The 56,057-nt window shown below is 67.8% G+C and carries 55 protein-coding genes and 1 riboswitch (1 of these 56 running past the window's edge); of the genes, 32 read left to right on the top strand and 23 right to left on the bottom strand.

The window, feature by feature from the left end:
* Positions 1-533: the 5' portion of a type 1 glutamine amidotransferase gene (locus D1832_RS10120; RefSeq protein ID WP_118913777.1), read on the bottom strand. It extends 193 nt beyond the left edge of the window; 533 of the gene's 726 nt are visible here — the first part of the coding sequence; it begins with the start codon at positions 531-533; the stop codon falls past the left edge of the window.
* A 156-nt stretch (positions 534-689) separates the two neighbouring features.
* On the opposite strand from D1832_RS10120, the gene D1832_RS10115 reads away from it, so the two are divergent.
* Entirely contained in the window at positions 690-1,721 is a 1,032-nt protein-coding gene (locus tag D1832_RS10115; RefSeq protein ID WP_118913775.1) for a PDR/VanB family oxidoreductase, read from the top strand.
* 122 nt (positions 1,722-1,843) lie between these two features.
* Positions 1,844-3,232, top strand: a complete 1,389-nt coding sequence (locus D1832_RS10110) for an NAD(P)/FAD-dependent oxidoreductase (RefSeq protein ID WP_118913773.1) — start codon at positions 1,844-1,846, stop codon at positions 3,230-3,232.
* 71 nt (positions 3,233-3,303) lie between these two features.
* Here the strand turns inward: D1832_RS10110 and D1832_RS10105 are convergent, their stop codons facing one another.
* Entirely contained in the window at positions 3,304-3,822 is a 519-nt protein-coding gene (locus D1832_RS10105; RefSeq protein WP_118913771.1) for a hypothetical protein, read from the bottom strand.
* Positions 3,823-4,101: 279 nt separating this feature from the next.
* Between D1832_RS10105 and D1832_RS10100 the strand changes: the two genes are divergently transcribed.
* The gene (locus D1832_RS10100) at positions 4,102-5,100 is read left to right on the top strand and encodes an FUSC family protein (protein WP_241510967.1); all 999 of its coding nucleotides are present in this window, start codon (positions 4,102-4,104) and stop codon (positions 5,098-5,100) included.
* A 59-nt stretch (positions 5,101-5,159) separates the two neighbouring features.
* On the opposite strand, the gene D1832_RS10095 is transcribed toward D1832_RS10100, so the two are convergent.
* Positions 5,160-5,363, bottom strand: coding sequence for a hypothetical protein (locus D1832_RS10095; RefSeq protein WP_047310729.1), 204 nt, complete (start codon positions 5,361-5,363; stop codon positions 5,160-5,162).
* Between the two features lie 146 nt (positions 5,364-5,509).
* Between D1832_RS10095 and D1832_RS10090 the strand changes: the two genes are divergently transcribed.
* Positions 5,510-5,971 (top strand): pyridoxamine 5'-phosphate oxidase family protein, encoded by a 462-nt coding sequence (locus D1832_RS10090; protein WP_118913767.1) that lies wholly within the window; start codon positions 5,510-5,512, stop codon positions 5,969-5,971.
* Here D1832_RS10090 and D1832_RS10085 read toward each other — a convergent pair.
* The 6 genes from D1832_RS10085 to D1832_RS10055 form a co-directional block, all read right to left on the bottom strand.
* A complete protein-coding gene (locus D1832_RS10085; RefSeq protein ID WP_118913765.1) occupies positions 5,968-6,438 on the bottom strand; it encodes an SCO6045 C-terminal-like domain-containing protein in 471 nt (156 codons plus the stop codon). The two genes, D1832_RS10090 and D1832_RS10085, sit on opposite strands and share 4 nt — an antisense overlap.
* A complete protein-coding gene (locus D1832_RS10080) occupies positions 6,431-7,345 on the bottom strand; it encodes an MbnB/TglH/ChrH family RiPP precursor modification enzyme (protein ID WP_241510966.1) in 915 nt (304 codons plus the stop codon). Before D1832_RS10080 ends, D1832_RS10085 begins: the two co-directional genes overlap by 8 nt.
* 136 nt (positions 7,346-7,481) lie before the next feature.
* The gene (locus D1832_RS10070) at positions 7,482-8,087 is read right to left on the bottom strand and encodes a TIGR04222 domain-containing membrane protein (protein WP_118913763.1); all 606 of its coding nucleotides are present in this window, start codon (positions 8,085-8,087) and stop codon (positions 7,482-7,484) included.
* A gap of 29 nt (positions 8,088-8,116) precedes the next feature.
* Positions 8,117-8,530, bottom strand: a complete 414-nt coding sequence (locus D1832_RS10065) for a DUF2207 domain-containing protein (protein WP_118913761.1) — start codon at positions 8,528-8,530, stop codon at positions 8,117-8,119.
* 71 nt (positions 8,531-8,601) lie between these two features.
* Positions 8,602-9,510, bottom strand: a complete 909-nt coding sequence (locus D1832_RS10060; RefSeq protein ID WP_165357957.1) for a TIGR04222 domain-containing membrane protein — start codon at positions 9,508-9,510, stop codon at positions 8,602-8,604.
* Between the two features lie 100 nt (positions 9,511-9,610).
* Positions 9,611-10,447, bottom strand: a complete 837-nt coding sequence (locus D1832_RS10055; protein WP_047310725.1) for a uracil-DNA glycosylase — start codon at positions 10,445-10,447, stop codon at positions 9,611-9,613.
* Positions 10,448-10,548: 101 nt separating this feature from the next.
* On the opposite strand from D1832_RS10055, the gene D1832_RS10050 reads away from it, so the two are divergent.
* Positions 10,549-11,313: an ABC transporter permease gene (locus D1832_RS10050; RefSeq protein ID WP_052946911.1), complete on the top strand. Its 765-nt coding sequence runs from the start codon at positions 10,549-10,551 to the stop codon at positions 11,311-11,313.
* 78 nt (positions 11,314-11,391) lie between these two features.
* On the opposite strand, the gene D1832_RS10045 is transcribed toward D1832_RS10050, so the two are convergent.
* Together D1832_RS10045 and D1832_RS10040 are read right to left on the bottom strand one after the other, a co-directional pair.
* The gene (locus D1832_RS10045) at positions 11,392-11,571 is read right to left on the bottom strand and encodes a hypothetical protein (protein ID WP_118913757.1); all 180 of its coding nucleotides are present in this window, start codon (positions 11,569-11,571) and stop codon (positions 11,392-11,394) included.
* A 248-nt stretch (positions 11,572-11,819) separates the two neighbouring features.
* Positions 11,820-13,295, bottom strand: coding sequence for a UDP-N-acetylmuramoyl-L-alanyl-D-glutamate--2,6-diaminopimelate ligase (locus tag D1832_RS10040; RefSeq protein WP_118913755.1), 1,476 nt, complete (start codon positions 13,293-13,295; stop codon positions 11,820-11,822).
* A gap of 143 nt (positions 13,296-13,438) precedes the next feature.
* Between D1832_RS10040 and D1832_RS15155 the strand changes: the two genes are divergently transcribed.
* From D1832_RS15155 to D1832_RS10020, 4 genes are all read left to right on the top strand, one after another.
* A complete protein-coding gene (locus D1832_RS15155) occupies positions 13,439-13,912 on the top strand; it encodes a hypothetical protein (protein ID WP_147362673.1) in 474 nt (157 codons plus the stop codon).
* A 231-nt stretch (positions 13,913-14,143) separates the two neighbouring features.
* Positions 14,144-14,806 carry an ABC transporter ATP-binding protein gene (locus D1832_RS10030; protein ID WP_118913751.1) on the top strand — a complete coding sequence of 221 codons (663 nt, stop codon included), beginning with the start codon at positions 14,144-14,146 and terminating at the stop codon, positions 14,804-14,806.
* A complete protein-coding gene (locus D1832_RS10025) occupies positions 14,799-16,241 on the top strand; it encodes a DUF6297 family protein (protein ID WP_118913749.1) in 1,443 nt (480 codons plus the stop codon). The genes D1832_RS10030 and D1832_RS10025 overlap by 8 nt, the downstream gene beginning before the upstream one ends.
* A gap of 132 nt (positions 16,242-16,373) precedes the next feature.
* Positions 16,374-16,439: riboswitch (guanidine-III (ykkC-III) riboswitch) on the top strand.
* 14 nt (positions 16,440-16,453) lie between these two features.
* On the top strand, positions 16,454-16,768 hold the full coding sequence (locus D1832_RS10020) for a DMT family transporter (protein ID WP_118913748.1): 315 nt from the start codon (positions 16,454-16,456) through the stop codon (positions 16,766-16,768).
* Between the two features lie 96 nt (positions 16,769-16,864).
* On the opposite strand, the gene D1832_RS10015 is transcribed toward D1832_RS10020, so the two are convergent.
* Positions 16,865-17,938: a 3-hydroxyisobutyryl-CoA hydrolase gene (locus D1832_RS10015; protein ID WP_118913746.1), complete on the bottom strand. Its 1,074-nt coding sequence runs from the start codon at positions 17,936-17,938 to the stop codon at positions 16,865-16,867.
* A 94-nt stretch (positions 17,939-18,032) separates the two neighbouring features.
* On the opposite strand from D1832_RS10015, the gene D1832_RS10010 reads away from it, so the two are divergent.
* Positions 18,033-18,941 (top strand): glycerophosphodiester phosphodiesterase family protein, encoded by a 909-nt coding sequence (locus D1832_RS10010; RefSeq protein ID WP_241510965.1) that lies wholly within the window; start codon positions 18,033-18,035, stop codon positions 18,939-18,941.
* A 110-nt stretch (positions 18,942-19,051) separates the two neighbouring features.
* Here the strand turns inward: D1832_RS10010 and D1832_RS15830 are convergent, their stop codons facing one another.
* The 4 genes from D1832_RS15830 to D1832_RS09995 all read right to left on the bottom strand — a co-directional run bounded on the left by D1832_RS15830 (position 19,052) and on the right by D1832_RS09995 (position 20,557).
* Positions 19,052-19,210, bottom strand: a complete 159-nt coding sequence (locus D1832_RS15830) for a hypothetical protein (protein WP_241510964.1) — start codon at positions 19,208-19,210, stop codon at positions 19,052-19,054.
* Positions 19,211-19,215: 5 nt separating this feature from the next.
* Positions 19,216-19,602 carry a VOC family protein gene (locus tag D1832_RS10005; RefSeq protein ID WP_241510963.1) on the bottom strand — a complete coding sequence of 129 codons (387 nt, stop codon included), beginning with the start codon at positions 19,600-19,602 and terminating at the stop codon, positions 19,216-19,218.
* Positions 19,603-19,793: 191 nt separating this feature from the next.
* Positions 19,794-20,111: a hypothetical protein gene (locus D1832_RS10000; protein WP_118913742.1), complete on the bottom strand. Its 318-nt coding sequence runs from the start codon at positions 20,109-20,111 to the stop codon at positions 19,794-19,796.
* 176 nt (positions 20,112-20,287) lie between these two features.
* Entirely contained in the window at positions 20,288-20,557 is a 270-nt protein-coding gene (locus D1832_RS09995) for a hypothetical protein (RefSeq protein ID WP_118913741.1), read from the bottom strand.
* Positions 20,558-20,786: 229 nt separating this feature from the next.
* Between D1832_RS09995 and D1832_RS09990 the strand changes: the two genes are divergently transcribed.
* The 11 genes from D1832_RS09990 to D1832_RS09940 all read left to right on the top strand — a co-directional run bounded on the left by D1832_RS09990 (position 20,787) and on the right by D1832_RS09940 (position 33,554).
* Complete coding sequence (locus D1832_RS09990) at positions 20,787-22,907, top strand: hypothetical protein (RefSeq protein WP_118913739.1); 2,121 nt, start codon at positions 20,787-20,789, stop codon at positions 22,905-22,907.
* Positions 22,895-23,257 carry a hypothetical protein gene (locus D1832_RS09985; RefSeq protein WP_147362672.1) on the top strand — a complete coding sequence of 121 codons (363 nt, stop codon included), beginning with the start codon at positions 22,895-22,897 and terminating at the stop codon, positions 23,255-23,257. The genes D1832_RS09990 and D1832_RS09985 overlap by 13 nt, the downstream gene beginning before the upstream one ends.
* Positions 23,258-23,740: 483 nt before the next feature.
* Complete coding sequence (locus tag D1832_RS09980) at positions 23,741-25,321, top strand: class I SAM-dependent DNA methyltransferase (RefSeq protein ID WP_118913870.1); 1,581 nt, start codon at positions 23,741-23,743, stop codon at positions 25,319-25,321.
* On the top strand, positions 25,318-26,427 hold the full coding sequence (locus D1832_RS09975) for a restriction endonuclease subunit S (RefSeq protein WP_182434748.1): 1,110 nt from the start codon (positions 25,318-25,320) through the stop codon (positions 26,425-26,427). Before D1832_RS09980 ends, D1832_RS09975 begins: the two co-directional genes overlap by 4 nt.
* A 9-nt stretch (positions 26,428-26,436) precedes the next feature.
* Complete coding sequence (locus tag D1832_RS09970; RefSeq protein WP_118913868.1) at positions 26,437-29,631, top strand: type I restriction endonuclease subunit R; 3,195 nt, start codon at positions 26,437-26,439, stop codon at positions 29,629-29,631.
* Positions 29,628-30,494, top strand: a complete 867-nt coding sequence (locus tag D1832_RS09965) for a TIGR02391 family protein (protein ID WP_118913734.1) — start codon at positions 29,628-29,630, stop codon at positions 30,492-30,494. The genes D1832_RS09970 and D1832_RS09965 overlap by 4 nt, the downstream gene beginning before the upstream one ends.
* 55 nt (positions 30,495-30,549) lie before the next feature.
* Entirely contained in the window at positions 30,550-31,014 is a 465-nt protein-coding gene (locus D1832_RS09960) for a hypothetical protein (RefSeq protein WP_074039598.1), read from the top strand.
* 46 nt (positions 31,015-31,060) lie between these two features.
* Positions 31,061-31,438 carry a helix-turn-helix domain-containing protein gene (locus D1832_RS09955; RefSeq protein WP_118913732.1) on the top strand — a complete coding sequence of 126 codons (378 nt, stop codon included), beginning with the start codon at positions 31,061-31,063 and terminating at the stop codon, positions 31,436-31,438.
* Positions 31,439-31,440: 2 nt separating this feature from the next.
* Entirely contained in the window at positions 31,441-31,836 is a 396-nt protein-coding gene (locus tag D1832_RS09950) for a hypothetical protein (RefSeq protein WP_118913730.1), read from the top strand.
* 206 nt (positions 31,837-32,042) lie between these two features.
* A complete protein-coding gene (locus D1832_RS09945; protein WP_241510962.1) occupies positions 32,043-32,474 on the top strand; it encodes an ATP-binding protein in 432 nt (143 codons plus the stop codon).
* Positions 32,475-32,660: 186 nt separating this feature from the next.
* The gene (locus tag D1832_RS09940) at positions 32,661-33,554 is read left to right on the top strand and encodes a DUF5926 family protein (protein WP_118913728.1); all 894 of its coding nucleotides are present in this window, start codon (positions 32,661-32,663) and stop codon (positions 33,552-33,554) included.
* A gap of 156 nt (positions 33,555-33,710) precedes the next feature.
* On the opposite strand, the gene D1832_RS09935 is transcribed toward D1832_RS09940, so the two are convergent.
* A complete protein-coding gene (locus D1832_RS09935; RefSeq protein ID WP_118913726.1) occupies positions 33,711-35,879 on the bottom strand; it encodes a DUF2339 domain-containing protein in 2,169 nt (722 codons plus the stop codon).
* An 80-nt stretch (positions 35,880-35,959) separates the two neighbouring features.
* On the opposite strand from D1832_RS09935, the gene D1832_RS09930 reads away from it, so the two are divergent.
* The 3 genes from D1832_RS09930 to pheA are packed head-to-tail and all read left to right on the top strand — an operon-like array spanning position 35,960 to position 38,025.
* Entirely contained in the window at positions 35,960-36,586 is a 627-nt protein-coding gene (locus D1832_RS09930; protein WP_118913724.1) for a TMEM165/GDT1 family protein, read from the top strand.
* Positions 36,587-36,619: 33 nt separating this feature from the next.
* A complete protein-coding gene (locus D1832_RS09925; protein ID WP_047310715.1) occupies positions 36,620-37,048 on the top strand; it encodes a DUF4446 family protein in 429 nt (142 codons plus the stop codon).
* The gene (pheA, locus tag D1832_RS09920) at positions 37,045-38,025 is read left to right on the top strand and encodes a prephenate dehydratase (RefSeq protein ID WP_118913722.1); all 981 of its coding nucleotides are present in this window, start codon (positions 37,045-37,047) and stop codon (positions 38,023-38,025) included. Before D1832_RS09925 ends, pheA begins: the two co-directional genes overlap by 4 nt.
* A gap of 71 nt (positions 38,026-38,096) precedes the next feature.
* Here pheA and D1832_RS15360 read toward each other — a convergent pair whose 3' ends face one another.
* From D1832_RS15360 to D1832_RS09905, 3 genes are all read right to left on the bottom strand, one after another.
* Positions 38,097-38,243 (bottom strand): hypothetical protein, encoded by a 147-nt coding sequence (locus D1832_RS15360; protein WP_156170139.1) that lies wholly within the window; start codon positions 38,241-38,243, stop codon positions 38,097-38,099.
* Positions 38,244-38,327: 84 nt separating this feature from the next.
* The gene (locus D1832_RS09910; RefSeq protein ID WP_118913720.1) at positions 38,328-39,746 is read right to left on the bottom strand and encodes a hypothetical protein; all 1,419 of its coding nucleotides are present in this window, start codon (positions 39,744-39,746) and stop codon (positions 38,328-38,330) included.
* Between the two features lie 147 nt (positions 39,747-39,893).
* Entirely contained in the window at positions 39,894-41,297 is a 1,404-nt protein-coding gene (locus tag D1832_RS09905; RefSeq protein ID WP_118913718.1) for a hypothetical protein, read from the bottom strand.
* 334 nt (positions 41,298-41,631) lie between these two features.
* Here D1832_RS09905 and D1832_RS09900 point away from each other — a divergent pair, with 334 nt between their 5' ends.
* Entirely contained in the window at positions 41,632-42,801 is a 1,170-nt protein-coding gene (locus D1832_RS09900; RefSeq protein ID WP_118913716.1) for an acyl-CoA dehydrogenase family protein, read from the top strand.
* 13 nt (positions 42,802-42,814) lie between these two features.
* Here D1832_RS09900 and D1832_RS09895 read toward each other — a convergent pair whose 3' ends face one another.
* Positions 42,815-43,279: a GNAT family N-acetyltransferase gene (locus D1832_RS09895; RefSeq protein ID WP_047310709.1), complete on the bottom strand. Its 465-nt coding sequence runs from the start codon at positions 43,277-43,279 to the stop codon at positions 42,815-42,817.
* A gap of 59 nt (positions 43,280-43,338) precedes the next feature.
* On the opposite strand from D1832_RS09895, the gene D1832_RS09890 reads away from it, so the two are divergent.
* From D1832_RS09890 to D1832_RS09860, 7 genes are all read left to right on the top strand, one after another.
* Positions 43,339-44,355 carry an NADP-dependent oxidoreductase gene (locus tag D1832_RS09890; RefSeq protein WP_118913715.1) on the top strand — a complete coding sequence of 339 codons (1,017 nt, stop codon included), beginning with the start codon at positions 43,339-43,341 and terminating at the stop codon, positions 44,353-44,355.
* Positions 44,356-44,363: 8 nt separating this feature from the next.
* Positions 44,364-44,570, top strand: coding sequence for a hypothetical protein (locus D1832_RS09885; protein WP_118913714.1), 207 nt, complete (start codon positions 44,364-44,366; stop codon positions 44,568-44,570).
* A 46-nt stretch (positions 44,571-44,616) separates the two neighbouring features.
* On the top strand, positions 44,617-45,873 hold the full coding sequence (locus D1832_RS09880; protein WP_118913713.1) for an FAD-binding protein: 1,257 nt from the start codon (positions 44,617-44,619) through the stop codon (positions 45,871-45,873).
* 87 nt (positions 45,874-45,960) lie between these two features.
* Positions 45,961-47,355 carry an FAD-binding oxidoreductase gene (locus D1832_RS09875; protein ID WP_118913712.1) on the top strand — a complete coding sequence of 465 codons (1,395 nt, stop codon included), beginning with the start codon at positions 45,961-45,963 and terminating at the stop codon, positions 47,353-47,355.
* Entirely contained in the window at positions 47,352-48,653 is a 1,302-nt protein-coding gene (locus tag D1832_RS09870) for an SAM-dependent methyltransferase (protein ID WP_118913711.1), read from the top strand. Before D1832_RS09875 ends, D1832_RS09870 begins: the two co-directional genes overlap by 4 nt.
* A gap of 160 nt (positions 48,654-48,813) precedes the next feature.
* Positions 48,814-53,628 carry a DEAD/DEAH box helicase gene (locus D1832_RS09865; protein ID WP_182434747.1) on the top strand — a complete coding sequence of 1,605 codons (4,815 nt, stop codon included), beginning with the start codon at positions 48,814-48,816 and terminating at the stop codon, positions 53,626-53,628.
* Position 53,629: 1 nt separating this feature from the next.
* On the top strand, positions 53,630-54,541 hold the full coding sequence (locus D1832_RS09860) for a restriction system modified-DNA reader domain-containing protein (protein WP_118913710.1): 912 nt from the start codon (positions 53,630-53,632) through the stop codon (positions 54,539-54,541).
* A gap of 96 nt (positions 54,542-54,637) precedes the next feature.
* On the opposite strand, the gene D1832_RS09855 is transcribed toward D1832_RS09860, so the two are convergent.
* Entirely contained in the window at positions 54,638-55,063 is a 426-nt protein-coding gene (locus tag D1832_RS09855) for a hypothetical protein (protein ID WP_118913709.1), read from the bottom strand.
* On the bottom strand, positions 55,063-55,926 hold the full coding sequence (locus D1832_RS09850; protein WP_118913708.1) for a hypothetical protein: 864 nt from the start codon (positions 55,924-55,926) through the stop codon (positions 55,063-55,065). Before D1832_RS09850 ends, D1832_RS09855 begins: the two co-directional genes overlap by 1 nt.
* Positions 55,927-56,057: the final 131 nt, after the last annotated feature.

Genomic DNA, 56,057 nt, shown 5'->3' with positions numbered 1-56,057 from the left:
GGGTGGAACTGGACGGCGAGGTTCTTGCGCAGGATGAATCCCTGTGACGCCATCGCGTTGCGCGCGAACTCTACGCCCTGCGGCGGTAGCTGCCAGCGGTCGTAGTGCCACGCGAACCAGCGTCCGCCCGGAGCCAGCTCCTCACGTTCGCTCGTCACCTCGACGAAGCCGATCTCCGGCTCCGGGGCGCGCGCCACCGAACCGCCGTGCGTGCGCGCCAGCAGCTGCCCGCCGAAGCAGATGCCGAGCACCGGCACGCCGGCTTCGTCAGCCTCGCGCAGCATCTCCATCTCGGGGCGCAGCCACGAGCCGATGAGGTCGTCGTCCCACGCCGACCAGTACGAGCCCATGACGACGATCGCGTCGAACCCGCGAACGTCGGGGAACTCCACCTCGACGCCCGGGTTCTCGAAATCGGCTTCCGGCACGATCTGGAAGAGCGTCTCCTCGTAGCCGCGCTCGCGGAAACGCTCCGCGACGGCGCCGGGAGGGGAGCAGTGGTCGTGTTGGACGATGAGGACGCGCTGAGTCATGTCCCTACGCTAGGACGTTTCGTTCGGCCCCGAAAGACTTTGGGGCAACGGATTGAGACGCAGGTCACAAATGCATGATGTGGTGCGTACACTGGTGACTCGTTCGCACCCGAACGAAAGGGCCGCGGAGCGTCAGCACCGCCGAAGGAGAAGCGCATGATCTCGGAATCGACCCAGCCGGAATCGTCGACCCTGCTCGTCGTCGACACCATCGACGAAGCTGCCGACGGCGTCCGTCTCCTCACCCTGCGGTCCAAGGACGGCAGCGACCTGCCGCCGTGGACGCCCGGTTCGCACCTCGACCTCGTCCTGGGCGGCGTCGACGCGGCCCAGATGCAGGCCGCCGAAGCCGGCGCGATGCCCGAGCACGACCCGTTCGCCGAGACGATCCGCCAGTACTCCCTCTGCGGTGACGTGGCCGACCGCTCCTGCTACCGGGTCGCGGTGCTGCGCGAGGTCGAGTCGCGCGGCGGCTCCTCCTACGTCCACGACACGCTCAAGGCCGGCGACGAACTCGTCAGCTACGGCCCGCGCAACCACTTCGAACTGCGCAAGGCACCCAAGTACGTCTTCGTCGCCGGGGGCATCGGCATCACGCCGATCATGCCGATGATCCGCGAGGTCGAGGCCGCCGGGAAGAACTGGCACCTGTACTACCTCGGCCGCAGCGAGGCGACGATGGCCTTCCGTGACGAGCTCGCCCAGTACGGCGACAAGGTGACGCTCTGGGCCAAGGACCCGAAGGGTGCCTTCGACCTGCAGGGCATGTTCGACCAGATCGAGGCCGAGGGTGCTGCACTCGTCTACTCGTGTGGCCCCGAGCGTCTGCTCGAAGCGGTCGAAAACCAGTGCCGCACGCGCGCGACGCTCGTCGCCCACGTCGAGCGCTTCACGCCCAAGGAGATCGACGACTCGGACAACTCCGAGTTCGAGATCGTCCTCGAGGAGTCCGACATGCGCCTCACGGTGCCGGCCGACAAGTCGATCTTCGAGGTCGTGCGTGAGAACGGCATCTCGGTGCTCGGCTCGTGCCTCGAGGGCATCTGCGGCACCTGCGAGACGGGCGTCGTCTCCGGCGAGATCGACCACCGCGACTCCGTCCTCGAGGACGACGAGCGCGAGGAGGGCGACGTCATGATGATCTGCGTCAGCCGCTGCAAGGGCAAGGAGCTCGTGCTCGAGCTCTGAGACCCGTTCGGACGGCTGAACTGACGAGGCCGGAACCACACGCGGGCGAGCGTCATCACCTACAGTTGGTCGTTTGCCCTCTGCATTTCGACCGGTGCCTCGAACGGTTCTAGAGTGAAGACATGCCTTTCTCGCAGAACACGAACGTGCGCCCCCGCATCCTCATCGTCGGCGGCGGATACCTCGGCTTCATCACGGCGAAGAAGCTCCTCGCGGGGCTGAACCAGGGTGAAGGTTCGGTGACGGTCGTCGACCCGAACCCCTACATGACCTACCAGCCCTTCCTCCCCGAGGTCGCGGCCGGTTCAATCGAGGCGCGCCACGCGCTCGTGCCGCTGCGCCGTCACCTCAAGGGTGCCGACATCATCACCGGCAAGGTGACGTCGATCGACCACGCGAACCGCACGGTCAACGTCGACCCCGAGCTCGGTGACGACTTCACGCTCGAGTACGACCACATCGTCATGGCCGCCGGCTCCGTGCCGCGCGCGCTGCCAATCCCCGGCCTCGCCGAGGAGGGCATCGGTTTCAAGACGATCGAGGAAGCAGTCACGCTGCGTGACCACGTCCTCGCGCGCCTCGACGAGGCCGCCGTCCTCACCGACCCCGAGGAGCGCAAGCGTGCGCTGACGTTCGTCTTCGTCGGCGGCGGGTTCGCCGGCATCGAGGCGATCGCCGAGATCCAGGACATGGTGAAGGACGCCATCAAGCACTACACGCGCCTGTCGCCCGAAGACCCGCGCTTCGTGCTCGTCGAGGCCATGAGCCGCGTCATGCCCGAGGTCAGCGAGGAGCAGGCGAAGTGGGTCGTCGCCTCCCTGCGCGAGCGCGGCGTCGACGTCTACCTCGACACGCAGCTCAAGAGCTGCGAGAACAAGCACATCGTGCTGTCGACCGGCGAGGAGTTCGACGCCGACACCATCGTGTGGAACGCGGGCGTCAAGGCCAACCCGGTGCTCGTCGACTCCGACCTGCCGATCGACGACCGTGGCCGCCTCATGGTCGGCACCGACCTGCGCGTGCGTGACGACGACGGCAACGTCGTCGAGGGCGCCTGGGGTGCCGGCGACAACGCGGCCGTTCCCGACGTCACCGGCATGGGCCCCGGCGGCTTCTGTGTGCCGAACGCTCAGCACGCGCTGCGTCACGCGCCGGTGCTCGCGAGCAACATCCTCACCGTCATCCGCGGGGGCGGCGAGCTCAAGCAGTACAAGCACAAGACGATCGGCTCGGTCGCCGGTCTCGGTGTCGGCAAGGGCGTGGCCCAGGTCGGCAAGTTCGGCCTGCGCGGCCTGCCGGCGTGGATGATGCACCGCGGTTACCACGCGTACGCGATGCCGACGTTCGAGCGCAAGGCGCGCATCCTCGGTAACTGGGCCGTCGGTCTCATGTTCGGCCGCGACGCCAGCGCCCTCATGGATCTCGAGTCGCCGCGTCACGCGTTCGTCGACGCCGCCAACTCGAAGCCGGCGCCGAAGAAGGAGCCGAAGGCAGAGCCCGCGAAGAGCTGACCCTCGCCCATGACGAAGGGGTGCCCCACCGAATCGGTGGGGCACCCCTTCGTCATGAGTGACGCTGTGGATCAGTCGCGGTAGTGGCGACCGTCCGTGGCGGCGTCACGCACGTCAGCGTCTCGCACGTCACTGTGCGCGCCGCGCTGCGGCTCGGTGCCGCGCACGTCGTTGGCATCCGTGCGGTGGTCGTCCTCGGAGCGGGCGACGTCACGCTCGGCGACGCGCTGGCGGGCCTCGGCGGTCTCACGCTGGTGGGCTTCGGCGTCACGCTCGTCACGCAGGGCGTCGCGGTCGCGCTCGGCGGCGAGACGGTCCTTCTCGTGAAGCTTGTGCTCCTTCTCCAGCGTCTTGCGCTCGCGACGCTTGCGCATGCCGCGCTTCGTGCCGGCGGCGATGAGGCGCGTGGCGGCCCACACGAGCAGCAGCGCGAGGGCGCCGAGCAGGAACAGGGTGAGGGGGCTGAGGTCGGCGGTGATGCCGAAGCCGTCGAAGTGGATCTTGTTGTTGCCTGCGTCGTTGAGTCCGAAGATGACCCACAGGACGAGGGCAGCAGCTGCGATGAGCAGCACGATGGCGAGTGCGAACATGTTCAAACTCCTCGGGTGGCGTGTTGCGGTCAGGGAGGTTTCTCGGATGCGGCCACCACTACTTGCTCACGAGATTAGCCCGCCGGATTGCCCGAATCCACCTTCGCGGTGTGGTACCGATCGCCTGTCGCGTGGATAGCCCCCGCCGGGGCGCCCAGGTCGAACGCCCAACTGCGCGAGGAACATTCGCGCGTCGACGCCGTCAGGATGAGCAACATCACGGGCCGCGAGGGTGCTCGCGATGAGGTGTGCGGCTCATGTGCGGCGTACCGTCGAGCGGTGGCCTCCCAGCGTTCGAACTCCGGTTTTCTCACCGATTTCTTCACCGTCGGGCCCCACGCCGGAGCGCACCGTGTCGCGGTTCGCGCGGCCGTCTCCGTCTTCGTCCCGCTGCTCGTGCTCGTCGTCCTCGACCGTCCGCAGTGGACGATGTTCGCCGCCTTCGGAGCCTTCACCTCGTTGTACGCGCGAGGGCAGCAGCACGCCCGGCGCGCGGGGGAACAGATCGTCGTCGGCAGCGTCCTGACCGTGCTCGTCACCGCAGGCACCGCCCTTTCGCTCATGCCCCAACGCGAACTCGCCGTCATCCTCGGCGGCACGCTCGTGGCCGGCGCGACCTCCCTGCTCTCCGACGGGATGCGTTGGCACCCGCCCGGCCCGCTGTTCCCGGTCTTCGCCTTCACGGCCGTGACGTCGTTGCCGCACGACCCGCGCAACGTGCCGGTCGCCTTCGCCGTGGCGGCGCTCGCGGCGGCGTTCTCCGTCGTCGTCAGTCAGGTGGGCCGGGTGCGTGTCGAATCGTCGCGCGGCGGCGCTGACGGTGCGAAGAAGGTCGTCCTCCCGCGCTTCGATCCCGCGCGGGTTCTGAGCGTTGAGGCGAACCGTCGGCGGGCCATGTTGTTCGCCGGGGGAGCCCTCGTCGCGGGCCTCGTCGGCGCAGTCGTCGGTTCGCTCTACGGCAGCACGCACGCGTACTGGGCCATGGTGGCCGTCGTCGCGGGGCTGACGGGAGCCACGCGTCGCGCCCGCCTCACGCGTGGGCTGCACCGCCTCATCGGCACCTTCGCCGGTGTGGGCCTCGCCGCGCTCATCCTGCCGCTGTACCCCCGGGGCGTCGTGGCGGTGCTCGTACTCACCGTGCTCCAAGCCGCGGCGGAATTGTTCGTGGGTCGTAACTACGGCATCGCGTTGATCTTCGTCACGCCACTCGCCCTGCTCATGGGGCAGTTGGGGCACGAGGTGGCCGTCGGACCGCTGCTGTTCGATCGTGCCGCCTAGACCGCCGTCGGCTGCGTCGTCGCGATTCTCCTGCTCTACGCCACGCGGGTTCGCGCGCGTCAGAGCGGGCGGTAGGGCGGCTTCGGACGCTGACGACGGTCGGTGAGTTCACTCGTGTCGTCGGGGATGCGCACGTGGCTGATGTCGCCGAAGTAGCGCTCGCGCTGCTGGCGCTGCACCTGATTGTTGACGCGCACGATGAAGACGACGATGAGCGCCATGACGACGACCGAGGCGATCATCAGGCCGATGGCTGCGTTCACGTGGGCACCTCCTCGCGGCTGACCTTTCGAGAGTAGCCCAGGGAAGGGACGAAGGGCCTGGGGCCGAAGGTCCCCACCGCGCCCGCAGGCAGGGCAGGCTGGAGGTGCGGGGCGCACCAGCCCCCGCCGGAGCACCAGGAGGAGCCATGCCCGAGTTCGCGGAACCGCGTGACGTCGTCCACCCGCTCGACGAGAAGGAGTGCTGGGAGTTTCTCGGCCGCCACGAGTTCGGCCGCCTTGCCTACACGCTCGTGGGCGACGTGCAGATCGTGCCGATCAACTACGTCTCCGACCACGAGGCCGTCTACTTCCGCACCGCAGAGGGCAGCAAGCTGCTCGGCGTGACGATGAACGACGCCGTCGCGTTCGAGGTCGACGACCTCGTGGCTGCGCCGGACGGCAGGCGCGACGCCGAGGCGTGCAGCGTCGTCGTCCACGGCAAGGCCGAGGTGCTCGAGGGCCAGGACAAGGCACGCGCCGAACAGCTTCCGCTGCGCCCGTGGGTGCCCACGCAGAAGCACACGATCGTGCGTATTGCCGTCTCGGAGATCAGCGGGCGCCGCTTCGACCTGTCGAAGCCGTGGGAGCACATGAGCACGCGCGGCTAGGACGTGCGCGGTCGGCCGATCGTGTGAACGCGGTTGCCCGTGCGCACGAGACGGCCGCCGGGGAAGCGGGCGCTCGCGATCCGTGACGTCCGCCGCTGAGGTGGGGTGTCGTCATCGGACCAGACCCACCAGAGGCGTGCCTCGGCGAGTTCCAAAGAGCCGGCCAGGGGGAGGTCGCCGCGCGCTTCGAGCCACGTGGCGAACGCGTACCCGTCGTTGCGCATGCCGCGGGTCGGGCGGTGCTCGGCGAACTCGGCGAAGAGTGGCCGCAGGCGCTCGCCGAGTGACGCGGCGAGGATCGGCCACGCGTAGTGCAGTTCGCGCGCCCGCTTGTCGAGCAGTGCGCGGCGTGCGACGTCGACGTTGAACGCCGCGAAGCCGTCGGGGATGGCGGCCGTTCCGGTGACGGCGTGGAGCACCTGCCGCTGACGGGCGGCGAGCGAGGCGTTGACGTCCGGCTCAGACACCGACCGACACCTGGGTGCTGACGCGCGGCATGCGGGCGGCGTCGGCGATGGCGTCGAGCTCGCCGAGCAGTTCGCTCGCAGGCGGGTAGTTGCCGTCGCGTTCGAGCATCGCGGCGGGCAACTGCGTGTGCGTCGACAGCTCTGCGATGAGGGCGAGCACCTCCGGCTCGACGCGGTGGGCGTGGGTGTCGTGGTAGATGCCCTCGTTCTCCAGGCCTCCGGCGACGTGCATGTACGCGAGGCGCTCCAGCGGCATGGCCCGGGCCTGCTCGAGGGCGTCCCAGCCGTGGTTGCGCGCATTCGCGTAGACGTTGGCGATGTCGAGCAGCAGCATCGCATCGGTGCGTTCGACGATCTCGGTGACGAACTGCGCCTCGGTCAGCTCGTCCTCGGGCCACGTGAAGACGGCCGCGATGGGTTCGAGGGCGATCGGGACGTCGAGCTCGGCCTGCACGCGCTTGACGTTGGCGACCATGACGTCGGCCGCCTCCCGCGTGCGCGGCAGCGGCAGGAGGTGTCCGGCCTCGACGCCTCCGGAGCGCACGAACGCGATGTGCTCGCTGACGAGCGGCGCCCCTGTGATGCGGGCGGCATCGGCGAAGTGGGCGATGCGGTGCTCGTCGAGTCCTTCGGCGTCGCCGAGGCCGAGGCGCACGCCGTGCGGGATGACGGTGACACCGTCGTCACGCAGCCGACGCAGGGCCGGTGGCATGCCGTGCATGACGCCCTCGGCGACGACCTCGACCCAGCGCAGGTCCGGCAGCCCCGCGAGCAGGGACGCGATCTCCTGACGCCAGCCGATGCCGACGCCGGAGGGCATGGGCAGGCGCGTGGTGGCCGGCGTCGTCGTCATGACGAGCACCCGCCGCCGCAGGAGGAACCGCCGCCACAGCTGCTCGAACTGCACGACCCGGAGTTGCACGAGCCGCCGGAGCCACAGGTGTTGCCGCCGCTGCACCACGCGTCGTGGTTGCCGTCGCTCCCGGACGACGACGAGCAGGAGTAGCCGCCACCGCTTCCACCGGCCCAGCGCTGGGCCTGCATCATCGGGTCGTCGAAGTCGACGAGCGGCCAGCCGAGGACGGCCGCTGCGGGAAGGCAAGCAGGAGCGGGCGGGTGCCGAACGCGGCCACCCGCGAACCGAGTGGCGCCGTCTCGCTGGTTTCCGCACGCGCCTGCTGAAGGGCGGCGATGCCCTGCTTCGTGCGGCGCTCACGTTTGGCCGGTTGGCGGCGGATGACGAAGAAGAGGGCGACGACGATGGCGACCATGGTCACCACGACGAGGGGAATCGGCGCCTTCAGGACGGCGAGGACGACGAGCAGGATGACGCCGCCGAGGAGGAGGCCGCCCACCGACCTGCCGTTCTTGGCCCGCTTCGGCGGGTGCAGGAGGCCGCGGCGCACGCAGTCACGCTGGAGGAGGTCGAGCTGGGCGACGACGTCGCGGTCCTGTTCGACACGCGGCGCGCCGTTGTGGACGGCGCGGTGGATGGCTCGCTGCAGGTCCGTCATGCCGGGAACGGTGGCCCCCGCGGAGACGGTGTGGCCGTCGCTGCGCAGGGCGCCGCGTTCGAGCAGGTCGGCGGTGGCAGCCTGAACTGCGGCGGTGCGGCCGTTCAGCATCGCGATGTGCTCAGGTGTGGTCATCTCGTCCCTCCCCAGGTGTGATGGCGCCATCATCCACCACAACCACCTCCGCAGCCGCCACCGCACGACGATCCCGAGCCTCCCGAGTCGCCGCCGCCGGAGCCGTCGCTCGCCACGGAGCCGTACACCTGTTTCGGGAGGGCGGTCGTTTCCGCGAAGGCCGGAGCCGCGACGAAGAGGGCAGCCGTGCCGAAGAGTCCGACGGCAAGCCCGAGGTCGCGCGGTGCCGGCGCCTCGGTGCCGGCCTTCGTCATGCGGTCGCGCCGGAAGGTGAAATTCAGGGCGAGGGCAACGGCGAAGGCGATCAGTTCCGCAACGAGATAGCCGACGGGCCTGCCGCGCCCGAGCCAGACGACGAGGCGCACGGTGCCGAGGGCGAACCACGCGACGAGCCCGGCGTAGGAGAGGATCCAACCGTGCTGCTGACGCCGGGTGGCGATCAACTCCGTCGGATTCTGTAGACATCGCGCGGCGTATGTGACGCCGAACGTCTACAGAATCGGCCTGCAGGGTGTCAGCCGCCGCATCCACTGCCACAGCCTCCGCTGCTGCAGGACGAACTCGTGTACGACGACCCGCTGCTGCCGGCGGTGGGGATGGCGCCGTAGGTGGTGTGCTCGATACCGAACGCGGACGCCGCTGCGGGGTGGGCGAGGACGAGCGCGGAGGTGCCGAAGAGGGCCACCGAGAGGCCGATGTCGCGCCCGGCGCCCCCGACGTACCCGCCCTTGCGCGTGGCCTTCGAGATGACGAGGTCGGGGTTGGCCTTCGCCTTCTCGGTGATCAACCGCTGACCCGCCCGCGTGAGGTGGCGCGGTTCGCCGTAGGCAGCCATGGTGAACAGAGCGGCGAAGAACAGCGCAGCGAGGAGGTAGAGGATCGGCTTGCCGTTGTTCAGGCCCGCGACGAGCCGCGCGACGCCGAGCGCGATCACCGCCGTCATGACGAGGGGCAGTCCCCAGGCGCGACGTTCGCGGGCAGGGGTCGTGAGAACACCCAGGCGTTCGAGGTGGCCGCGCATCGTCGCCATCTCGCGCACGACCGTCGGGTCGGCGAGGAGCTGCTTCGTCGTCGGCTGGTGGGTACCGGCATTCGCAACCGCAGTGAGGACCGCCCCGTGGAACGGGGTGCGAAGGGGGCGTTCACCGCGCCCGGCCGGCGCGCACCGTCCGGGCGTGCCGACCAACCAGCCGTCGCTGAGCAGGTCGGCGATCGCAGCGTTCACTGCGGCCTCCGGCCGTCGCATGAGGCCCCATTCGGGTGAACTCAACGAGTCGAGAGGGATGCCGAGGTCCTTGGGCCCGCGTTGCTGCGGCGCGAAGATCCAGCGGGCGATGAGGTAGCCCGCGAACGTGAGAATGACGTAGCCGATGAGGAAGTTCGGGCCGGAAATCCCCCACGTCTCGCCAGCTGTGCTTGTCACGACGTCACGATATGCAGTCACAGCCCTTCGACGTGGCGATCCGCTGGGAGGTTTCCTGCGGATTCTGTCGACGTTGCGCGTCGTATATGACGCCGAACGTCTACAGAATCGGGTCGTGAAGCCGCGCGAGCACCGCGTCGAGCATGTCCTCGGTGAGCACTCCGGTCTGGGTGTTGCGCTGGCTCACGTGGTAGCACCCGAGCAGCTTGATCGGGCGTCCCTTCGCCGTGCGTAGCTCCACCTCGGCGCCGTGGCCGAAGCGGGGGGCGGGGCGCGGCACCTCCCAGCCGAGGCGCCGCGCGACGCCGAGCGTCTGCGTCCACGCGATACCGCCGAGCGTGACGACCGTGCGCAACCCCGGCTCGAGCAACTGCAGCTCACGCACGAGCCAGGTGGAACAGGTGGCCTTCTCCACGCTCGTCGGTACGTTGTCCGGCGGCGCGCAGTGCACCGGGGAGGTGATGCGGACGCCGTCGAGTTCCAGTGCGTCACCGGCGTGTTTGCTCACCGGCTGCGATGCGATGCCCACCCGGTGCAGGCTCGCGAAGAGCCACTCGCCGCTGCGGTCGCCGGTGAACATCCGGCCCGTGCGGTTGGCGCCGTTGGCTGCCGGGGCCAGGCCGACGATCAGGCCGTGGGGGTTGGTGCTGCCGAAGGCCGCCACCGGCCGTCCCCAGTAGGGCTCGCCCGCGAACGCTGCCCGCTTGTCGCGCGCCACCGATTCGCGCCATGCGACGAGCCGCGGGCAGGCGCGGCACACCGTCACCCGGGCGTCCAGCTGCTCCAGGGAACGCGACGACGCTGCGAGCCGCTCGACGTCGTCCGAACTGCGCGCGACGCGGGTGCGCGGTCGAGCGGGGTCGGCCGGCCATCCCGTGCCCGGCGGCACGGGGGAGGCGAACGGCTCGCCGGTGCCCGGGTGGGGCAGCGTCGTCATGGGCGTCTCCTCTGCGTTCGTCGTGCGCCATCTGGCGTCGCAGTGTCTGCACAGTCTCGCCTCACTGGCCGACGGGGGGCGAACGCGGCCAGACTGCACGGGTGACAACAGGTTTTGGCTGGCACGTCGTCGTCGCGATCGTGTGCCTGCTCCTCATGATCCAGGTCGGCTACCGGATGTCCGGTGTCCGCCTGTCGCGCACATCGCTTATCGCAGTGGCCCGCGCCGCCGTGCAGTTGACGCTGGCCGCGCTGCTCATCACGGGCGTCGTGAAGTACCTCTGGGCGTCCATCGCTGCGGTTGTCGCGATGTTCCTCGTCGCCGTCCTCACGACGACGAAACGCTCCGGAGCCACCGATCATCGCGCCCGCGTGGCCGCGGCCATCGCCATGGCGTCAGGGCTGCTTCCCGTGCTCGTCATCGTCGCGGCGGCCGGCGTCGTGCCGCTCAAGGGCGAGTCGATCATCCCCACCGCGGGCATCGTCATCGGCAACGTCATGAGCGTGCACACGCTCGTTTCGCGTCGCGCCTTCGACGGCCTGCGCGAGGAGAAGAACCAGTACGAGGCGGGCCTCTCGATTGGTCTGCTGCCCAAGGACGCGATCGCGCTCGTCATCGAACGGCGCCTGCCCGAGTCGCTCATCCCCGTGCTCGACCAGACCCGGACGGCCGGCATGGTGACGTTGCCCGGCGCCTTCATCGGCGTCATGCTCGGTGGCGGTTCGGCCGTTCAGGCCGCGACGGCGCAGGTTGTCGTGTCGACGTCGATCCTCGCGGCTCAGGCCGTGACGTCGGCCGTCGAGCAGAAGATGATCTGCGCGCGCCGCCTCTTGCCGCCTGAGCTGCGCGAGTCGCTCCTCGACTGAACCCCAGCGTCGCAGCGAAGGCACGAGACCCCGTCACACCAGCTGGTGTGACGGGGTCTCGCGGTTGGTTGCGGGCGATCAGTGCGCCGTGGCGAGGCGGCCGTAGTAGGCCGGGATGCTCTCGCGACGCTCCTTGCGCACCGGGCGGTTGGCGGCGAAGAACTGCGTGCCCCAGGTGGCGAGGGTGGCGACGAAGGCGATGACGCCGATGGCGCTGATCGTCATGAGGGCCCAGAAGACGGTGGTGATGTTGTCCATGATGTTTCTCCTTCGAAAAGTTGTGTGCGCGAGGTGTTGAGACAGGCGCTGGAGGCTTTCCCACATCTGCTTTCTACATCTGTAGCGCCTCGATGTCTTCGACACTACGCCTGTAGTGAATCGGGTGCAAGTCGAGGCGGTGTCTCGTGCATCACGTTCATGGAAACCCGATATTTCGGGGCACAGGACGACGAAGGGCCGGTCCCGCGCAGGAGCGCGGGCCGGCCCTTCGTGGTCGTTCTCGGATGTCAGCTCTCGGCGAGCAGCTCGGTGACGACGGTCGTGTCGTGGAAATCGACGTCGCCGTCGGGCAGGTGCTGGACGCGCTCGTGGCCCTTACCCGCGACGACGACGATGTCGCCCGGGCGAGCCTGCGCCAGCGCCTGGCGGATCGCCTCGCGGCGGTCGAGCACGACCGTCGTGTCAGCCGCGTCGGCGCCGGCCATGACCTCGTCCGCGATGGCCTGCGGATCCTCGTCGTAGGTGTCGTCGTTCGTGATGATGTTGACGTCGGCCAGGCGGCTCGCGACCTCACCCATCTTGGGGCGCTTGGCCGGGTCGCGGCGTCCCGCTGCGCCGTAGACGCAGATGACGCGGCCCTCGGGGGAGATGACGTCGCGCGCCACGTCGAGCACGAGCTCGAGGCCAACCTCGGTGTGGGCATAGTCGACGACGACCTCGAAGCCCTTGTCGGTGGCCGCCGCCACGCGCTCGAAGCGGCCGGGCACCTGGCCCATGTTCTTCACGGCGTCGACGAGCGTGTCGAGCGGCATGCCCATCTCAAGGGCAATCGCGGAAGCGCCGGCGACGTTGTGCACGTTGTAGTCGCCGAGCAGCGGCATCTGCAGCTCGATGCGTCCCGGCGCTTCGCGGCCGTCGAGGAACGTGGCGGGCGTCGTCAGGGTGAAGGCGGTGCCGCCCTCGCTCGGGCGGGCGTCGCTGATGCGGTAGTCGGCCTTCTCGCTCACGCCGAAGCCGAGGGTGCCCGGCACCTCGGTGACGATGCGGGCGCCGTAGGCGTCGTCCACGTTCGTGAGCTTGGGGCCCTCGGTCCACTCGAAGAGGCGGCGTTTGGTGAGGAAGTAGTCCTCCATCGTGCCGTGCAGGTCGATGTGGTCGCGCGTGAGGTTCGTGAACAGCGCTGTGGCGTAGCGGGTTCCGGCCACGCGCTGGAGGTGGATGCCGTGTGAACTCGTCTCGAGGACGACGTGCTGCACGCCTGCGTCCCGCATGCGCGCGAGGTTGCCCTGCACCTGCGGCGCCTCGCCCGTGGTGCGCACGGCAGGCTCGCGGTGGGTGCCGACGACGATCTCCGCCGTCGTCAGGAGGCCCGTGTGCTCCTCGCCGTACGCGGCGGAAAGGATGCCGTGCAGCACGTAGCTGCTCGTTGTCTTGCCGTTCGTTCCCGTGATGCCGTAGACGACGACGTCGTGGCTCGGGTGGCCGGCCGTCGCCGTCGCGAGGGCGGCCAGGGCAGCGCGCGCGTCGGGCACGACGGCGGTGGGTGCGCCGTCGACGTCACGCTCGGCGACGACGAGTGAGACACCGTTGGCCATGGCCTGCGGCACGAACGTCACGCCGTCGACGGTGAACCCGGGGACGGCGACGAACGCTCCACCGGGGCCCGCGGCGCGCGAGTCGTGGGTGACGGCGTCGATGCCGTCGACACCGTCGGGGATCGACGTGCCGAGGATCGTCTCGAGTTCTGCGCGGGTCACAAACACCGTCCGAGATTAACAACGCGGAATCTCGCCTGGACGGACGCCGCGCGGGCGTACGCGGAGCGGCGCGGGCATTGATCGTCGCTGACGGAGGAACGGTTCGTCGACGCCGAACGTCTCAGAGGCAATGCCCCGAGGAGCCCACCATGAATCCGTATGAGCCCAACCATCAGTACCCGCCGCAGTATCCGCGCTACCCCCACCAGCAGGCGTACGGACAGCACCCTTACCCGTACCCGGGAGCGCAGCCGTACCCGGGCGCTGGACCGTTGGCTCATCCCGGCTTTGTCAACCCACCTCAGGGGCCTGACGGTGGTACACGATTCGCCCGCGGAGTCGGCTACTTCCTCGTCTGGGTGCTCGCTCAGGTTGTCGGCATCTTCGGTCTCTACACCGTGCTGGACTGGTTGCCGGACGACGTGGTCAGCGACCACGGTGGCGGCCTCGGCTGGCTGGCCTTCGTCGCCTTCATGGCTGCGCTGCCCCTCGCCGGTATCGGCCTGGTCGCCGCCATCGTCGTGGCAGCGGCGGCCCGACGTTCACACATGGTGTGGTTTGCCCTCGTCTCGTTCGGCATCCTCGTGCCGCTGCACGTGCTCCCGCCGCTCCTGCTCAGCTGAATATCCGCCGCTCCCCGAGGTGACGCGCCGCACCCGAGCTCATTCGGCCGAAGACGAGTAGTTTCACGCTCGTTCGTCGAGTCGTGGATCGACAGGGTAGGTCGTCCCCGGATGGCTCTGGTGGCGACGCCTGCTGGCCGTTGTTGACCTGATCTGTGCCGGGCCACAGCCTGGGTGCGGATGCGGGTGGCATCCCCGTGACAGGCTGGCCCCATACCTGTCAGGGAGGGAATGGCTGTGCTTGAGGTCGAGTCGTTGCGACGTGCGTTCGGTGGCGTCACCGTCGTCGACGATCTGACGTTCACCCTCGCCGAGGGTGAGGTCTTCGCACTCGTCGGCGCCAACGGTGCGGGCAAGACGACGACGCTGCGGTGCATCGTCGGGCTAGACGAGCGTGACGGCGGCTCGGTCCGTTGGGACGGTGCCTCGCTCGACGAACGTGAGCCGGCCACCCGGCGCGACGTGTGCGCCCTCCTCGACGACACGGCCTGGTTCCCCGACCTCACGGTCGCCGAACACCTGGCCCTCCTCGCCCGAGCACACGGAGAAGAGGCGCACGTCATCGTCGACGCCCTCGACGCTCTCGGCCTCGCCGATCTGGGCGATCGGATGCCGGCGACGTTGAGTTCCGGCCAGACCCAACGCCTGCGCCTCGCGCAGGCTCTCGTACGGCCGTGGCGGTTGCTTGTCCTCGACGAACCCGAGCAGCGCCTCGACGTCGACGGTCGCGAGTGGCTCGGTCACTACCTGAGGGCCTGCGCCGACGAGGGCCGTGCCGTCCTCATGGCGAGCCACGACCGCAGACTGTGCGATCTCGCCGGGGCGCGCCTTCTCGATGTCGAGGCTGCGGGTGAACCCACGATCGAAGGCGTGGTCGAGGACACCGATGGCTGAGTCCGACGTCCTGCGCGACGCCCGGGCCCGAAGTCGGGAGACCCGAACGACCACGTGGACCCTCGTGTACGGCGGGGTCCTCCTCGTCGCCATGATCTGCGCGATGGCGCTCGCAGTGGTCCACGAGGCAGCCGGATCGCTCACCGCAGGAGCGTCGTGGCTGCCGTACGCCGTCGCCCTCGCGTGGAGTGCCGGCCTGCTCGTGGCCTGCCTGACGTTCGGCCCCGCTCACGCCCCGCCTGCGACGGCCGTGTGGCTGCTGCCGTCACCGATCGACAGGGTTTCGTTGCTCAGGCGTGCCCTTGCCGTGACGCTCGTGCTCGCCGCGGCCCTCGGTGCGCTCGGTGGTCTGACGACGGCGCTCGTGAGCGGCGCAGAAGACAAGGTCGTCGCGCTCGTTCCGCTGGGCGGCCTCGTCGGAGTGGCCCTCCACCAGCTGGCGCTCCGGGCGCAGGCGCGAGGATCTGTGCGCGTGGTCCGAACGGGCGCGGCGCTGACGGCGGCAGCTGTGGCGCTCGTCATCACGTCCGGGCGCCGTCCCGGGATGACATGGGGCATCGCGAGCTTCGCGCCGTGGGTCGCCGGGGCGGCGGCGATCGTTGCTGCTGCGGTCATTCTTGTGTCGCTGTTCCGGTGGCCGACATGGCTGCGCAGGGTGAGCGCACCGAGCTTGCGTACGGCGGGCGACGTCGTGGACACCGCAATGAGGGGCGCGGTCATGCTCGACCCGAGCGCCTTCGCGGTGCGCGACGCCCGACGGGCGGGCCGCCGTCGGGGCCGTGCCACGAGCGTCGGCGTAGTTCGGTTCCGGCACGGCTCGGCCGTACTCGACTTCGTCGCCCGGGACGCCGTGGCCGCTCTTCGGCGCGGAGGAACGCTGCTCGCCAAGGCCTCCTGGATGCTCGGAGTCTGGGCGTTCGGGGCGATCTTCGCGCCTGCGTTCGGGCATCGTCCCAGCGTGGTCGTGGCGGCCGTCGTCGTCTGGGGTGCGGTCGCGGCGGCCGGGCAGGGTCTCGCGACGTGGCTCAGCTCGTCGTCGTTGTGGCGCCTCGTCCCCACGCGCCCGCAGGCGGTGACGGCGGCGCTCGCCGTCACTCCGCTCGTCGTCGGCTGGATCGTTGCGACGGCGGCGCTCGCCGGAGCCGGGGTCGGCGCTGCCGACGCCCTCGCGTGGGGTGTGTTGCTCTCGGCCGCGAGCGTGGCCGGCGTGGCGCGCCGCACCGACCCGCCACCGGTGAAATTCGGCAACGCCGTCAGCACGCCGATGGGCGATCTCGAGCTCGGCCTCACCGCGGCCCTCCTGCATGGCCCGGACGTCGTCGCACTGTGCGTCGTCATCGGCATGATCGTCGGGCCGTACGCCGGGTGCCTCGCGGCCGTCGGATGGATGGTCCGTGTCGTCGTCACGGCCAAGCCGGGCGGCAAGCGACGCTGAGTCCTCCTGTGTCGAGGTGTGAGCTCTGGCCCGGTCTGTGACCGGCGCAGCTCACAGGTCGGGCCGCACCTCACGAACCGGGCCGGAGCTCACACCGCGTTGGCCCGCCGTCACGGGGTTTGAGAGGCTGGAGGTGACCCCGCGATCGTCGGGGCCCGGACGAGGGAGCCGTACCCGGAACGCGACAAGACGGCCATCGGGAGTGATGAACGATGGCATGGGTGATTCTCGTGGTTTCCGGTGCGATGGAAGCGGTCTGGGCGACAGCACTCGGCAAGTCGGAGGGCTTCTCGAAGCTCGGCCCGAGCGTCGTGTTCGTCATCGGATGCGCGCTGAGCATGTTCGGCCTGGCGGTGGCGATGAAGTCGTTGCCGGTGGGCACCGCGTACGCCGTGTGGGTCGGCATCGGCGCCGTGCTCACCGTGGCCTACGCCATGGCGACGGGCGACGAGCCCGTCTCGATCGCCAAGATCGTGCTGCTGCTCGGCATCATCGGCTGCGTCATCGGCCTCAAGGTGCTCCGCTGAGCCCTGCGTGATCTGGCGCCTCATCTGTGTGCAACGGCCCGGTCTGTGAGCAGCGCTGCTCACAGACCGGGCCGTTCGTCACAGCACGAGAAAACTTCAGGCGAAGAGGCGTGCGACCTGCTCGTCGGTGATGTCGTCGAACGACTTCTGCGACCACTTCGGCGAGCGGTCCTTGTCGACGAGCTGGGCGCGTACGCCCTCGACGAAGTCGCCGTGCTCGACGAGGCCGCGGGCGAGGCGCTTGTCCTGCTCGAGCACCTCGTGCACCGAGTCCATGGCTGCCGCACGGCGGAGCGCCTCGAGCGTCGCCGCGACGGACAGGGGCGAACGCTGCACGAGCAGGTCGGCCGCCTCGCGGGCTGCGTCATCATCGGAATCGCGCAGGTGCGCAAGGACGTCCGACGGTGTGCGCGGCTGCTCACCGGCGCCGAACGCGTCGTCGATCCACGCGCGGTTGGCCTCGAGGGACGCGTTGCCGTTCGTCGTGAGGCCGGCGACGGCGTCGTCGCGGGAGGCACCGTCAGCGAGGCGTTCGAGCACGGTGGGCCACGACGTCGAGTCGATGACGACGTCGGAGAGCGCGACGTAGCAGGAGTCGTGCCCGTCGACCGTTGTGCCGGTGAGCGCGAGGTAGGCGCCGGTGCCGCCGGGTGCGCGCGAGAGGAGGTAGAGCGCACCGACGTCGGGGAAGAAACCGATGATCGTCTCCGGCATCGCGACCTTCGTGCGCTCCGTCGCGACGCGCAGACCGGCGTAGGAAGAGATACCAACGCCGCCGCCCATGACGATGCCGTCCTGGTAGCTGACGACGAGCTTCGGGTAGTCGGCGATGGCCGCGTTCATGCGGTACTCGCGCTCGAAGAAACCGAACGTGCGCTCGTGCTCGCCCTCGAGGAACGCTTCCCGGACGCCGCGCACGTCGCCGCCCGCGCACAGGCCGCGTTCGCCGGCGCCTTCGATCGTCACGGAGGTGACGGAGTCGTCGTCGCGCCACGCGTCGAGGCACTCACGCACGGCATCGACCATGTCGGTGGTGAGCGCGTTGATCGCCTTGGGGCGGTTGAGCATGATGCGGGCCAGCGAGCCGGTGCGCGCTGCGAGCACCTCGGGCGTGCTCGTGGGGGCGAAGCCGGCCGCGGCAAGTTCTTCGGAGATCTCCTGGGTGCTCATGAGGCTCCTCGTGAAATCGTGGGCGTGTGCCGTCGCCGTCACCCTAGTGGGCGGGCGGTGCGCCCGGTTCGCTCCTCGCGGAAGGATGATCGACGTGCCCGTTCAGCCCCAGCGCCCGGCATTGACGACGCCAACGAAGGTGCTCGCGCACGGGTTTCGGGCGGTACGCCCGCCTGTCGAGCCACTCGACATCCCGACGCTGACGGGCCGGCCGCCGCAGGTCGTCGCGCACCGCGGGGCGTCGCACCACGAGCCGGAGCACACGCTCGAGGCGTACGAGCGGGCCATCGAGGTGGGGGCCGACGCGTTGGAGTGCGACGTGCGGCTCACCGCCGACGGGCACCTCGTCTGCGTCCACGACCGCACGGCGAAGCGGACGTCGAACGGCACCGGGGCGATCAGCGCGCTCGAGTTGGCGCGCCTGGAGGAACTCGACTGGGGTTCGTGGAAGGCGCGCGTCGGCGCGGACGAGCTGGAACTGGCCGACCGGAACGCCTCGAAGATCCTCACGCTGCGTCAGCTGCTGCGGACGACGCTGGCCGCCGGGCGCCGCGTCGATCTCGCGATCGAGACGAAGCACCCGTCGCGGCACGCGGGGAAGGTGGAGGCCGAACTCGCGCGGGTCTTGGCGGATTTCGGGTTGGACACGCACGACCCGGAGCGCACGAACGTGCGCGTCATGTCGTTCTCGCTGCCGGCCGTCACGCGACTGACGCGGCTCGCGCCCGAGGTGCCGCTCGCGTGGCTCATGGAGGGCGTCATGCCGCAGCGCATCCGTGGCGGACGGCTGCCGAGCGGCATCTCGATCGCGGCGATCAGCGTCGGGATGCTGCGCCGCAACCCGGGTCTCGTCGCCGAGCAGCACGGCCGCGGCCACGAGGTGCACGTGTGGACGGTCGACGAACCCGACGACGTTCTGCGCTGCCTGCGCAACGGCGTCGACGCGATCATCACGAACAAGCCCGCGGAGGTCCTCGCCGCTCGGGCGGCGTTCTACGGGTGAGCCCCACTCGCGCGAGATGTCGCGCACGTGGGGCTCAACAGGGGTGAGAGTTCCCCACAAGCGCGGGATGTCGCGCGAGTGGGGAACCTTGGGTCCGCGGTCCGCTGACCTCAGTCGCGGGGCTTCGGCATCCAGACCTCGGCCTCGGAGTCGTCGGGGTAGTAGTGGCCGCCGGGGATCGTCTGCAGCTCGATGAGCATGCCCCACGGAGCCTTGACGTAGACGCTGCCGTTGCCTTCGGAATCCTCGTAGCGGCTGTTGCCGTGCACCTCGCTCAGCGCCTCGCCGCCCGCGTCGACGAGACGGCGCAGCGACCCTTCGATGTCGTCGCAGTAGAAGCTGATGTGGTTGAGGCCGAAGTCAGCCAGGCCGGCCGCTGCTCGCCGCTGATCTCGAACACCTCGAGCCCCGGCCCCTCGCCGATGACGAACATGCGCTGACGGTGGATGGCCGCGCCGCGCGGCAGCCCGAGCTGACGCTCCACCTCGGCGCCGCTGCGTGGCTCGTCGTCGGTGCTCAACCCGTCATAGGCCACCTTCGCGCCGAGACCGTCGACGAAGAAACGCGTGGCGGCCTCGAGATCGGGCACGGTGACGCCGATGTGCTGGGTGCCGCGGGGCAGGGGGTGTGATGTGGGTGCGCTGGTGTCGTGGTCGCTCATGTCGTCGACCGTAGGCCCGAGCCGCGCATCCTGCACGCTTCTGTCCAGCTCGGCGGTCGTGAAATCGAGCGAAATGGGCGGATACGAGCGGCTGAGCGCTCGAAGTCACCCATTTCGCTCGGATCCGTCGCGGCGCCCGGGGCTCTCCTTGTGCCGACGGCAGATTCGGCGCAGATACGGAGTCTGGGGCGTCAATCGCGCAGGGCCATGTACGCGTCCGCGATGAGCCGAACCTCTTCGACGCTGAACGGGACGCTGACGTACCCGTCGTCGATGGTCACACCCATGTCACGCTGTGCCGCTCGGATGAAGAAACGTATGGCGGAGTCGCCTTCGACTTTTGCCCACCCGGCAACGAGCGGGCTGGCGGACAGTGCGGCATGGCTCGTGAAGAGCGGGATGACGGTTTGGTCGTTGACCTTCGCGGTCAGCAAGTCGTTGTCATCGCGGGCTGCGGTGACGAGGAGAGTGGCGAGGGTGGCGGGCTGGTTGAAGGGTGCACCGTTCACGGAACTGTTCCTTGTCTCGAGGAGTGGAATGCTGGGTGTGAGTGAGTCTGTCTGCCGGCACCGACAACGTGGGCAGCAGGAAGAGGCAAGCGTCTGTGTGTTCCCCGGAATCGGTGGTTCGAAATCGCTGCGAGGGGCGCGGCGACAATCGTGATGCACGGATGGCGCGCGCATCGTCAGGCAGCGGGGAGTTCGCGCATCGACGTCAGGTGGAACCCCTGGCACATCGCGCAGCCGTAGATGCGGCTCTCGCGACGACGGGTGTCGTGGCCGGCCAGTTCGGCGAAGTGGCGGGCTGTCGCGGCGCTGTGTAGGGCGCTGACGGCGGCGACGTGATCGCGATAGCGGATCTTGCCGCTGTCGCAGCTGCGGTCGGGATGCTTCTTCGCTAAGTGCCGCGGGGCACGGCGGGTGGTGCGGATGTGGGACGGGGTGCGGCGGCTCATCGTCAGCTCTCCTTCGTTCGGTGCGGGTGGTGCGTCGTGTCCCCACCATCAGTCCCCGATGCGAAAAAAAGGAACCATAAACGCGATAAGACCACTTATCGCACACTTCATATGAGAGCGAGATCAGCCCCGTAGAGTCTGTGCCGAGGGGCGACCGCAGCCGCCGCGTCGGTCAGCTGTCGCCACCAGCCCCCGGAGAACCGCCTGAGACCCACGAGAGGAGCCATCGATGCCTGACACCCTGACGATGCAGCAGGTGGCCGACCTGGCGGGCGTCCGACGAGCCGTCGTGTCGATGTGGCGATCGCGCTACCCCACGACCGAGGGTGGGTTTCCCGCCCCTGTTGACGCGCGCTCGCTCACGTTCAGCGCCGACGCGGTCGGCGAATGGCTCACTCGTACGGGCCGCGGCAACAACCCGGACGCGGCGGTCGATGCGGCGCTGCATTCCTCTCGTTTCGCGACGATCCGTGAGCATCTCGACGCCGCGTCGGGTCTGCTGCTCCTGCAGGCCCTCACCGGCGAACTCCTCGCCGACCTCGACGCGGAGACGGCGCTCGACGCCATTCTGGACGCGCAGCTGCCGGCGTTGCTCCCGACGCGCGAGACGCTCGCGGCTCTCGACGACGCAGCCCTCGTCGCCGACGTCGACACCCTCGCTGAAGCCGGCTACGGCGGTGAACGCGTGCTGTGGCGGCTCGTCGCGGCGGAGCACGCACCGGGCGAAGCCTTCGCGGAGCACTCGCTCACGGTCGACGCCGCCGCGATGTTCACGTCGCTGCTGCGTGCGGTGGCGACGCCCGACCATCACGTCGTCCTTCACGGACAGGGCGCGCTGGCGCTGCTGACGCAGGTCGCGGCGGACATCCCCGCCGACGGAACGTCATCCCTCGGCCAGGGCACCATGCTGCTCAACGCCGGGCTGAGTGTGCGCGAGAAAGGCGCGGAGGTGCCACCGGCCCGGGCCTCGGCTGCGTCACGCCTGGCTCTACGCGCCTTCGCCGCGAGCGGGATCGAGACGACGGGCACTGACGCAGGCGACAACCTCCACGTCATCGTCGAGAACCGCGCCGACGCGCATGCTGCCATCACGCTGTTCGAGAAGGTTCGTGCCGTCTCCCATGACCTTGCAGATCGCGACGTGGCCCTCGTCCTCGCCCCCGCCGATCTTCTCGTCGGCACCCTCGGCGAGGGATCGAACCTCGACGAAGCCCGCCGCGAGTGCTTCAACATCAGCCAGGCCCAGCGGGCGGTGTCACGTCATCGTCAGGAGCAGCGAGCCGGCCTCGCACCGGATTACACGCTGCCGCTACGCTACGTCGCCACGCTGCCGAAGGGGATGCTGCGCGCGACGGGTCGCCGCCGCCTCGCACTGTGGGCACTGGCCCCGAACACTGACGACACGCGCCCGGCTTTCACGACGTATGGCGACCACGCGAACCACGCGTTCGGCCCTGGTGAGTGCGATGCTCTTGCTGCTGATGTCGCCGCCGCCTGTTCGGGTGATCGCGCGACGCACGCGTTCTTGCGGGCGCGTCATCGCGCGACGTGCAACCTGCTCGACGAGTCGTCGCTCGTCATTCCGCCCGGCGTGCGCGAGCCGCGTGACGGCGGTGAGGTGCTCGCCCAGGCGTGGGGTCACGAGAGCCGCGCCGGCGCCCCGTTGGCGCCGGGCGTCGACCTCGTCTCCGCGGGGTTGGTTGCCGCCCAGGCGCCCAAGACCTGGGCTGACATCCTCAGCACGTGGGCGAGCGTGCGTCGCGGCCACCGCGTGCCGGACGAGATCATCGCGGCGACGCGAGGCGCGCTCGTCGACGTCATCGGTGCTGACGAGGTGCGGGGCCTGCGCGCGGTCGGTGCGCGGCGCGTGGATCGTCTCGAGGTCGAGCGTGTCGTGCCGCAGGTGCGCTACACCGAACCTGGGGACGTCGTATTCGTCGCCGTTGAGCGGCCGGCCGCGATCGTCGACGAGCGGGGCGGACGTGTCGTGCAGACACCGGCACGCATCCTGCGACCTCGAAGTGGCGCGCTCGACGGTTTGCGCCTGATCTCGGCGCAGGCCGTCCTCGACATCAATGCTCAGCGCGGCGTCGACACCGCCGGTTGGCACCTGCATCTCACGCCGGCCGAGCAGGCTGACGCAGCGCAGCGTGTCGCGACGACGGTGGCCGTGCGGCGACGGGCCTTGCGCGACCAGCTCACAGCGCTCGACGCCTACGAGACGACGGTGCTCACCGGCATCGCAGAAGGCGTCCTGCACGCCGAGGTTGCGACCCCGACTCGTATGCATGACATGCAACAGGAAGCAGTGACGACCCGGAACGAGGAGTCCAGACGATGTCGAGAGTGAAAGTTCGTGAGGAGTTCACTACGTCGGATGGCATCGTCGCAGGCTGTGTTCTGGTGGCCATCACAATTGCGATGCTGATGTTCGCTTCGATGAGCGTCGGTTACTTATGGCGACTCCATTTTCATGGCGGTCGAATGAACGACGGTGCTTTGAGCTGCCTCATCGCGGTAGGCACCTTGTTACCGATGTGCATCGTCACCTGGCGCCTGGTGCGAACCGAGCGGTTTTGGAGCGCTTCACCGCACCCCACGCCGGGGGAAGTTTTGAAGGAGTGGCGGGAGGGTGTTCGCGCACCCATCGTTGTCGGGGCTGCCTTGCTGCTTCTTCTTCTCATCGCGGGGGGCGAGTGAATGGGGCGAGGGCAATGTTCCTCGGGCAACCGTTCTATCTGTCCTAGGCGTGCTTGGTGTGGGCGCCTTGGCAACCCTTCCTGGTGCATGGATGGCTGCTCGCAATGCCGCCGCCGATGTCCCCGAACACTTCACCCTTGGAGCATCGCGGCAGATCAAGACTCTCGTCACCCTGTGCAGCTTCGGGATCGTGTGGGCGGGATTCGCGTCAGTATCGGCACCTGAACCACCATCCATACCGCAAACGCCGCCTAGCTATTGCTACTCCCACCAGCGCGTTGAGGGCCTCATCCGCGACGGGCTTCATTCGGCTGATTCCGGCCCGTTGGTGAGTGAAGGTTCTGTGGTGCCCGAATCGTACTGTTTCACGGCCCCGTTGCCTTCACCGACCCGTAACTAACCCCCCCCATCATCAAACTGGCACTGTTGCCAGCCATCTCAAGGAGAGACCCCGTGACCCCACCCAAGGCCAAGGCCGCCGCGATGGCGACGTCCTCGAAGAAGGAACTGCACGACACGCTGTGGAAGGCCGCGGACAAGCTGCGCGGCTCGATGAGCGCGAGCCAGTACAAGGATGTCGTGCTCGGCATCGTCTTCCTCAAGTACGTCTCGGATGCGTTCGAGGAGCGCCGCGAGCAGATCCGTGAGGAGCTGGCGGGTGAGGCGGAGAACTTCGTCAGCGACACGCTCGAAGACCCCGACGAATACGTCGGCAACGGCGTGTTTTGGGTGCCGACGAACGCGCGCTGGAGCTTCATCGCACGTCACGCCAAGGGCATGGAGGCTGCGGGCGGGCAGGAGAGCAAGAGCGTCGGCAAGCTCATCGACGAGGCGATGGCGACGCTGATGAAGCAGAACGAGTCGCTGCAGGGCACGCTGCCGACGATCTTCGGGCGCGACAACATCGACCAGCGTCGCCTCGGCGAACTGATCGACCTGTTCAACTCGGTGCGCTTCACCGGCGAGGGCGCGACGAAGGCACGCGACCTGCTCGGTGAGGTGTACGAGTACTTCCTCGAGAAGTTCGCGAAGGCGGAGGGCAAGCGCGGCGGCGAGTTCTTCACCCCGCCGGTGCTCGTGCGCACGCTCGTCGAAATTCTCGAACCGCACTCCGGGCGCGTGTACGACCCGGCGTGCGGCTCGGGCGGCATGTTCGTGCAGGCTGAGAAGTTCCTCGAGCGGCACAAGGAGGATCGCGACGCGATCGTCGTCTACGGCCAGGAGAGCATCGAGGAGACGTGGCGCCTGGCGAAGATGAACCTCGCCATCCACGGCATCGACTCCCAGGGCCTTGGCCCGCGGTGGGGTGACACGTTCGCGCGCGACATCCACCCCGGTGTCGTCGCCGACTACGCGATGGCGAACCCGCCGTTCAACCAGAAGGACTGGACACGCAACACCGAGGACGCCCGCTGGAAGTACGGGGTGCCGCCCGCGCGCAACGCGAACTACGGGTGGATGCAGCACATCCTGAGCAAGCTTGCGCCGCACGGTGAGGCGGCCGTCGTCATGGCGAACGGCACGATGGCGTCGAACAGCGGCGGCGAGGGCGACATCCGCAAGGCGATGCTCGAGGACGACGTCGTCTCGTGCATGATCGCGATGCCCGGCAACCTCTTCCGCGGTACGGCCATTCCGGTGTGCGTGTGGTTCTTCGCGAAGGACAAGAAGGCCGGTACTGCAGGCGCGAACGATCGTCGCAAGCAGGTGCTGTTCATTGATGCCCGCGAGGTCGGCCACATGGTCGACCGGGTGGAGCGCACGTTCTCCGATGACGACATCGCGCGCATCGCGAACACGTTCCGCACCTGGCGCGGCCGCGCATCGGCAGACGGCGAGTACGAGGACGTGCCCGGCTTCTGCAAGAGCGCGACACTCGACGAGATCCGCGCCGCCGACTACGCGTTGACGCCCGGCCGGTACGTGGGTGCCGCGGCGGCCGAGGAGGATTCAGAGCCCATCGACGAAAAGATCGCCCGCCTGACGACGGAACTGACCGCCGCACTCGACGCATCGGCGCGCCTCGATGCAGTCGTGCGCGAGGAGCTGGGGAGGCTCGCGTGATTCAGACGAAAGCTCGACTGGGCGACGTCGTTGACTTCAGATATGGGCAGGGTTTGCCTGCGTCCGCGCGAGTTGAGGGGCCGGTGCCAGTCTTTGGTAGCGGTGGACTCGTCGGAAGACACAGTGAAGCGTGTGTGGTGGGTCCGGTTCTTGTGCTCGCCCGTAAGGGCTCCATCGGGGCGATCTACTGGGTGCCCAGCAACGCTTATCCCATCGACACGACCTACTGGGCGGCGCCTGGGGCTGAGGTGGATAAACGATGGCTGTATTACTGGCTGCACACAGTGGACTTCCGGGGCTTGTCATCCGGCTCGGGTGTTCCCTCCTTGCGGCGGGACGACTTGAATGACTTGGAAATTAGTCTGCCTCCCAAGCGTCAACAACAGAAGATCGCCGAGGTGCTGGGGGCGCTGGACGACAAGATCGCCGCCAACCGTCGCGCCGCACAGACGGGGCGTGAACTCATCCTTGCGCAGTGGTCGCGCCTTGTGAGCGACGCAGAGGAAACGCGGGAGTGGAGCACGTTCGTCGAGACGAACCCGAAGGTTCCGGCCGTCAAGGATGGGACGGCGCCGTATCTCGACATGAAGAACCTGCCGGAGAACGGCCTGCTCGTCGAAGAGTGGGGTGAACGGCCGCCGCAGGGGGGCGCGCGCTTCCAGAACGGTGACACGTTGTTTGCCCGCATCACGCCCTGCTTCGAGAACCGCAAGCACGGTTACGTCGACTTCTTGGACGACGGTGAGGTCGGCTACGGCTCAACGGAGTACATCGTCTTCCGTGCCCGTGAGGGTGTGTCCGCAGCGATCCCGTTCGTCGTCACGGCTACGGCGGACTTCCGTTCGTTCGCGGCTCAGCATCGCACCGGCACGTCCGGGCGTCAGCGAGTTCAAGCCCCAGACCTTGTCTCATACGAGGCTGCATGGCCCGGCGACCTGAGGGCTGTCGAGTTCGGTGCCTTCGCCGAGCCCCTCATCGCGCGTCTGGGCGCAGCCCGCGACGAGAACCGGGTCTTGGCGAAAACCCGTGATGAGCTGTTGCCGCTGCTCATGTCGGGCAAGATCACCGTCAGGGATGCGGAGAAGCGTGTGGAAGGGGTGGTGTGAGTGCCGGTCATGACTGAGGCCGATTGGGAGCAGCTCGTGCTCGATCAGCTCGGCGAGTTGGAGTGGCAGCCGAAGCACGGCAAGGAGCTGGCACCCGGCTCGAAGGAGCGCGAGTCGTGGGCCGACATCGTCCTGCACGGCACGCTGAGTCAGAAGCTGCGCGACCTCAACCCCGGGGTGCCTGAGGAGTACCTGCAGCAGGCGAAGGCGGAGGTACTCGCGCCACAGTCGCAGGACGCGCTGGCGGAGAACAAGCGCCTGCACGACATCCTCATCCGCGGTTACGCGGGCATCACGTACGTCGACGACGAGGGCCGCGAGCAGAGCCCGACGATCCACTTCATGGCTCACGGCGACGTCTCGAAGAACGCCTACCTCGCGGTGCAGCAGGTGACCATCCGCAGCCGTGAGCGCGAGCGTCGCTTCGACGTCGTCCTCTACGTCAACGGCCTGCCGCTCGTCATCGTCGAACTCAAGCAGGCCGCCGCGAAGAACGCTACGGTGGAGGGCGCCTACGACCAGTTGCAGACGTACCTGCGCGAGTTTCCGATGGCGTTCCGGTTCTGCGCGTTCGTTGTCGCGAGCGACGGCATCAGCGCGAAGTACGGTACTCCGTGGACGCCGTACAACCACTTCGCGCCGTGGAACGTCGACGAAGAGGGCCACCTCATGGAGTTCGGTGAGACCGACCTCGACGGGGAGGCGACGACCGAACTCGACCTCACGCTGACGGGCCTGTTCAACATCGACCGGTTCGGGCAGATCATGCGCGACTTCATCGCGTTCGATCAATCCGAAGAAGGCCTCGGCAAGCGCATCGCCAAACCCCACCAGTACTTCGCCGTGACGAAAGCCGTCGCGTCCACCATCAACGCCGTCGAAAGTGACGGCCGCGCCGGCGTCGTCTGGCACACGCAGGGCTCCGGCAAGTCGATGGAGATGGAGCTCTACACGGCCAAGGTGATGCGCCACCAGCGCCTCGCGAACCCGACGGTCGTCGTCATCACCGACCGTCAAGAACTCGACACCCAGCTCTTCGACGGGTTCCGGGTGAGCGCCCTGCTGCCGGAGGAACCGAAGCAGGTGGCCTCGCGCGACGAGCTGCGGCGCCTGCTCAGTGAGCAGCTGACGGGCGGCATCTACTTCACGACGCTGCAGAAGTTCGGGCTCACCGACGACGAGAAGAAGTCGGGCTCCGATCATCCAATGCTGTCGGATCGGCGCAACATCATCGTCATGGCCGACGAGGCGCACCGCAGCCACTACGGCAGCATCAACGGCTACGCGCGCCACCTCAAGGGCGCGTTGCCGAACGCGACGCTCATCGCGTTCACCGGCACGCCCATCGCCGATGGTGAACGTGACACGCGCCAGGTGTTCGGCGACGACATCGACGTCTACGACCTGCACCGCGCCGTCGCGGACGGGGCGACGGTGCCCGTCGCGTTCGAACAGCGCCTCATCAACCTCGCCCGCGTCGACGACCTGGGCGACGAAGAGCTGGACGAACAGGCCGAAGAGCTGTCCGCCGGTCTCGATGACGCCGACAGGAGGCGCATCCAGCAGAGCATCGCGAAGCTCGACACGATCTACGGCTCCGACGAACGTCTCGAGACCCTGGCCGCCGACTTCGTCGCGCACTGGGAGACGCGCCGCGAGCTGATGGCGCCGTTCATCGGCGGCCCAGGCAAGGCGATGATCGTGTGCGCCACCCGCCCGATCGCGGCGCGCCTCTACTCCAAGATCATCGCGTTGCGCCCCGAGTGGCATGATGACGCCGACGACAAGGGCGTCATCAAGGTCGTCTACACGGGCGCGCCCAACGACCCGCCGGAGGTGGCCCGCCACCTGCGTCGCCCCAGCGCGGTGAGCGCCGTGAAGAAGCGCCTCAAGAACGCCGACGACCCGCTCGAGATCGTCATCGTCAAGGACATGATGCTCACCGGGTTCGACGCGCCGGCGTTGCACACCCTCTACATCGACCGTGCGCTCAAGGGCGCGCTGCTCATGCAGACGCTCGCGCGCGTCAACCGCACCTACCGGGGCAAGAAGGACGGGCTGCTCGTCGCGTACGCGCCGCTCGCGGAGAACCTGTCGAAGGCACTGGCGGAGTTCACGCGCGATGCCGAGGCGGCGGGCGACAAGGTCGTCGGGCAGACATCCGACGAGGCGGCCCAGATCGTCTTCGACCTGGTCGCGAAGGTGGACGACCTCGTCGCGTCGACGGGCGTCGACTGGCGTGCGCTGGCCAACGACGGCACGCACCACGCGTACCACGCGGCGGCACTGACCGTCGTGAACGCACTGCGCTCGCCGCTGACACAAGGCAATCAGGTGGCCGACGACCCGGATGCGCGGCCGCTGGCCGACGAGTTCCGCGGTCTCGCGGCGAAGCTCGCGCGGGCGTGGGCCTTGGCTGCGGGCGCCCCGGGCGTCGAGGTGGCGCACCCGCAGGTGCGGTTCTTCGACGAAGTGAGGGGGTGGATCGCGAAACTCGACGCGTCGGAGCGCGTGGCGAACGGTGAACCGATCCCCGAGGAGATCCGCCTGCAGCTCGGCAAACTCGTCATCGACTCGACGGAGGCGACGGGCGTCGTCGACATCTATCGCGCGGCCGGGCTGGACCTGCCGATGCTGTCCGATCTCTCGCCGTCATGGGTCGAAGAGGCGGCCCAGCCCGACCGGGCGCAGCTCGCCATCGAAGCGTTGAAGGCCCAGCTGCTGGAAAAGGCGCGCGAGGCGACGGCCGGTAACGAGGTGCGCTCGAAACTGTTCAGTGAGCGCGTCAAGGAGCTGATGTTCAAGTACACGAACCAGCAGCTGACGTCGGCCGAGATGATCGCCGAGCTCGTCGAGCTGGCCAGGGAGGCCGCGGCCGAGGGGCGGCGCGGTGAGAGGTTCTCGCCACCGCTGGAACATGACGAGTTGGCGTTCTACGACGTCGTGGCCGAGAACGAAGCCGCCGTCGACGTCATGGGCGACGACGTGCTCGCTCAGATCGCGCGTGATCTGGTGGCCGCCATGCGGCGCGACACGCGCATCGACTGGACGGTGCGTGAAGACGTGCGCGCGAAGTTGCGCACCACCATTCGACGACTGCTGCGCAAGTATGGCTACCCGCCGGACGAGCAGCCCGAAGCCATCGTGAGAGTCATGCAGCAGATGGAGACCCTGGCCCCGAAGTATGCGGAGGACGCGCGATGAGCACCTACTCGGCTGATTATTTGCGACGACTCATGGTTTCCGTAGACAAGTTTTCTGAGGCCTTTGAGGCCTGGGCCGAGACCCAAGTTGAGGCGACTCATATGGGCGCGCGGGGGATTTTTCCCACGGCTTGGACGAAGGAGGGCCAAGACCCTGTTGAGGTAGCGAAGCTGGAACTCGAGGTCGCTGAGAAATCGGGTGCGGCGTCGGTGGCCACGAGTGTGACGGGTAGTTACATCGTCGTTCAAGGCATGGGCGCGCTGGATCCAATTGCCAATTGGTCATTCATGACAGCCCCGAAATCACCGCTTACGCCCAGGGACGTCAGGATGACGGTCGCCAACGTTCGTGGGCGCCTTAAAGCTATGTTGGATGACGCTGAGGCTGACACCCCCGGGGGTCTCCCTGCATTCAGCCCCGCTCTGTGGCACCCAGTCGTATGGGGCGCGGCAGCGCCACAATGGGTAATCCATCAGTATCGGGTCGCTGTAGCGGAGGGGGCTGAGTCGCTGACCCACTACTGGAAGACGCGGCTGGGTAGGCAGGACGCTGACGCCTCGGTCTTTTGGCAAGAGACTCTCAACGCATCTGTCGGGGCTCGACCAGGAAGACCGAAACTCGTCCCGCCAGGTGACCCCGCAGCAAGGACGACCAGGTCACTCAAGGCCGGTTTGCAGGATCTCGGGCCCGCGCTCCAGCAGCTTGCCAAGGGTTTGAACTTGGCAGTGCGAAATGTTGCGGCGCATGAGCGCCAGGAGCTGTCGGAGCAGGACGCGATGGAAATGCTCAGCGCCTATAGCATGTTCGCGCGAATGTTAGACCAGTGCGAGGTTGAATTCGCGGACGAGGGCGCCGAAGCCTGAGGCGCTTGTCGGTGGCGGGTGGCACTCTCGGGATCATGATGAGTGAAGGTGCCGGATGAGGCTGGCGTGGCCGCCCGGAGTGCGGTCGACGCGTGACGGCGCCGCGATGTGGGTGACGCCGGATGTTGCTCGAGCAGACCCTGGCCTGCGCGAGATGCTGGCGTCGCTGCCGCCGGCGGTTCGCGCCGACCTGCGCGCCCAGATCAAGCGCAAGCGCGACCGGGCGTTGGAAGGCACATTGCAGTTCTGTCCCTGCGGCCCGTCGCAGAGGGGATGCGCGCATGACGTCAAACAATCCGTGCGGCGGCCACTCGTGCTCGAGATGCGGTGGAAGAACGTCATCGACGAGGACGGTGCTCACCTGGCAGCCCGGCTGTATTTCACCGAGCCCGAGCACCTCGATGAGCTCACCTTCCTGACGTTCCGGGCCAAGTACCCCGACACAGCAGGGTGGCGCGCAGCCCAGAACGGGCACATGGACGAGGCTGAGGCGGTACGCCTCGCGCATTTCAGTTCATGAGTCATACTGGGGCATATGACTCTGAGTGCATACGTGGGGGTGTGTGATGGATTTTCTCGATGACATCTTCGGGCCAGAGACGGACGAGGATCGTCTCGCCGAGCGCAACCTCGTGCACGAGGAGGAGTGGCTGAGCCGCCTCGTCGAGCTGCGCAAGGGGAAGAATCTCTCCCAAGGTGACGTGGGCGAACGCATGGGGATCTCGCAGAGCGGTGTCGCGCGCATCGAAGCAGGAAACCGCGATCTCCACCTGTCATCGCTGCGTCGCTATGCCATCGCCGTGGGCGCAGAGGTGCGACACGTCGTCAACCCTGCCCGCCCGACGTTGACCGTCGACATCGAGCCCGAAGATGCCGCTCCGGTGGTGGGAGTGCCTCGTGCGCGACGCGATGCCCGCACCATGATCTTCGCCGTGGGTGGCTGACCGTGCTGATCGCCGGGGTCGACGTGGAGCTGCGAGCGGTGACGGTGTTGAGCACCAGCGCGGCCGTGAAAGCTGACGACGAGCTACCCGAGTGGGCTCCTCTCGCGGGCAAGATGAGTGCGAGTTTCGACGCGGCCCACTTCGAGAAGGCGGCCCGGGTTCGTATCGACATCACCGCCACCGAGGACGACGGCATGTGCGCCGTTCGCGCTGAGCTTCTGTGTGAGTTTGCAGGGCCGAATGATGAGAGTTTCGCTCCGGATTGGCCCGAATCCGACGCTCGCGGCGCCCTCGATGCCGTGTGGCCCCACGCCCGCGGAGCCTTGCAGGCGGCAGCGTTCAGCATCGACCAGCGACTGCCGCTTCGGCGACTGCCTCCAGAACCGCACAGCCATTGACACCGAGGCCGGGACGCCAGCTCCATCCCCGGCCGGTATGTGACGTCGAGCGATATGGGTGAATCCGAGCGCTCTGCCGCTCGAAGTCACCCATTCCGCTCGTATCCGTCGCGGCGCACCGCACGGTGCCCACCCCAGCCGCACGTCCGTTGACATCTGTGGCAAGGTGGGCGAAAGTGCGCCACGACGGCGCCTCAACGAACCACATGACGAGGAACCACATGTCGAGCGATGCCCGCGTCCGCACCGTCCGCCTCGACTGGAGCCTGGAGTCGGTGCCCAAGATTCGCCACGCGATCGTCGACGACCTCTCCGACGGCACCATCGAGGACGACATCATCAGCGAGTGCGAGATGGTCGTCAGCGAACTCGTCACGAACGCGATCCGCCACGCCAAGCCCCTCGCCGACGGCAGCATCCGCGTGCACTGGAAGGTGCGCGCGCCCCGCGTCGAGGTCGAGGTCACCGACGGCGGCAGCGACGACGTCCCCGTCCCCAAGCCCAAGGCCGAGTGGGTCAACGCCGGCCGCGGGCTGCGCATCGTCCGCTCCCTCGCGCACGAGTGGGGCGTCACCGACGAGCGCAACGGCCGCACCGTGTGGGCCAGCCTCGGCGGCCCGAGCCGCCGCCGCGCCTGACGCCCGCCTCCGCCGCCAGGCCGACTTCCTGGCCGGGGCACTTGTCTCGATCTGGCCGCGATATATCGCCCCCGGATCCACACAACGTCCCCGGACACCACGGGTCGACGCCCACCCATCAGCCGCTGATACCTCGCGCGACGGCGGGGCAAGCACCCCGGCGTTGTCACGCCTAGAATCGTGCCCATGGGTAAGGCTTCACGCCGTAAGGGCAAGGAAAACCGGGTCGCGAAAGACCCCTCGCAGCAGCCGGCGCCGTTCGTCGCGCGCCCCTTCGAGGGCCTCGCGAACGAGACCGACTGGGTCGCCATGCGCGAGATCGTGCCGTCCGCCACCGCGAAGGTCACCTTCGAGGTCGACGGCACCGAGCACGAGGCGATCATCGCCACCATCCTGCCGATGGCGTGGCCCGGCCTGCGTCGCGAGAGTGGCGAGATGATGGTCGCGCTGCAGACCGGCGGCGGCTCCGGCGACGCCAGCCGTGACGTCGCCGCGCAGCTCATCGCCGTCACGCAGCTCGAGCCGGGTCAGCCGCTCGCCGCGATGCCGCCCGTCAGCGCCGCCACCCCGCGTCTGCAGGACATCCTCACGAGCACCTCGCTCGAGCCCACGGTGCACGACACGTTCGACTTCTGGATTCCCGAGGACCACGAGGTCGGCGAAGAGGCCTCCATCTCGATGGAGGACGCCAACGACTCCATCGCTCCCACCTTCAAGCTGCCCGGCGTCGACTCGGCGTACTGGGTGCTCATCGGCGACCGCGCTTTCGTGCGCTGGGTGCTCCCGCAGGAGGAGAACAAGGCCACCGACGCTCTCGCGCGCCTCTCCGCGTCGGGCAAGGGCCGCATGCCGAGCAACGACGACGACGGCCGTCTCCTCGGCGCCTTCCGTGCCTGCGGGGTGCTGACGCCGGTGTGGGAGGTCGTCACCACGCGTCTGCCCGAGGAACAGCGCAAGCCGATGCTCGAACTCGCCGCCGCCTACGAGGAGGCCTACGCCTCGCTCGATTCGACGCCGCTCGATGCCGAGGAGCGCCGAGCACGCAACGGCATCGTCTCGCGCCAGATCACGCTTCGCTGAGCGTCGCCACCTGCGCCCCTCGTCCGGTTCGGACGAGGGGCGCAGTGCGTTCGGGGGAACGCGGCGGCGAGGTGACGCGGTGCCAGGTGCGTGCTCGCCGTCAGGGCGCGTTGAGTCCTCAACCCCGCCTCGGCGCGGCACCCTTGAGCGCTCGCGTCACTTCTTCGACGGCAGCCGACCGGCCGCAGGCACGCGGGGCGCCTCGTAGGTGGCCGACGACGTGAGGCGGGCGGCCGTCAGCACGAGCAGGGGGATGACGACGAGTGCGCCGGCGGGCGGGATCGACGTGCCCGAGTCGTTCGCGATGAACCCGAAACCGAGCATGATGATGATGGCGATGAGCCCGTGGCGCAGCATCGGCACACGCACGAAGAGCGGCTGGAGGAAGCGTCCCGGGCCCGTCGGGAAGGCCGTCACGACGACCGCGACGAGCAGCCCGAGGGGCACGAGCCAGTGGAACCAGTGCTGGTTGAGCATGTTCCAGTTCGTGTAGAGGATGCGCTTGACGGGGTTGATCTGCCCGTCGCCGATGAGCCCGGCGAACACGTCGCCGAGGTGGGTTCGCTCCGTCTCGCCGCGCAGGTAGTCCAGCCATGCGACGCCGAGAACGAAGACAACACCAGCGAAAGCGGCCGCGATGAGGCGCGTGAACGTGATGCGCCATCCGCGCGCACGCATGGCGAGGTACACGAGCGCGGGCACGAACGCCGCCGAGCCGCCGCCCTCGTTGCCCCACTGCGGCACCCCGTTGACGAGGATCGCGGGCACGCCGATGGCGAGCACCGTGAGCAGCGCCAAACGGGGCCGCTTCATCGCGCGGTAGCGCCCGGCGAGCATCGCGGCCACGAACAGCGCGGACGTCATGAACAGCGCGTACCCGACGTTGCCCATACCGAAGTGACGCCCGCCGTACACCGGCTGCAGGCCGAGCATCGACACGAGTTGCAGGCGCGAACCCTGCACGACGTCCATGGCGAGCGTGACGGCGGTGAACCCCGCGAGGAAAACGGCCGGCCCAGGCGTCCACCTGCGCCACGGCCCGAGGAAGGCGACGATCGCCGTCGGCACGAGCACGACGAGCACGCTCAACCCGTAGCGCACGAGGGCGTGCTCGTGCAGGTACCAGGCGTAGAGGTTCGCGAGGAACGTGGCGACCGGCACGCTGGCGAGGAGCGCGGCCGCCACGCTCCACCACCATCGGTTGAGTCGCCGGGCTCGAGTCACCTGTGGGCTCTCGGCCTCGGCGTCCTTTCGTGACGGCGGCGTCAGGTGGCCGCCGGAAAGCCGTCGCGCCCGCACGAACAGCCCGACTCCCACGAGCGCGAGTGCCAGGGCGATGCAGAACACCCAGGTGAAGAACGGCGCAATGAGGTTGTGCTCGGTGCGCAACAGGGTCTGCATGTTGTGGACCGAGCGGATCGTCGCGGGTGTCGACGTGCGTTCGACCGAGAGGGGCCTGCCCTCACCGAGCGTCGGCGGGTTCGGCACACGTTCGAGGATGAACGCGGAGATGTCGGTCGTCGTCACGAGGCCGGGCTGGCGCGTCGAGCGCGAACGCAGCATGCCGCCGCCGATGTTCGGCCCGTCGAGAATGATGGCGCGCGGCGACTCGGGTCGCTCGTCGTCGGTGAGACCGGTGACGAGGAACGTGGTGTCGATGGGCGCGTTGTCGATGACGTAGCGTAGCTCTGCGTCGTTGCGACTCTCGAGGGACACGAAGGTCACCGGGCAGGCGCTGAGGGCGTCCTTGGTGAGCGTCGGTGAGTAGTGGCTGACGAAGCCGTCGCGGTTCGCGGCGGCGAGCGTGGCGCGCTCGCCGACGGCGGCGACGCACTGTTGGTCGTCCTCGAGGGTGCTCGCCACGAGGCCCATCCGGGAAGGGATGTTGCGTCGGAAGGCGGCCTTCGACCACGTGTCCCACTGGTGGAAGGTGTAGGTCTGGGTCGTCGGGTTGTGAACGCCGGTGACGGGCTCGGGGCAGAACGAGTTGGTGCCGGAACTGGACGCCATCGGGGGCCCGTAGCCCATGGGAGTGCGGGCGCCGGCGCCCAACGTCACCCACGCCGCGTCGCTGCACGTGTGGGCGCTGATGGCGCGCACGAGTTGGTTACCGATGGCGCCGTGACCGGCCATCTGCGCCAGCGTCGGAGTGGTCTCCTCGTTGATGTCGCTCCACGTGAGGCCCGGCATGCCGATGACGACGAGGTTGCCGGGCTGAACGCGGTGCGTGGGAGGCCGGTCGCCCTTGATCATGCTGATGCCGAACGCCGCTGCCGCGAACGCCAGCGCGGCCGCGAGGACGCTGACGAGCCACCGGCGGAACATCGCTCAAGCATAGGTGTCGGCCCTGAGACGGAGGTGAGTCCCCGGCGGCCCGGCTCGCGGCTCGCGTATCGTTGGCCAGCGTGGATATCGCCCTCATGCTGACCGTCTTCACGACGCTGTTCCTCGTGGAACTGCCCGACAAGACGTTCATCGCGACGCTCGTTCTCGCGACGAAGTACCGCCCGTTGTACGTGTGGATCGGGGTGGCGTCGGCGTTCCTCGTGCAGACGTTCGTCGCCGTCGCGTTCGGTGCTGTACTGAGCAAGCTGCCGGAGACGCCGGTTCACGTCGTCGTCGCGCTGCTTTTCCTCGTGGCCGGCATCCTGCTCATCAAGGGCGCCAAGGACGCTGCCGCCGAGGGCGACGAGGCCGAGGAGGAGTTCGCCGGCAAGGCGAAGCCCGCCGAGGGCCTCAAGGCGATCAGCGCGAGCTTCCTCATCCTCTTCCTCGCCGAGTGGGGCGACCTGTCGCAGCTCGCGACGGCCGGGTTCGTCGCCCGAGGCGGCAATCCGTGGGCCGTCGGCATCGCCGCGTTCACGGCGCTCGCGCTCGTCTCGGGCCTCGGTGCGGCTGTCGGCCGCGCGCTGCTCAACCGCATCAGCCTGTCCACGATACGCGCTGCGGGCGGCGTCGTCTGCCTCATCTTCGCCGCGCTCATGATCGCCGGGCTCGCGGGCGTCGAGTTCCCGAGCTGGGTACCGGCCTGACGCGGGCTGCTCGAGTTTCCCTAGGCTGAACCAATGCTGATCGCCGCTCTCGCCGTCGCTGCCGTGGCGTGCCTCGTCGCGGTGGTCTCGCTGTGGCGCGTCGTGACGTTGGAACGGCGCTTCCGGGTGCTCTGGGGTGACGGCGACGGCCCGAAGGAGGTTGCGCGAGAACTCGCTTCCGCGCGAAGCGAACTTCGCAGCGCAACCGACGACGCAGGCGACAGCCTCAAGCGTGTGGCGCTCGTGCGTTACGACGCGTTCGGCGACATCGCGGGGCGCCTGTCGTTCTCCGCGGCCCTGCTCGACGACGACGGTGACGGGCTCGTCATCTCGTCGATCCACGCGCGCAGCGAGTCGCGCACCTACGCCAAGAGCATCGAGAACGGGCGGAGCTCGATCGAGCTCACGCCCGAGGAGAAGCAGGCCGTCGCGGCAGCGCGGGCCGGGAAAGAGACACCGTGAGCGCACGCGAGACCTTCGGCTACTTCGGCCCCGAGGGCACCTTCACCCAGGCGGCGCTGGGTCAGTGGCACCACCAGCACAACGATGCGGAGGCCGCGGAGGCGCTGCTGGCCGAGTCGGTGCCCTACGCCACCGTCCCGGCCGCGCTCGACGCGGTGCGCGAGGGTGAGGTCGACGCCGTCATGGTGCCGATCGAGAACAGCGTCGAAGGTGGCGTCAGTTCGACGCTCGACGCCCTGAACTCCGAGCACTCGGAGGGCACGCTGCGGCTCGTCGGCGAGGTGCTCGTGCCGATCACGTTCGTCCTGGCGGTGCGCCCCGGCACGCGTGAGGACGCGATCACCGGCGTCGGCTCGCACTCGCACGCCTGGCCGCAGGTGCGCGGGTGGATGGCGAAGAACCTGCCGGGAGCCACGTACGTGCCCACGCTGTCGACGGCGGCCGCCGCGCAAGGTCTCGCGCGCGGTGAGGTCGGCCAGTACCAGGCGGCCGTCTGCGCGCCGATGGCCGCGCAGGTCTTCGGTCTGGAGACGCTCGCCACCGACATCGGCGACAACGTGGGGGCCGTGACGCGCTTCGTCCTCGTCAAGCGTGCCCGTGGGCGGGACGGGGGAAGCTCGACGCCGGAGCCGACCGGCCACGACAAGACGACGCTCGTGCTCTACCAGCACGACGACCGCCCCGGTGGTCTGCTCGAACTGCTCGAACAACTCGCCACGCGCGGCATCAGCATGACGCGCCTCGAGTCGCGCCCGACCGGTGCGGCGATGGGCAGCTACTGCTTCTCCATCGACGTCGACGGGCACGTCGCGGACGAGCGCGTCGGCGAGGCGCTCATGGGCCTGCAGCGCGTTGCCGCGCAGGTCCGCTTCCTCGGTTCCTACGCGCGCGCCGACCGCCGTCCGGTCGACGTCCGCCCGGACGCGAGCGACGAGGCCTACGTCGCTGCCCAGGAGTGGCTCGACTCCCTGCGCTGACGCACAGATGTGACGAAAGGGGCTGCCGCAGTGTCGAACTGCGGCAGCCCCTTCTCGTCGGATCGGTCGGCTCAGCCGGCGTCCTCGGTCTCGACGACGTCGTCGTTGGCGTTGCCCTCGAGGTCGGAGCCCGTCTGCTCGTCGACGGCCTCGTCGGCGTCGGGCGTCGGCGTGTCGGCCACGTCGGAAGCGTTCTTGTCGTTACCCATGTCGCTCATGGCGTCCTCCTCGTGCGTCGTACAGGTCGATTCCTGTTCTACGCCCTCGCCGTCCACGCGTCCAGCATCTCCACCCCGCGGGGGTCAGCGGCGCGTGCGGTAGCGCGGATCGACGAAGGGCGCGCCGTGGTCGGCGAGCCAGCGCAGCACCTGCGGCGCCACCTGCGGGTCGCTGCGCACGAGACGGTCGTGGACGTCACGCAGGTCGCCGTCGATACCGAGCCCGGCGATGATCTGCAGTACGGCGAGGGTGCAGCGGAAGACCTGCAGCCAGCGCTCGTCGGGTTCCGGGGAGAAGGTCACGGGCAGGGAGAAGACGCGCACGTTCCCGGTGAGTTCCTCCGCGCGCGCCACCATGGTGTCCCGCTGACGGCGCAGTTCGTCGAACTCCGAGGACACCTCGTCGACGGGGCGTCCCCCGCCGAGACGCCCGGGCGGGAACTGCGCGGTGTGCAGGAGGCAGGCGTCGTCCTCGACGAGGCAGATCTGCACGAGCTGATTCGTGACGCGTCCCTGTGCGTCGCGGAACGGTGCGTACGGATTGTCGCCGGAAAGGATCGAGCCGTGGTGCGACCAGACGCGCCGCGTCGGCGTCGCCGCGGACAGGAAGTTGTCGTGGATGTCGTTGCGCAGGTGGTCGCTGCGGTACGGGTCCTTGACGAGTTCGCGCGCCAACTCACGCGTCGTCGTGAAGCCGTAGCCGAGCACCATCGCCACGAGGGCGCCGACGTCGTCGGTCCACGGCGTCGTCGTGACGGAGGTGATGACGACGGCCGGAACGCCGTCGTGGGCGCGGTGCACGATGCCGGGGCGGGGGCGACCGACGTACTGGACGGCCCACGGTGACAAGGTTGTCGGCGTCGGGGCGTCGGCCGGCACGGCGAAACGTGGCGTGCGGCGGCTGACGACGGCGAACGAGTCCTGGAGCGCGTCGGCGAGCCCTGGGTGGTCGATCGGCTTGGGCGCGGGACGGTCGGGCTGCGGTTCACGCAGATCGATGCGGTCCGACACGTGCATCGGGTAACCGCGCGGCCCCTCGAACACCGGGAGGACGGCGGCACCGAGGCCGCTCTCCATCGCCCTGCGCACGATGTTGACGACACCTTCGTCGGCCGTGGCGCTCGCGAGGGTGCTCTGGGCGTCGGTGATCTTCGCGCGGATGCTCTGCAGCCGGTAGGCCGCCTCGATGAGTTCCGAGTGCTCCGGTGCGGCCTCGAGGATTCCCATGGCGCGCGGCAGGTACGTCGGGTCGTACGGTGCGTTCCCGGCGGGGTCGTTGCTCATGCCGAGAATGCGGCCGATCACCTTGAGTGACTGCAGCGGCGGCGACGTGGAGTGCCGCCAGCGCTTGATGATCTGTTCGGTGATGGGCGCGGAGAGGCCGGCGTCATCGGCGTCGGCGTTGATCGCGTCTGCGAGGGCCTTGTTCGTGTACCTGCGCAGTTCCATCCAATGCTTGAGTTCGGAGCGGAAAATGTCCCAACTCGCGTCGTGTGCAGCCATCCGTCGAAGGTGCTCCTGGTGGTAGAGGAGAAGGATTCGGGGGCGGGGTGGCGCAGCATGGAGGCGCCGTCGTCTCGCGCTTCGACCTCGAGAAGCAGGTCGAATGTTCAATCTACGGCACAGCGTTGCCAGATTTCCGGTGAAACTTCAGCCGAGATGGTGCGACGACGAGAAGGTCTCGCTGACGAGCGGCGAGCCGTGGTCGGCCAGCCATCGCAGGATCGTCGGCGCGATGTCCGGTTCGTCGCGCGCGAGTCGTTCGTGGATGGGGTACAGGTCGACCTTCACGCCCAGCTCGTGGAGGCGGTGCGTCACGAGCAGCACGGTCTGGAAGACCTGCTCCCAGCGGTCCGAGGCGTCGGTCAGCAGTTCGACCGGCACGGTGACGACGCGGTGGCGCACCTGCTGCATGGTCGGGGAGTCGAGGCGGCTGGCGGCTTCGTCGCGGTCGCGCTTGGCGAGCACGGCTGCCTCCTCCTCGGTGGTGCCGAGCTGCTCGGCGAGCCAGTCGCTCTCGTGGTCGAGGACGGCGTCGGTCTCGACGAGGCGGACGTGGACGAGCGAGGAGGCGACGGCGCCGCTGGCGTCGGTCCAGGGCGCGCCCGGGTTGTCGCTGGGCAGGCCGGCGGCGTGGTGTGACCACACGTGACGCGCGGGTGCCTGGGTGAGGAACTGCTCGTGGACGTCGTTGCGCAGTGCCTCGGTGGCGAACGGGTTGCGCGTCAGTTCGCGAGCGATCTCGCGGGTGCTGACGAAGCCGTAGCCGAGCACCCAGGCGAGCATCGAGGCGACGTCGTCGACCCATGCGCGGGCCGTCTGTGCCGACACGGCGATCGACGGCACGGCGAGGTGCAGCATGTGCCCGCTGCGCGTCGAGGGGCGCCCGATGTGGGGGATGGCCCAGTGCTCCTGCGTCGCGAGGTCGTCGGGGTGGGTGCTGAAGCGCGGGCGCAGCTGGCCGGGCACGGCGAAGTTCTCGACGAAGAGCGAACGCATCGCGGGGACGTCGTCGATGCTGCCGAGGCCCGGGCGAGCGGGGCGGAAGTCGATGCGGTCGGAGACGTGCATCGGGTAACCGACAGGGCCGGCCCACACGGGGTAGACGGCCGCGGCGTAGCCGTGCGACATCGCCGTCTGGACGAGGCGGCCGGCGCCGCTTCGTGCCGAGTGTTCGCCGAGGGAGGCACGCACGTCGAGCAGACGCAGACGCAGCTCCTGCAGGCGGAAGCTGGAGTCGACGAGTTCACCCGTCGTCGCGGGCTCGTCGAGCAGGCCCATGCGGCGCAGGATGAAGGTCGGGTCGTGCGGAGCGGCGCCCGTCGGGTCGTCGCTCATCTCCAGGATGGCGGCGATGTGGCGAACCGCGGCCAGGGGCGGCGCGGTGGAGTGGCGCCAACGCTTGACCACGTGCTCGTCGAGGTTGACGTCGCTCGACGCCCCGAGGGCGTCGTTCAGTTTCATTGCGAGCGCGCGGCTCGTGAAGTGACGCAGTTCCATCCAGTGACGCAGTTCGCTACGGAACGCGTCCCATCCGGCGTCGTGGCTCGCCATCGGTGTCGACTCCTTCGTGCCGCCCTCCCGGGCGACGTCCTGCGTAGACGCGAGAGTTCTCTCGTGTCGACACTTCGCAACCTCGCGGTTGCAACGTGTTGCAAAAGCGGTGGCTGCGTGGCGATTTTGCAACCATCGCTCCCGTGTGCACCCCCTGCAGGCGAGATCGTAGCCGAACACTTGTCTCAGACGCACCGAACTGGGCGATATTCCACATTGTTTTTCGCCCCTCGGTTTGAATTTCGGTCGGGAGGTTCGGCGGGGGCGAACGCCCGCCGAACATGTGAGGTGCGGCACACTGGGGGCACCGCCCGTCAGCTCGAAAGGATCAGGCTTGAGCCCCACCGCGCCGCTGCCCTACCGATCGCCGTGGATGAACGAGGAACTCGACGATCTGCGCACCCTCGCCCGACGTTTCTGCGAGGACGAACTCGCCGCGCACATCGACCGTTTCCACGAACAGCACGCCGTGGACCGCGAGGTGTGGACGAAGGCCGGTGAGCTCGGGTTGCTGGGCCTGTCGATCCCCGAGGAGTACGGCGGCGGGGGCGGTACGTTCGCCCACGAGGCCGTCGTCGCGCTGGAGCAGGCGCGCGCCGGTGACGACTCGTGGGGCTTTGTCGTGCACTCGATCATCGTGATGCACTACGTGCTCGCGTACGGCACGGAGGAGCAGAAGAAGCGGTGGCTGCCGAAGATGTGCACCGGCGAGATGGTCGGCGCCGTCGCGATGACGGAGCCGGGTGCCGGTTCGGACCTCAAGCGTGTGCGCACCCGCGCGGTGCGTGACGGCGACGACTTCGTCGTCAACGGGTCGAAGACGTTCATCACGAACGCCGGCCACGCGGACCTCATCGTCGTCGTGGCCCGCACCGGCGAGCGTGACCCGAAGGCCGGGCACAAGGGCATTTCGCTGCTTGTCGTCGAGACGGACGGACTCGAGGGATTCGAGCGTGGGCGTGTTCTGCAGAAGATCGGTCAGCACGGCCAGGACACCCGCGAGCTGCACTTCACCGACATGCGCGTTCCGGCTGAGAACGTTCTCGGCGAGGAGGGCCGCGGTTTCTACCACCTCATGGAGCAGTTGCCGCAGGAGCGCCTCGGGTTGGCGTGCACGGCCGTCGGTTCGGCGGAGCTCGCGATCGAGCTGGGCGTGGAGCACGCGAAGTCGCGCGAGATGTTCGACGGCGTGCTCATGGACCTGCAGAACACGCGCTTCATGCTCGCCGAGTGCTCGACGGACGTGCTCGCCGCCCGCACACTGCTCGACCACTGCATCGGGTTGCACGTCAACGGGGACCTCGACTCCGCGACGGCGTCGCGGGCGAAGTTCTGGACCACCGACGTGCAGTGCAACGTCATCGACCGCGTGCTGCAGCTCTTCGGCGGGTACGGCTTCATGTCCGAGTACCCCATCGCCAAGATGTACGCCGGGGCGCGCATCCAGAAGATCTACGGCGGCGCCAACGAGGTGATGAAGGAACTCGTCGCGCGCTCGCTGTAGCCCGCTGCGGACGTCAGTGGTGGTCGCGCAGGTGCAGGGCGTAGCGGACTGAGCGGCCGGTGTCACGGGCCTGCTCGAACCCGCGCGATTCGTAGAGACGGTGGGCGTAGCCGTTGTCGGCCTCGGTCTCGACGATGACGGCGTGGGCTCCGTTGTCGCGGGCCGACGTCACGAGAGCGTCGACGAGGCCACCGCCGACGCGACGTCCGCGGGCGGCGCCGTCGACGAAGAGGTCGGTGAGGATCCACTCGTGGGCGAGGCGGATGGAGTCGAACGCGCGGTAGGCCTGGGCGAAGCCGACGACGCGGTAGCCGTCGCGGGCGACGAGGACGAGCGACTGGCCACCGGCCACGCGCTCCTCGAGGAAGGTGCGGGCGTCGTGCGTCGGGGCCTTGCCGTAGAAGCTGCGGTACTGCTCGAAAAGGCTTGCGACGTCGTCGATGTCGGCCTCGGTGGCGTACGAGATCTCGATGGTCATGGTTCCATCTTGCGCCATGCGGCCAGGGGGTTGTCAGGGGTGTGTGACAAGGTGAGGGCATGACTTTCGACAAGGCCCGCATCATCGTTCTCGCGTCGCGCCCGGAGGGTGCTCCGACGGCCGACAACTTCCGTCTCGAGGAGCGCGAACTGCCCGCGCTCGGTGACGGTGAGCTGCTCGTGCGCAACGTCGCGATGAGCGTCGACCCGTACATGCGTGGGCGCATGAACGACGTGAAGTCGTACGTTCCGCCGTTCCAGATCGACGAGCCGCTCGACGGTGGCGCGGTCGGTGAGGTCGTCGAGTCGCAGGCTGACGGGTTCGCCGCGGTGGACCTCGTGCTGCACGGTCTCGGCTGGCGCGACCTCGCGGTCGTCCCGGCGAAGGGCGCGCGCAAGGTGGAGCGGGAGATCGACGGCGTCGAGATCTCGCCGTCCACGTACCTCGGCGTGCTGGGCATGCCGGGCATCACCGCGTACGGCGGCCTGCTGCGCACGGCCGAGTTCAAGCCGGGCGACGCGGTCTTCGTCTCGGGCGCGGCGGGGGCCGTCGGTTCGCTCGTGGGGCAGATCGCGAAGCTCGAGGGCGCGTCGCGCGTCATCGGTTCGGCCGGTTCGCCGGAGAAGGTGGAGCGCGCCAAGGAGAGCGGCTTCGACGCGGCGTTCAACTACAAGGACGGTGACGTGCGTCGTCAGCTCAAGGACGCGGCGCCCGACGGTATCGACGTGTACTTCGACAACGTGGGCGGCGACCACCTCGAGGCGGCCATCTCCGCGATGAACCTCGGCGGCCGGATCGCGTTGTGCGGTGCGATCGCACAGTACAACTCCACCGAGCCTCCTGCGGCTCCGCGCAACCTGGCGCTCATGATCGGCATGCGCCTCACGATGCGCGGCTTCATCCAGGCCGACTTCCGCGACCTCGTGCCGGAGTTCCAGCAGAAGATGGCGCGCTGGATCGGCTCCGGCGAGGTCACGTGGGACGAGACGGTTGTCGAGGGGCTCGAGAACGCGCCGCAGGCGTTCATGGATCTGCTCACCGGTGGCAACACCGGCAAGATGGTCGTCACGGTCTGAGCTTCGGCGTGGGCGTCGACAAGGACTGGGTGGCGATCAACGAGGTGGTGAGTGCCGGCCTGCGTGACGGCGTGGACGGCCTCGAGCTCGACGGCCTCAGCCAATACGAGATCGACGAGCTGAGTTCGACCGTGACCGATCACCTGTGCAGCGCGCTGGCAGGGGGATCATTGGTCGAACGTTCGCGGCGCAGCTGGTTTCGGCGTCGCGCCTGACGGATGTCGCGGGTGCCTGGTCGGTTCGCGGGTATAGCGTCGTTTCATGAGCGAGATCCCCGTGACGAACTGGGCCGGAAACGTCGTCTACGAAGCCAGTGAGCGTGTCGCGCCCACGAGCGTCGAACTGGTGCAGGACGCGGTGCGCGCCGCTCGGGCGGCCGGCAGGCGTCTGCGGGTGGTCGGCACTCGCCACTGCTTCAACGCGATCGCCGACACCGACGGCGTCCACGTCACCCTGCGCGACCTGCCGCGCCGCGTCGAGGTGATGAACGAGGGCAGTGCGTGGGTCGACGGCGGCATCACCTACGCCGAGGCGAACGCGGCGCTCGCCGAGCACGGGTTGGCGCTCGCGAACCTCGCGTCGCTGCCGCACATCACCATCGCGGGCGCCATTGCGACGGCGACGCACGGCTCGGGTGTGACGCAGCCGAGCCTCGCGTCGGCGGTGCGTGCGTTCACCCACGTCACTGCTGACGGCGACCTGCGGACCGTGCGCCGCGGCGAGCCCGGATTCGCGCACTACCCCGTGCACCTGGGGCTGTTTGGGCCGATCGTCGAGCTCGAACTCGACGTCGTGCCCGCGTTCGAGATCGCGACGACGGTGTACGAGGGCCTCGACTACGCGGCCGCCGTCGAGCACTTCGACACGCTCGTCGGTGAGCTGTACTCGTTCAGCCTCGCCCCGAACTGGCAGGACGGTGGTCGCGCGCTCCTGTTCGCCAAGCGTCGCGGCGGTGACGCCGCGCCGGCTGAGATCCTCGGAGCCCGCGCCGCCACGAGTGCGCGTCATCCCTCGCCGGGTGCCGACCCCGTGGCCGTCACGGAGCAACTCGGAGTGGCCGGGCCGAGCTACGAGCGCCTCACGCACTTCCGCTCCGAGTTTGAGCCGAGCGTGGGGGAGGAGGTGCAGTCGGAGTACCTCGTGCCGCGCGAGCACGCCGGTGCTGCCCTGTCAGCGCTGCCGCAGTTCGCCGACGTCTTCGCCACGTTGGCGCACTCGATGGAGATTCGCGCCGTCGCCGGAGACGACCTGTCGCTCAGCCCGATGCGCGGCGCGGACGTCGTCGCGGTGCACATCACGTGGCATCGCGACCCGGACGCCGTCATGCGCTTCCTGCCTCGGTTGGAGGCTGCGCTCGAGCCGTTCGACGCGCGCCCGCACTGGGGCAAGCTCTACGCCACGTCGCGCGAGCGGATGCTCGAACTCTTCCCGGCGCTGCCGGAGGTGGATGCCGAGGCGCGCGGTCTCGACCCCGACGGGATGTTCCGCAACGCGTGGAGCGAAGCCCTGTTCGGGTAGACACCCCAGGGCGTGAGCACCGTCTCATCCGCGGAAGATCGCGGATAATCTGGGGCCGGGTGTAGCGTCAGAACGTGAGGTACTTCGATGTTCAATAGAAATTCTCAGACCGCGCGTCCGGTCGGAGTCGAGGCTCACGAGCGGGCTGTTTCGCGCCTGCGAGAGTCCTTCGCCGCGCTCGGCCCGGACGAGACGGTGCGCCTCGCGAAGAAGACCTCGAACCTCTTCCGTCCGCGCGAGCGCGCCACCCGCGGGCTCGACGTCGAGGGCCTCGCCGACGTCATCAGCATCGACGCCGAAGCGCGCACCGCCGACGTCCAGGGCATGTGCACGTACGAGAAGCTCGTCGACGTCACGCTTCAGCACGGCCTCATGCCGTTCGTCGTGCCGCAGCTGCGCACCATCACGCTCGGCGGTGCGGTGACGGGCCTGGGCATCGAGTCGACGTCGTTCCGCAACGGGCTGCCGCACGAATCCGTCCTCGAGATGGACGTGTTCACGGGGGAGGGCACGATCGTCACGGCGACGCCGACGAACGAGCACGCCGACCTCTTCCGGGCCTTCCCGAACAGCTACGGCAGCCTCGGCTATGCGACGCGCCTGCGCATCGAGCTCGCGCCGATCGGCGACCTCGTCGAGACGCGCAACGTCCGCTTCGATTCCGCCCGGGCGATGACGGAGGCGATCGAGCGCATCGTCGCGGACGAGGTGTGGGAGGGCGAGCGCGTCGACGGCCTCGACGGCATGATCGTCTCGCCGGGCGAGTGCTACCTCGTCCTCGCGAACTTCTTCCCCGACGTTCGCCGTCACCCGAGCGATTACACCGGTCAGCGCATCTTCTACCGCAGCATCGAAGAGCTGGACCGCGACACCCTCACGGCGTACGACTACATCTGGCGCTGGGACACGGACTGGTTCTGGTGCTCCAACGCGTTCGGTGTGCAGAACCCGACGGTCCGCCGGCTGTGGCCGAGCAAGTACCGCCGCAGCGACGTATTCCACCGCATTGTCGGCTTCGAGAACCGCTACGGCGTGGCCGCGAAGATCGACTCGATGCGCGGCGAGCTACCGCGTGAGCGCGTCGTCCAGGACGTCGAGGTGCCGCTCGAGGAACTCGTGAACTTCATGCCGTGGTTCGACGAGCACGTCGGCATGACGCCGGTGTGGGTCTGCCCGCTGCGTTTGCGCGGCGATCAGGCGTGGCCCCTGTACCGGCTCGAGCCGAACCGCACCTACGTCAACGTCGGGTTCTGGGGCACGGTGGCCATCGAGCCCGGCCGCGCGGACGGTGACGTCAACCGCGACATCGAGGCCGTGCTGCCCACGATGGGCGGTCACAAGTCGCTGTACTCCGACGTCTACTACGACGCTCAGACCTTCGAAGACCTCTACGGCGCAGCCGAATACCGCCGTATGAAGTCGATGTACGACCCCTCGGGCCGACTGCCCGAATTCGCAGACAAGGTAAGGACTCACGCATGACCACGCCGACCGGCGCACCCCTCGTTCAGCAGGCCGTCACCGCGGTGCTCGAGGAACCGCTGCCGATGCGCCTCACCGCGTACGACGGCACCGACGTCGGGCCGAAGGACGCTGCGATCCAGCTGCGGATCGAGAACGAGGAGGGGCTGCGCTACCTCCTCACAGCGCCCGGCGACCTGGGGCTCGCTCGCGCGTACCTCACGGGAACGCTGACGGGGACGGGCTTCTCCGAGGGCGACCCGTACGAGGTGTTCAGCCTCATCAAGCGCGATCTGCGCGTGAAGGATCTGGGCAAGCGTGACGCGGCGTCGGTGCTCGCGCCGATCGTCAAGGCGCTGGGGACGAAGGCGCTCAAGCACCCGCCGTTGCCGGAGATCGAGAGCCAGCCGCGCTGGAAGCGTCACCTCGCGAAGGTGAACCCGATGTCGCGGGCGGCCGATTCGATCAGCTACCACTACGACGTCTCGAACGCGTTCTACGAGAAGGTGCTCGGCCCGTCGATGGCGTACACGTGCGCCGTCTACGACGCGGCGACGGATTCGCTGGAGGAGGCGCAGGAGCGAAAGTTCGCGCTCGTGGCGGACAAGCTCGACCTGCAGCCGGGCGATCGGTTGCTCGACGTCGGCTGCGGCTGGGGCGGCATGGCGATCCACGCGGCGCGCGAGCGCGGCGTGAGCGTGCTCGGGGTGACGCTGAGCCGCGAGCAGGCGGAGTGGGGTCAGCGCGCGGTGCGCGAGGCGGGCCTGGAGCACCTCGTCGAGATTCGCCACAGCGACTACCGCGACGTGACGGAGACGGGATTCGACAAGGTGAGCTCGATCGGCCTGACGGAGCACATCGGCGTGAAGAACTACCACGACTACTTCACGTTCCTGCACTCGAAGCTGCGTGACGGCGGGCGCCTGCTCAACCACTGCATCACGCGTCGTGACGACACGGCGTCGGCGCGCCCGGAGCCGTTCACGGACCGCTACGTGTTCCCCGACGGTGAACTGGCCTCGCCGGGGCGCCTCATCGCGGAGTGCCACGACGCCGGGTTCGAGGTGCAGCACGACGAGAACCTACGCCTGTCGTACGCGCACACGCTGGCCGCGTGGTGTCGCAACCTCGAGGCGAACTGGGAGTTCTGCGTCGGCGAGGCCGGCCTGCCGACGGCGCGCGTGTGGGGCATCTACATGGCCGGCTCGCGCCTCGCGTTCGAGGAGGGCTGGCTGCACCTGCACCAGGTGCTCGCGACGAAGACGACGGAGAACGGCGACAACGGCGGCTACCCCCTCGGCTCGCACTGGCGGGCCTGAGCCCGCTCCGCATCGACGAACGTAACGCGGCGCCTGCCTCTGTGAAGAGGGAGGCGCTGCGTCGTCAGGTGTGTCAGGCGGCGCCCATTCCTATAACGCGGAAAGAGAATTCGGAGCGTCTTGGTCTGGTGGAGTAAGCGCAACTGCCAAGATTGGCCCCATGTCTGTCACGGTGCATGAGGTTCTCGACGATCTGCGCGAGAAGGCGACGTCTGAGCGCGACAAGGGCTCGCGGTTCGAGCAGCTCATGGCGGCGTACTTGCAGACGGATCCGTTGTTCGCCGATCAGTTCTCTGACGTGTGGTTGTGGCAGGACTGGCCAGGGCGTGACGGCAAGAGTGATACGGGCATCGACCTCGTCGCCGTCGACCGGGTGACGGGGGAGAACGTCGCCATCCAGTGCAAGTTCTACGCCGAGAATCACACGGTGTCGAAGGGCGATATCGACTCGTTCCTGTCGGCGTCGGGCACGTCGAAGTTCGGGCAGCGGATCATTGTCGATACGGGCGCGGCGTGGGGGAAGAACGCTGAGGACACCATCCGTGATCAGGCCGTCGCGGTGCGCCGCATCAGCCTCGCGGACCTGCAGGAGTCGAACGTCGACTGGGCGAAGTTCTCCTGGTCGGCGCCGGACACCCTCCCGACGGTGGGCAAGAAGAACCCGCGCCCGCATCAGCGCACCGCGATCGACAAGGTCATCGACGGGTTGAAGACGCATGATCGCGGCAAGCTCATCATGGCGTGCGGTACGGGTAAGACGTTCACGTCGTTGCGTCTGGCTGAGCAGCAGGTCGGCGTGGGTGGCAGTGTGTTGTTCCTCGTGCCGTCTATCTCCCTGTTGAGTCAGACGGTGCGTGAGTGGGCGGCGAATGCCGAGGTGCCGCTCGACATGATTGCGATCTGTTCGGATCCGAAGTCGACGAGTCGTTCGAACGCGGTCGAGGACATCTCTGCGGTGGACGTCGCGTTGCCTGCGTCGACGAACAACGCTGTGGTGCAGGAGCGATGGGCGCGTGCGGCCGAGCGTTCCGAATCGATGACGGTGGTGTTCTCGACGTATCAGTCGATCGACGTCGTCGCTGCCGCGCAGAAGCATGGCGGGTTCGGAGCGTTCGATCTCGTCGTCTGCGACGAGGCGCACCGCACGACGGGTGTGAGCGTCGCGGGGCAGGACGAGTCCGCGTTCGTGCGCGTGCACAACGACGATGTCATCAAGGGCGTCAAGCGTCTCTACATGACGGCGACGCCTCGCATCTTCGGGGAGGACTCGAAGAAGAAGGCACTCGATGGCGCAGCGGAGCTCGCGTCGATGGACGACGAGGCGAAGTTCGGACCGGAGTTGCACCGCCTCGGGTTCGGGGAAGCGGTCGAGAAGAACCTGCTTACCGATTACCGCGTCGTCATCCTCGCTGTCGACGAGGAGTACGTGAGCAAGAACTTCCAGTCCGAACTTGCGCAGGATGGCGAGATCCAGCTCGGCGATGCCGCACGCATGGTCGGGTGTTGGCAGGGGCTCGCGAAGCACTTCGACACGGTCGAGGGGGAGAGCCTCGCGCCGATGAAGCGCGCCGTGGCGTTCGCGAAGGACATCAAGACGTCCAAGGCGATCGCTCAGGCCTTCCCTGATGTCGTCAACAAGCACGTTGCTGCCGTGGATCTGCCTGATGACGACACCTCGGACCAGTCGATCTCGCTGCGCATCGAGATCAAGCACGTCGACGGCTCGTTCAATGCGCTGGCTCGTAACGAGCGTCTCGACTGGCTCAAGGCCGAGCCGGCCGACAACACGTGCCGCATCCTGACGAACGCCCGATGCCTGAGCGAGGGCGTGGACGTGCCGAACCTCGACGCGGTGCTCTTCCTCACGCCGCGCTCGTCCGAGGTGGACGTCGTGCAGTCCGTCGGCCGTGTGATGCGCAAGGCACCGGGCAAGGAGTACGGCTACATCATCCTGCCGGTGGCCGTGCCGGCCGGGACGCCGCCGGAGCAGGCCCTCAACGACAACAAGAAGTACGCCACCGTGTGGCAGGTCCTGCGCGCGCTGCGTGCCCATGACGACCGATTCACCTCGACCGTCAACCAGATCGAACTGAACAAGAAGAAGCCGACGAAGAAGATCGGCATCGCCGGCATCGACCGTGACGGCAACGTCCACACGCCCGACGAGGAGACGACACAGGGCGAGCTCGACCTCATCTGGGGTGAGTGGTCGGACGCGATCTACGCGAAGATCGTGCAGAAGGTCGGCGAGCGTCGTTATTGGGAATCGTGGGCTACCGATGTGGCCAAGATCGCCGAGCAGCACATCACTCGCATCAACGGCATCCTCACCGACTCGAGCAGCCCGGCCACCATCGAGTTCGACCGGTTCCTCGAGGGCCTGCGCGGCAACCTCAACGAGGGCATCACGCGTGATGACGCGGTGGAGATGCTCGCGCAGCACCTCATCACTCGCCCGGTGTTCGAGGCTCTGTTCGGCGGGTACGACTTCGCCGAGCACAACCCTGTCGCGCAGGCGATGGAGAAGATGCTCGAACTCCTCGACGAGCATTCCCTCGACACGGAGAACTCAGGCCTCGAAGGGTTCTACACGAGCGTCCGTTCGCGCGTGGAGGGCATCGACAACGCTGAAGGGCGTCAGCGCATCATCGTCGAGTTGTACGACAAGTTCTTCGCGACGGCGTTCAAGCGGACCGTCGACAAGCTCGGCATCGTCTACACGCCGGTGGAGATCGTCGACTTCATCCTGCGCTCAGCCGATGCCGTGCTGCGCGAACACTTCGGCCAGTCCCTCTCGGACGAGGGCGTGCACATCCTTGACGGATTCACGGGCACGGGAACGTTCATGGTGCGCTTGCTGCAGCTCGGACTCATCAACCCGCACGACCTGGCGCGCAAGTACGCGAACGAGCTGCACGCCAACGAGATTCTGCTGCTCGCCTACTACATCGCCGCGGTCAACATCGAGACGACGTACCAGGATCTACGCGGGTCGTTGGAGCAGCCCACGGACTACGAGCCGTTCGAAGGATTGATCCTTACCGATACGTTCCAGTCATGGGAGAACGACGACCGCCTCGACACCGAAGTGTTCGTGCAGAACAACGAACGCCTGGAGAAGCTCAAAGCGCTTGACATTCAGGTGATCGTCGGCAACCCGCCGTACTCGTCTGGACAGGACTCGGCGAACGACAACAACGCGAACGAGAAGTACCCCGACCTCGACGCCGCGATCCGCGACACCTACGCCGCGAAGTCAAGCGCGACGAACAAGAACTCGCTGTATGACTCGTACATTCGCGCGATCAAATGGGCCTCGTTGCGGATCAGGGACCGCGGTGTCATCGCGTACGTGACAAACGGTGGCTGGCTGGACTCCAACACCGCCGACGGGATGCGCAAAAGCCTCACCGAAGAGTTCAGCGACATCTACGTCTACAACCTGCGCGGCAACCAGCGCACCGCAGGTGAGCAGTCGCGCAAGGAGGGCGGCAAGATCTTCGACGCGGGTTCCCGCGCCACGGTGGCCATCACCATCCTCGTGAAGGACCCTGCCAAGTCGGGCTCCGCGACGATCCACTACACCGACATCGGCGACTACCTCACCCGCGAACAGAAGCTTGCCAAGGTCGCCGACGCGGGATCAGTAACAGGACTTGAGCCCGCAACACTGATCACCCCGAACGAGCACGGCGACTGGCTCAACCAGCGCCGCAGCGACTTCGACACCTTCCTGCCCATCGGCAGCAAGGACGGCGGCCCAGCCGTTTTCGGCTTGTTCTCGGGAGGCCTCAAGACGAACCGCGACGCTTGGTGCTACAACTCGTCTCGCTCCACCATGGTGAGAAACATGACAATGCTCGTGGAGACGTATGAGACCGACCGCCGTGCAGGACGGACCAGCGCAACTGCAACCACAGACCCGACCAAGATCAGTTGGAACCGCGGACTACTCGCCGACCTCGACCGCGATCGCCCCCGCGAGTTCAAGTTCTCTGCCGTACGGACTGGGGTCTACCGCCCCTTCACCAAACAGCACGTCTACTTCGACCGCGCTCTCAACGACATGGTGTACCGCCTCGCGGCCCTTTTTCCCGACTCCGAGATCGCCGCTTCGGGCTTCTACTGTCTGAACCCGGGCGCGGACAAGCCCTTTGCAACCCTGGTGACCACTGAACTTCCTGACCTAGCTCTGTACGGTTCGAACGCTGGGCAATTCTTTGCCCGCTACCGCTACGAGAAGCTCGACGCTGACGGCGGCATGTTGCCGCTCGACACCTCGGATGCGGACGACGCCATCGATGGCTACCGTCACATCGACAACATCACCGATGTGGCGTTGGCGAAGTTCCAGGCGGCGTACGGAACCTCGATCACGAAGGACGACATCTTCTTCTACGTCTACGGGCTACTGCACTCGCCCGACTACCGCGAGACGTACGCGGCGGACTTGAAGAAGATGCTGCCGCGCATCCCGCTCGTCGAAGACGCACAGCCGTTCATCGACGCAGGGCGCAAGCTTTCCGAGTTGCACCTTGGGTACGAGACCGTCGAGCCGTACCCGCTCGAGGGGCTTGATGCGCAGCCAGTCGATGGTCAGGATCCGTACGCGTTCTACGCGGTGGGCGACAAGAAGATGCGCTTTGGCAAGCCGTCGGTCGAGCAGAAGGCCGCGGGTGAGCGCCACGATCCTTCGACGATCCACTACAACGGCCATATCACCCTCTCGGGGATCCCGCAGGAGGCGTACCGCTACATCCTGGGCTCGCGCTCGGCGATCGAGTGGATCATCGACCGCTACTACGTCAAGACGGACAAGGCCTCGGGCATCGTCAACGACCCGAACGACTGGTCGAAGGAGGTCGGCGATCCGCGCTACATCATCGACCTCTTGGCCCGCATCGTCACGGTTAGCCTCGGAACCATGAAGGTCGTCGACGCTCTGCCCGCATTGGCGATCAGGGAGGTGCATTGACATGGCGCTGTTTCGCATCGAAAGAGAAAGCCCAGGCCTGGTCCCGTTTGCGCAATACGCCGCAGGTGACGGCCTCTACGAGCGTGAGGTCGAGGACCTGTTGTGGGACAACCTCGAGGAAATGCTTGGCCGGACGCTGTTTCGTGTAGCGCGGCAAGCGCACCTACCGCACGGCGGGATTCCGGACATTTTGGCCCTCGATGAAGCAGGACGCATCGTTGTCATCGAGGTGAAGCGCGACGTCGATCGTCAGCTCCTGTCGCAAGCGTTGGAGTACGCCGGGTGGGCGCGCGAGAGCAACCTGCAGGAGGTCGCGACGCTCTACGTGAACGGCGCGCAGCAGTTCTGGGCGGACTGGCAGGAGTTCACCGGAACCGAGCAGCCCGTACCGATCTCACCAAATCCCCATATCGTCCTCGCGGCGGCGTCATTCCATCGTCGCACCGAGGCAGCCATCTCGTTTTTGCGCGGCGCCGGTGTTCCCTTGGTCGTGTTGAGCGTCGGCATGTATCAGGACGCCGACGGGCAGAAGTTCCTCGACGTCGATCGTCGCGGGGATCTTGGCCCGCCCACCGCTACGTCGGCTGGGAACGCCGAGACGGGAGACGGCGGTTCGGCGAAACGTTCTTTCCCCGCGACGCTTGCTGACCTACTCAACGCCGGGTTGCTGCGTGAGGGTGAAACACTCGCCTGGCACCGACCACAGAGCGGGCAGACCTTCGCGGTGTCGGTTGAACGCGATGGGCGCCTCCGCTTGCCGGATGGACGGCACGCCTCGTCACTGTCGGCCGCGGCCACGATGAGTGTCGGGCATGGCAGCTACCCCGGGTGGGAATGCTGGCGCGCGGAGAGTGGTGAGCTCCTGTTCGACTTGCGTAGTCAGCTGATCCAGGCGGTCTACGAGAGTGAGTGAGTTCTGTTAGTTGTCAGTGGGGATTCCGTCCGTGAGCCGTTCGGAGCACCTATCGGCGCCTTCGGCCGGTGCTGCGCGTAATCTTCCCGCCACTACTCAAAGCATCTGCACAAAGTCGTCGAAGCCAAGCGACGTGACCCCGAGCCGCTGACACGTCGAGGAGACTGCCTTGTCGCCTGTCACCAAGATGATCCGGCGCGGCATCAGGGTGTCCTGCTCAGTCTCCATTATGTCAAGCGCGATAGCTATGAGCACCGGGTCCGCGGATCCCTTGTTGGCGTAGAGATCCACGAGCGAGGTGTCCTTCGGAGCGATACTGTGCATCACGCGAACGAGGCGCGCGAGTACTGCTTTGGTGACCGGTCGCACCGGAATGTCTCGGACCTCGTCAGCGAACCCGCGCGCCTCGTGCAGAACGTCTGCAGTGATGAAGCACTGGGTCCGCAAGAGGTCTGCGCGCCGCTGCTCCCGGGTGAGTCGGGACAGGACGTTGTTGTCCAGCAGGTAGACGACGTCGTTCATCACCTCAGTGCCTGCCGCAGGTCCGGGAGGTCTTCGGGCTTGATCTTGCGGGCTCCGACGACTCGGCAGAAATCTCCCTCGCTAAGCGCACCGGTGTCGACGGCATCCAGCATGGCGCCGGCGAATCGACGTCCGTTGTATTTGCGCACTGCATGGACCGGCTTGGGTTGACGGGCCGAGGGCTTCGTGCGCCGTCGGTGCTCATCTGCTAGGGAGTGCAGATGAGCGCTGGCAACGTCCCAGCCAAAGATCTTGAGATTCTGGGCTCTGACAACAAGTGCGCTTGGCGTGACTTTGAGCAGGCCGGCTCCCTCCTTGATGGAGGGCAGCGACGACAGGTCAAGGGAGCGCACCAACTGGCCGGGCATGAGCATCTCCCCCGCAATGGCGTACTCCGGGGGTGGTGCGTTCAACAGTGCGGTCGCGTCCATCGTTACGGCCCGGAACATCTTCCGGCCGATGAGCACTGTGAGCAGGGCGAGGGTGAAGAGCTGGCGCCCCTCGGGCTCCTCGTCCTCCCCGTGAGTGCCTCCCGCTAGAAACAAGTACGGAGCCCGAGGGTCACGGACCGCGAACCCGCTGAACTTTACTTTGCTCAGTGTCTGAGGCATATATCCCGGTGTGCTCCGCGCAACCAGGACATGAGCGGATTCGAGACGGTTGATGTAGCACTCAACCGCCTTCTCTTTGTTGTTCTGAGATCGCAACTCCTCGCCGCTCAGCCCGAGCACGCCGAAGAGGGACTGGGCATCGTCTTCAGGCGTTTTGGCGCGGGTGATGCTGCCGACGAGGGGATTTACCGGCAGGTCGACCACATGCTTCTTGTAGAGTTCCTGCTTGCGGAGTAAATCCTTGACGATCAACTCGATGTCGCGTAGCTCAACGCTCCCTCGGGGGGCGTGTCAACTTGTCTGTGTAAGCGGGGTGGTCACAGGTAGGGGTTGATCCGGTCGGGGTAGGCCGCGGCGAGCTGGGCGAGGGCCTGCTTCCAGTT

This window comes from Dermacoccus abyssi, assembly GCF_003515945.1.
Lineage (GTDB): Bacteria > Actinomycetota > Actinomycetes > Actinomycetales > Dermatophilaceae > Dermacoccus > Dermacoccus abyssi.
Note: the sequence above shows the minus strand (reverse complement) of the source record. Positions and strands in the feature narration are given on the sequence as shown.

What these genes read in the sequence shown, in the direction of transcription:
- D1832_RS10115 (WP_118913775.1), top strand. Translation starts at nt 690, where the DNA reads ATGATCTCGGAATCGACCCAGCCGGAATCGTCGACCCTGCTCGTCGTC.
- D1832_RS10110 (WP_118913773.1), top strand. Translation starts at nt 1,844, where the DNA reads ATGCCTTTCTCGCAGAACACGAACGTGCGCCCCCGCATCCTCATCGTC.
- D1832_RS10105 (WP_118913771.1), bottom strand. Translation starts at nt 3,822, where the DNA reads ATGTTCGCACTCGCCATCGTGCTGCTCATCGCAGCTGCTGCCCTCGTC.
- D1832_RS10090 (WP_118913767.1), top strand. Translation starts at nt 5,510, where the DNA reads ATGCCCGAGTTCGCGGAACCGCGTGACGTCGTCCACCCGCTCGACGAG.
- D1832_RS10070 (WP_118913763.1), bottom strand. Translation starts at nt 8,087, where the DNA reads ATGACCACACCTGAGCACATCGCGATGCTGAACGGCCGCACCGCCGCA.
- D1832_RS10055 (WP_047310725.1), bottom strand. Translation starts at nt 10,447, where the DNA reads ATGACGACGCTGCCCCACCCGGGCACCGGCGAGCCGTTCGCCTCCCCC.
- D1832_RS10045 (WP_118913757.1), bottom strand. Translation starts at nt 11,571, where the DNA reads ATGGACAACATCACCACCGTCTTCTGGGCCCTCATGACGATCAGCGCC.
- D1832_RS15155 (WP_147362673.1), top strand. Translation starts at nt 13,439, where the DNA reads ATGAATCCGTATGAGCCCAACCATCAGTACCCGCCGCAGTATCCGCGC.
- D1832_RS10030 (WP_118913751.1), top strand. Translation starts at nt 14,144, where the DNA reads ATGGCTGTGCTTGAGGTCGAGTCGTTGCGACGTGCGTTCGGTGGCGTC.
- D1832_RS10025 (WP_118913749.1), top strand. Translation starts at nt 14,799, where the DNA reads ATGGCTGAGTCCGACGTCCTGCGCGACGCCCGGGCCCGAAGTCGGGAG.
- D1832_RS10020 (WP_118913748.1), top strand. Translation starts at nt 16,454, where the DNA reads ATGGCATGGGTGATTCTCGTGGTTTCCGGTGCGATGGAAGCGGTCTGG.
- D1832_RS10015 (WP_118913746.1), bottom strand. Translation starts at nt 17,938, where the DNA reads ATGAGCACCCAGGAGATCTCCGAAGAACTTGCCGCGGCCGGCTTCGCC.
- D1832_RS10005 (WP_241510963.1), bottom strand. Translation starts at nt 19,602, where the DNA reads ATGAGCGACCACGACACCAGCGCACCCACATCACACCCCCTGCCCCGC.
- D1832_RS09995 (WP_118913741.1), bottom strand. Translation starts at nt 20,557, where the DNA reads ATGAGCCGCCGCACCCCGTCCCACATCCGCACCACCCGCCGTGCCCCG.
- D1832_RS09990 (WP_118913739.1), top strand. Translation starts at nt 20,787, where the DNA reads ATGCCTGACACCCTGACGATGCAGCAGGTGGCCGACCTGGCGGGCGTC.
- D1832_RS09985 (WP_147362672.1), top strand. Translation starts at nt 22,895, where the DNA reads ATGTCGAGAGTGAAAGTTCGTGAGGAGTTCACTACGTCGGATGGCATC.
- D1832_RS09980 (WP_118913870.1), top strand. Translation starts at nt 23,741, where the DNA reads ATGGCGACGTCCTCGAAGAAGGAACTGCACGACACGCTGTGGAAGGCC.
- D1832_RS09970 (WP_118913868.1), top strand. Translation starts at nt 26,437, where the DNA reads ATGACTGAGGCCGATTGGGAGCAGCTCGTGCTCGATCAGCTCGGCGAG.
- D1832_RS09965 (WP_118913734.1), top strand. Translation starts at nt 29,628, where the DNA reads ATGAGCACCTACTCGGCTGATTATTTGCGACGACTCATGGTTTCCGTA.
- D1832_RS09960 (WP_074039598.1), top strand. Translation starts at nt 30,550, where the DNA reads ATGAGGCTGGCGTGGCCGCCCGGAGTGCGGTCGACGCGTGACGGCGCC.
- D1832_RS09955 (WP_118913732.1), top strand. Translation starts at nt 31,061, where the DNA reads ATGGATTTTCTCGATGACATCTTCGGGCCAGAGACGGACGAGGATCGT.
- D1832_RS09945 (WP_241510962.1), top strand. Translation starts at nt 32,043, where the DNA reads ATGACGAGGAACCACATGTCGAGCGATGCCCGCGTCCGCACCGTCCGC.
- D1832_RS09940 (WP_118913728.1), top strand. Translation starts at nt 32,661, where the DNA reads ATGGGTAAGGCTTCACGCCGTAAGGGCAAGGAAAACCGGGTCGCGAAA.
- D1832_RS09935 (WP_118913726.1), bottom strand. Translation starts at nt 35,879, where the DNA reads ATGTTCCGCCGGTGGCTCGTCAGCGTCCTCGCGGCCGCGCTGGCGTTC.
- D1832_RS09925 (WP_047310715.1), top strand. Translation starts at nt 36,620, where the DNA reads ATGCTGATCGCCGCTCTCGCCGTCGCTGCCGTGGCGTGCCTCGTCGCG.
- D1832_RS15360 (WP_156170139.1), bottom strand. Translation starts at nt 38,243, where the DNA reads ATGAGCGACATGGGTAACGACAAGAACGCTTCCGACGTGGCCGACACG.
- D1832_RS09910 (WP_118913720.1), bottom strand. Translation starts at nt 39,746, where the DNA reads ATGGCTGCACACGACGCGAGTTGGGACATTTTCCGCTCCGAACTCAAG.
- D1832_RS09905 (WP_118913718.1), bottom strand. Translation starts at nt 41,297, where the DNA reads ATGGCGAGCCACGACGCCGGATGGGACGCGTTCCGTAGCGAACTGCGT.
- D1832_RS09895 (WP_047310709.1), bottom strand. Translation starts at nt 43,279, where the DNA reads ATGACCATCGAGATCTCGTACGCCACCGAGGCCGACATCGACGACGTC.
- D1832_RS09890 (WP_118913715.1), top strand. Translation starts at nt 43,339, where the DNA reads ATGACTTTCGACAAGGCCCGCATCATCGTTCTCGCGTCGCGCCCGGAG.
- D1832_RS09880 (WP_118913713.1), top strand. Translation starts at nt 44,617, where the DNA reads ATGAGCGAGATCCCCGTGACGAACTGGGCCGGAAACGTCGTCTACGAA.
- D1832_RS09875 (WP_118913712.1), top strand. Translation starts at nt 45,961, where the DNA reads ATGTTCAATAGAAATTCTCAGACCGCGCGTCCGGTCGGAGTCGAGGCT.
- D1832_RS09870 (WP_118913711.1), top strand. Translation starts at nt 47,352, where the DNA reads ATGACCACGCCGACCGGCGCACCCCTCGTTCAGCAGGCCGTCACCGCG.
- D1832_RS09865 (WP_182434747.1), top strand. Translation starts at nt 48,814, where the DNA reads ATGTCTGTCACGGTGCATGAGGTTCTCGACGATCTGCGCGAGAAGGCG.
- D1832_RS09860 (WP_118913710.1), top strand. Translation starts at nt 53,630, where the DNA reads ATGGCGCTGTTTCGCATCGAAAGAGAAAGCCCAGGCCTGGTCCCGTTT.
- D1832_RS09855 (WP_118913709.1), bottom strand. Translation starts at nt 55,063, where the DNA reads ATGAACGACGTCGTCTACCTGCTGGACAACAACGTCCTGTCCCGACTC.